This is a genomic window from Sphingobium baderi (genome assembly GCF_001456115.1).
GTDB classification, from domain to species: domain Bacteria; phylum Pseudomonadota; class Alphaproteobacteria; order Sphingomonadales; family Sphingomonadaceae; genus Sphingobium; species Sphingobium baderi_A.
Genome location: NZ_CP013265.1, coordinates 109792 through 166105, shown reverse-complemented (window position 1 = coordinate 166105; position 56314 = coordinate 109792). Strand labels below are relative to the sequence as shown.

Here is a 56314-nt window from a genome sequence, read left to right as displayed (position 1 = left end):
CTGCTCCTTGGCGGTGAGATCCCGGATGAACCCTGTGAAAAGCCGCTGGCCCTCTTCACCGGCCTCGCCGACCGACAACTGCATCGGGAAGGTCGAGCCGTCGCGGCGCTGACCCACAACGACGCGGCCCAGACCGATGATCCGGCGCTCGCCCGTCTGCAGATAATGCGCGATGTATTCGTCGTGCCGGTCGCGGTCGGGCTGAGGCATAAGACAGGAGACATTTTGCCCGACGAGCTCGGCTTCCGAATAGCCGAACATGCGCTGGGCAGCAGCGCTGAACGAGGTGATGACGCCGGCCTCGTCGATTATTATCATTGCATCAGGTACGGTCGCCAGGATCGATTGCAGATGCTGCTCGCGCGTTTCGTTTGAAGCCCGGACCGCCGCCTCGTCGGTGACATCCCGGCTGATGCAGGCAAAGCCTCGATGGGCGTCGTCTTCGAACAGCGCAGTGATGGTCAATCGCGCAAGGTATTCCGAGCCGTTCTCGCAGACTCGCCAGGCTTCACGCTCCAGAGTGCCTTCGCGCAGAGCGGCGTCCAAGTCGGCGCGGGGCCGTCCTGCCGTTATCTCGTCTGGCGGGTAGAACAGGTCGTGGGGCTGTCCCAGAACGCGATCGAGCGGCCAGCATTCGGCACGCTCGCCTTCTTCATTATAGCTCAGCACGATCCCGGAAGGATCGAGCAGCGTCAGGACGTGGCCGCCAGCCTGTCGCAGGAACAGCGGCGCAAGCCGCGCTACGTCGCTTGCAATCTCGTCCGCCCCGCGCCTCGTGTCGACCATCGGCCGGCTCACATACCTGGCCGGGCGCACGTATCCGGGCGTAGCCCGACCGTGCCACTCAGCGCCGCGCGAGTATGGCCTTCATCTCGTCGATTTCCTGCCGCTGCGAGCGCTTGATCGATTCGCAAAGCCGGATGACTTCCGGATCGCTGAGCTTTGCTTCCTGGCACATCAGGATCGCCCCGGAATGATGCGGGATCATCGAGCGCAGAAAGGCCGTGTCGCCGATCGTGGTCTGGGTGCGGATGAGTGCAAAGCTGCCGAAGAAGGCGACCAGCGACGCGGCGATCAGCGCGATGTTGGCGGCCTTCGACGCGAACATGTGCCGCATGGCGAGGATCATCAGCACCACCATCGGCGCGACCATCATCAGCGTCATGTAGAGCATGTTGAGGTTGTTGTAGAAGCTGTCGAGCCCGTCGATCATGACGAACATCACCAGATACATGATGACGCCGCTGATGACGGTCTGAACGGCAAGGCTCCAATAGGCGCCCATCTTCCGGGTGTTCATGTGGGACGAATGGTCCATGGCGTATCTCCTTCGCTCGGCGCCGGCCGACCTGGGTATGAGTGTAACGCCCCGCTCTCTTGTTCGCCCCCGCCATCAGCCGTCCTGATGCTAAAACCAGAAGCGAACGCCGGCGACGAAGCTGGTGGCATGGACGTCCTCGCCCGCAAGCCTCGACAGCCGCGCCGTGTCTCCGGCTTTGCGCAGATAGGAAACGCCGATGTAAGGCGCGAACTGGCGGCTGAATTCGTAGCGCAGGCGCGCGCCGAGCTCTATGTTGACCAGCCCCGAACCGATGTCGTTCTCCGGAATATCCTGTGCGGCGAAATTGACCTCGGCGCGCGGCTGGAGGATCAGGCGCTGGGTGATGCGCTGGTCGTAATAGCCCTCGACCCGGCCCAGAACATCGCCCTTGGTCGAGAGGAACAGCGCGCCTTCGACCTCGAACATGCCAGGAGCCAGGCCCTCGACGCCGATCGTCGCGTAGGTGCGGTCGGGCCCGCGGCCGAAGTCCTGGCGGATACCGCCCTGAAGATTGAAATAGGGGTCGATGGCCCGGCTGTAGAGCACCTGCACCTCGGCGCTGTCGATGCCGCGGCCGAACTCGCCTTCGCCCTCGCTCTTGAGCCAGAGCCGGTTGATGTCGCCGCCGTAAAAGCCTTCGCCATCCCAGCGATAGCCATCGCGGCCGCTATGCGCCTGATACTCGAACAGGTTGAGCAGCATTTGCCCGAAATTGTTGCCGCCGGTATCCTTCATCATGATGTCGCGCGAGCGCGCCATCTCGCCGCCGGGAAAATCACGATCGGCGAAGTGGTCGCTTGGGGGAGGCGGCGGGGGCGCATTGCCGGCCGGAAGCGCCGTGCCGGTCATTTGCATGCCGGGCATGGCGGGCATTCCCGGCGTCGCTGTCTGGCCATGCTGCGCATGGTCCATCCCGGGCATGTCGGGCATCGCGCCGTCCTGATGCTGGGAGTGGTCCATGCCCGGCATCTCCGGCATTGCGGGAGACGTGGATTGCGGCTGACCGGCCGCATTTGCTTGCGCCGCGGGAGTGGTCTGGTGCTGCGAATGGTCCATTGCCGGCATGGTGTCCGGCGCTGGCTTCTGAGCGCGCGGCCTGGCAGTGGGCTTGGGGCGCGGCGCGGCGGCCTTGTCCTTCTTTTTCTCCTGCGCCGGCCGCGCCCCGCCCGGCGGCGCCATGCCGGGCATGTCGTGCATCGAATGATCCTGGGCAAAGGCGGGTGCGGCGGCGAGAAGGGCGATCGCGCTCACCAGCGGCGTGAGGATGCGGGTCATTGCGCGTCTCCCTTCGGACGCACGCTCACGACCCGCATCATCCCTGCATGCATGTGGTAGAGGAGATGGCAGTGGAAGGCCCAGTCCCCGACCGCGTCGGCGGTGAAGTCCCAGCTCACCTTGCCGCCGGGCTGGACGATGACGGTGTGCTTGCGCGGCGCATGGTCGCCATGCCCGGTCACCAGCTCGAAGAAATGGCCGTGGATGTGGATCGGATGCCCCATCATCGTGTCGTTGATGAGATTGACGCGCACCCGCTCGCCTTCGATGAACGGGATCGGCTCGTGATGGTCCGACATTTTCTCGCCGTCGAACGACCACATGAACCGCTCCATGTTGCCGGTGAGGTGGATGTCGATGCTGCGGCTCGGCGCGCGCACGTCTGGATTGCGCTCGAGCGCCATCAGATCCTTGTAGACGAGCACCTTGTGGCCGACGTCGGTGAGGCCCTGGCCGGGCTCGCCGGTGCGGTCGACGGGCATCGGCGAGATGGTCTGGACGCTCGGATCGCGCTTCACCTGCGGCGCGTTCGAGAAGTCGCGCATCTTCATCGAACCCATCGCGTGCCCGCCATGATCCATGCCCGCCATCTGGCCATCGGCGCCCATCGCGCCGTGGTCCATGCCGGCCATCGATCCATGATCCATCCCGCTCATCGCGGAATGATCCATCCCCGAATGGTCCATGCCCGCCATGGCGCTGTTGTCCATGGTCGCCATCGCTGCCGCCGCGCCGGTCGCGAGGCGCGCGGACGCGTTCTTCTCGGCCGTCGGATCGACGCCCCGCATAGCGCCGCCCGACATGTCCATGCCTTCCATGCCCGGCATCGAGGACATGTCCATGCCCATGTCCTTCATGTCGGCGAGCGGCCGTTTGCGTAAGGGAGGCACCTCGCCAGCCATGCCGGCGCGCGGCGCGAGCGTGGCACGCGCCATGCCCGAGCGGTCGATGGCCTCGCCGACAAGAGTATAGGCCTTGTCCTCGCCTGGGCTGACAACGACGTCGTAGGTCTCGGCGACACCGATCTGGAACTCGTCGACGGTGACGGGCACCACATTCTGCCCGTCGGCCTGGACGATGCTGAGCGGCAGGCCGGGTACGCGGACGTTGAAGGTGGTCATCGCCGACGCATTGATGACGCGCAGCCGCACCCGCTCGCCCGGGGTGAAGAGCGCGGTCCAGTTGTCCATCGGACCATGGCCATTGACGAGATAGGTGTAGGTCGATCCGGTGACATCGGAGATGTCGGCGGGGTCCATCCGCATCTGGCCCCAGTCGAGCCGGTCCTTGAGTGGCTGGTCCTTGCCCGAGAGCAGCCCGGCCAGCGTCTGGCGCTGGAAGTTGAAATGGCCGGGGTTGACCTTGAGACGCCGGAAGATCGCCTGCGGCGAGAGTGCGCTGTGATCGGCGAGCACGATGACATGCTCGCGGTCATAGGCGACCGGATCGGCACCGGCGGGGTCGATGATGATCGGGCCGTAATGGCCTTCCTGCTCCTGCAGGCCCGAATGGCTGTGATACCAGTAGGTGCCGCTTTGCACGACGGGGAACTGGTAGAGGTAGTTCGATCCCGGCTTGATGCCCGGAAAAGACACGCCCGGCACGCCGTCCATATTGGCCGGCAGGATCAGCCCGTGCCAGTGGATCGAGCTGTCCTCCTCGAGTTGATTGACGACGTTGAGCCGCACGCGCTGGCCTTCGCGCAGCCGGATCAGCGGGGCGGGGACCGTGCCGTTGAGACCGATTGCGCGGAACTGGCGCCCGTCGATGCTCATCGACTGCCGGGCGATGGTCAGCGTGATGTCTTCGCCCGACACGGTCGGTAGCGTCGGTCGCATCCCCGGCGAGATGGTCTGCGCCCAGGCAGGCAGCCAGGCTGATAATGCGGCGCCACCACCGGCGAGGGCCGCGCCGCGAAGGAACTGGCGGCGGTCGAGGGCAGAAATCATTCGGTTTGTCTCAGCTTGCGGAAAGAGGGCGGACCTATTGGAAATACGCAGCCCACCCGCCTGCCCCTCAAACTTTCTTCAAACTTTCCGCGAGGCGCGCCCGGGCGCGGTAGAGGCGGGTCTCGACGGCCTTCTGGGAGATGCCGAGGATCTCGGCGGTTTCGGCTTCCGATTTCTCGTCGATCGTCCGCAGGATGAGCGTGTCCTTGAGCGAGGCGGGCAGGGCGGCGATCGCCGTCATCGCCTCGGCGAGTTGCTGTTCGGCATCCAGGGCGCGGTCGGCCGAGGGTGCGTCGTCGACGATATGTTCGGCTTCGCCCAGAGGAAGGGCGAAGGAAAAGAAATTGCGGACCGCACGGCGACGGCGCCAGTCGTGGCATTTGTTGATGACGATCCGCGACATCCAGACCGGGAAGGGCCGCGTCCCATCATAGCGGCTGAGCGCGGAAAAGGCGGCCACGAAGCTCGCCTGAGTGACGTCGAGCGCCTCGTCGGGGCTACCGACATGGCTGCGCACGAGACGGTGTACCCAGCCCTGATGCCGGCGGACCAGCTCGCCATAGGCCGCTTGCCGGCCCCCCAGCGCCAGAGCCGCAAGCTCCCCGTCCGAGCAGTCGGGGAGGTGGAGCGTCATTTTTTCTCGGCCGTCAGCGCTTTCACGACGGCGTCGTCGAACTTCACCGTCTGGTCGGGGCGGAGCACCGCACGCATCGCGAAGATATGCTCGAGCGTTTCCTTCTGCAGCGCGCCCATCGCCTGGTGTGACCGGTCGACGGCGGCGGAGACCTGAGGCCCATAGCCATGTTCCGACCTGATGGCCTGCGCGAGCCATGCATTGTCGGCGCGCAGTTCCGCTTCCAGGGCCTGTCGGCGGATGGCGTAGCGGGCTTCGATAGCCTCGAGCCGTGCATGTTGCGCGCTATCCAGCTTGAGATCGCGATGGAGCAGGTCGTGCAGCTCATTCTCGACAGGGGGCGCCGGCACGACATAGAGCCGGCCGATCACGACCCCCGCTACTGCCGCAACAAACGTCAGCAGCACGAGAAGGAGAAGGCCGCGGCGATCGCGCATCATTGCGCGCTCAGCAGCGTCGAAGGAGCGAGCGCGAGCCGCGCGTCGAAGGGCGATGCCGCAGCATCTGCCGAACGCACTGGCACCGCGGAACCGGCGATGCCGATGAAGAGCGCGACCGCGGCTGCGACACCGAAGGTCGTGGCGCTCAGGCGCGGCATGGCCTGGAGCCGGGCGATCTCGGCCATGACGCGGCTGTCCAGCCCGGCAAGCCGGGGATCGAGGGGGGCTTCCCGCAACCGGCTGAGCATGTCGTCGAGGTGGTCCATGATGTTTCTCCGTCTTCTCTTCTCAATACGCAGGGTGGTCTTCTAACCCTTGTCCGGGAACAAAAAGAAAATTGCGAGGGGTGCAGGTCGCGGCTGCGTATTCTCTCATGTCACTGACAGGAGAATGTCCAAATGCGCTTCTTTTCGCCGCTCGCAGCCATCGCCGCCGTCGGCCTGAGTGTTTCTGCTCCGGCCTACGCCCATCCCAAGCTCGTGTCCTCGACGCCCGCCGCCAACGCCAGCGTCCCGGCGCCGTCGCGTATAACGCTCACCTTCAGTGAAGGTCTGATGCCGAAGCTGTCGGGCGCCGAGATCGTGATGACCGGCATGCCCGGCATGCCCAACCACCGCATGGCGGTAACCGGCTTCAAGACGTCCGTCGAAGGCGACAAGACGCTCGTGCTGACGCTCGCCAAGCCGCTCATGGCGGGCAGCTATCAGGTCGCCTGGCACGTCGTCTCGACCGACACGCACCGCATCCAGGGCAATCTCGCCTTTACCGTCAAGTGACGCCATGAACGACGTGGCACTCGTCGCCGTCCGCTGGGCGCTCTACGTCGATCTCGGCCTGCTGTTCGGCCTGCCGCTGTTCGCGCTCTATGCGCCTGGCGGCGGCCGGATCGTTCAGCGGCATATGCCGATGGCGGCAATGGTGGCCTGTCTCGCCTGTCTCGCCCTCTTGCTGTCGGCGCTGGGGTTCGCGTTGCAGGCTGCGGCCATGACCGGCCTGCCGCTCACCCAGCCTGATCTATCCATGGTCGCAGACCTCATCAACGGCACGTCCATGGGAACGGCGCTGAAGGCGCGTCTTGTCGCGCTTCTTGTTCTTCTGCTCTGCATCCCCTTCTATCGCCGGCAATCCCGTCCTGTCTTTATCGCGTCCACTCTGGCAGGCGCGGTCGCGCTCGCGACCCTCGCCTGGAGCGGGCATGGCGCGGCCGGCGAAGGCGAGGCGGGCTGGCTGCAACTGGGGGCCGATCTCATCCATCTGCTCGCCGCGGGCGCCTGGGTCGGCGCGCTTGCCGCATTCCTTGCGCTGGTTCTTACCAGGCTCGCAACCGATGATCTCGCCACTGAAGACATGGACCGGGTCATGCTCGCCGAGGAAGCGCTGCGGGGCTTCTCCCTCGTCGGCACGATCATCGTCGCCCTGCTGATCCTGACCGGGACGGTGAACGGCTGGTTCCTGGTCGGCCCGGGCAACATCGCGTCTCTCGGGCAGTCGACCTACGGCCTGCTGCTCATCGCCAAGCTGCTGCTCTTCGCCGGCATGCTGGGCCTGGCCGCGCTCAACCGTTACCGCCTGACCCCGGCACTGGCGCAGGCGATCGAGGAAGAGGACGCGCCCCGGGCGCAGGCGCTGTTGCGGGCGAGCCTCGTCGTCGAAGGCGGTCTTGCGATCGTCATTCTCGGGCTGGTCGCCTGGCTGGGGACACTGTCGCCACCAATGTCGATGTAGTTTATCGTTTCGAACGCCTCGCGTTGGGAGAAGCCAATGCAATCCTACACCCCGCCGCGCGGGACTGGATCGACGAAAGACTATGATCGCGCGATCCGCCTGTGGGCGCGGGAGAAGCGGTGGCGTGCCGCCATGCTTGCCATGCTGCGCCCGGATTGGCGCCTGGTAATCGCCGATTATGGCCGCCAGCACGGGTCTCATGCGGCTCGCCTTCCGCCTGACCGTGCAGCGGCTCGATGGCATCGACGATACCCAGCCCAATGCCGACGGCGTGCTCCCCGGCCTGATCCCGGCCGAGCGACCGGGTACGCCGATTTGGCCGCTTAGGCGATTACGTATTGACCCTGACACGGTGTCAGACCCTAGATCGTCAGGCGTCGAAAGGAGCAAGGCGATGAACGAGACACATGGAGCGGCGCATGGCGGCGGTTGCTGCGGCGGCCACGGCGGCGCGAAAGCGGCGACCGGCATCAAGGACCCGGTCTGTGGCATGACCGTCGATCCGGCGACCACGGCGCATCACGCCGAGCATAGCGGTGAAAGCTATCATTTCTGCAGCGCGGGCTGCCGGACCAAATTCATCGCCGATCCCGAGCGCTATCTCGGCCCGCCGACGCCGCCGGTCGCGGCGCCCGAAGGCACGATCTGGACCTGCCCGATGCATCCCGAGATCCGCCAGGACCATCCCGGGTCCTGTCCGATCTGCGGCATGGCGCTCGAACCCGCGACCGTGACCGCCGACAGCGGCCCCAGCCACGAGCTAGTCGATTTCACGCGGCGCTTCTGGGTCGGCCTCGTGCTGGCTCTCCCGGTGCTGATCCTCGAGATGGGCGCGCATGTCTTTCCCGCGATCCATCGCCTCGTGCCGATGTCTATCTCGGTATGGATCCAGTTCGTGCTGGCGACACCCGTCGTGCTGTGGGCGGGCTGGCCGTTCTTCGAGCGTGGCTGGGCCTCGCTCAAGACCCGCAACTTCAACATGTTCACCCTGATCGCGATGGGGACCGGGGTCGCCTGGATCTACAGCGTCATCGCGACGCTCGCGCCTCAGCTGTTCCCGCCGGCCTTCCGCGGCGAGGACGGCATGGTTGCCGTCTATTTCGAGGCGGCCGCGGTGATCACCGTCCTCGTGCTGCTCGGCCAGATGCTCGAACTGCGCGCGCGGGAACGCACCTCGGGCGCGATCAAGGCGCTGCTCAACCTTGCACCAAAGACCGCGCGCCGGATCGGTTCTGATGGGAACGAAGAGGAAATCAGCCTTGATCTGGTTGCGGTGGGCGACCGCCTGCGGGTGCGGCCGGGCGAGAAGGTGCCGGTCGACGGCGTAGTCGAGGACGGCCGCTCCTCGCTCGACGAGTCGATGGTCACCGGCGAATCCATGCCCGTCACCAAGGCAAAGGCCGACACAGTGATCGGCGGCACGCTCAACCAGACCGGTGCGCTGGTGATCGTCGCCGACAAGGTCGGCCGCGATACCATGCTCGCACGCATCGTCCAGATGGTCGCTGAGGCGCAGCGCTCGCGCGCGCCGATCCAGCGCATGGCCGATCAGGTGTCGGGCTGGTTTGTGCCCGTGGTCATCGCGGTTGCGGTGGTCGCGTTTATCGCCTGGGGTATCTGGGGCCCCGAGCCGCGCTTCGCCTATGGGCTGGTGGCGGCGGTCGCCGTGCTGATCATCGCCTGTCCCTGTGCACTGGGTCTCGCCACGCCGATGTCGATCATGGTGGGCGTCGGCCGCGGCGCCGGACTCGGCGTCCTTATCAAGAATGCCGAAGCGCTCGAGCATATGGAGAAGGTCGACACGCTCGTCGTCGACAAGACAGGCACGCTGACCGAAGGCCGCCCTGCCGTCACCCAGGTCGTGCCGGCGCCCGGCTTCGACGAAGCCGAGTTGCTGCGGCTTGCCGCCTCGGTCGAACGGGCTTCCGAACATCCGCTCGCGCTGGCGATCGTCGAGGCTGCGAAGGATCGCGCCATCGCCACGAGCGACGTCACCGACTTCGACTCGCCGACCGGGCGCGGCGCGCTCGGTACGGTCGAAGGGCGGCGCATCGTCCTCGGCAATGCGCGGTTCCTCGCCGACGAGGGCGTCGCCACCGAGGCGCTCGCCGACCAGGCCGACGCGCTGCGCCGGGATGGCGCCACCGCGATCTTCATCGGGGTCGACGGCACAGTCGGCGGCGCCTTCGCGATCGCCGATCCGGTGAAGGCCACGACACCAGAAGCGCTCGCCACGCTCAAGGCGGAGGGCATTCGCGTGGTCATGCTGACAGGCGACAACCGCACGACGGCGGAAGCGGTCGCCCGGCGTCTGGGCATCGACGAGGTGGAGGCCGAGGTGCTGCCCGATCAGAAGAGCGCCGTGGTCGCCAAGTTCAAGCGCGAGGGGCGGGTGGTCGCCATGGCCGGCGACGGTGTCAACGACGCCCCCGCGTTGGCCGCCGCCGACGTCGGCATCGCCATGGGTTCCGGCACCGACGTCGCGATCGAGAGCGCTGGCGTCACGCTGCTCAAGGGCGACCTGACTGGCATCGTCCGGGCGCGGCGGCTCAGCCAAGCGACCATGTCGAACATCCGCCAGAATCTCGTCTTCGCCTTCATCTACAATGTCGCGGGCGTGCCCGTAGCGGCGGGTGCGCTCTATCCGCTGTTCGGTATTCTGCTCTCGCCCATTATCGCGGCGGCGGCGATGGCGCTCTCTTCGGTGAGCGTGGTCACCAACGCGCTGCGCCTCAACCGGAAAGCACTGTGAACATCGGCGAGACGTCACGGCAGAGCGGCGTCTCTGAGCGGATGATCCGCCATTATGAAAAGATCGGCCTCATCCCGGCGCCGGCGCGTCGGGGTGCTGGCTATCGTGACTATGGCGAGCGCGACCTCCATCGCCTCCGGTTTATCGCCAATGCCCGCGATCTCGGCTTCCCGATCGAGGAGATCCGCACGTTGCTCAGCCTTTGGGCCGATACCGGCCGTGCCAGCGCGGAGGTGAAGCGGCTTGCCCTTGCCCGCGCCGATGAGTTTCAGCGCAAAGCCGAGGCGTTGACGGCGCTGCGCGACACGCTAATCGACCTGGCCGAGCGCTGCCAAGGCGACGAGCGGCCGGATTGTCCGATCATCGCCGAACTGGCCGCGGCCCGATCCGCATAGCATCCGGCATCGCACGGCCGAGAATTTTAGGGGTGCCCGTTTTCGGTCGATTCGTGCAGGTCGACGGCGAAAGCGATCCGCAACAGGTCGGGCAGGCTTTGCGCGTTGAGTTTGATCATCAGACTGGCCCGATGCAGCTCGACCGTGCGCGACGTGACGCCGAGTTCATCTGCGATAAGGCTATTTGGATAGCCTCGCGAAATTCCTCTCAGAACGGCCCGTTCGCGCTGCGTCAGTCTCGCGGCTTTCGAAAGAGCGTCGGCCTGTTCGGAGGCACGACGGGCTATACTCTCAAGCCAGCTGAAGCCGCGGTCGATCGCGCCGAGCAATGCGGCCTTCTCGACCGGTTTGGCGAGAAAGTCGGCAGCGCCCGCCTTCATCGCCTGTACGGCGAGCGTAGGATCGCCATTGCCCGTCAGCACCACGACGGGCATGTCGATACCGCGTCGCGTCAGCTCCGCCTGAACCTGCAGGCCGTCCATGTCGGGCATGTGCATGTCGAGAACCACGCAGCCTTTCTCGGCGTCCTCTGCGCTCAACAGAAACTCCGGCCCCGAAGCGTAGGCTTCTACGGCAAACCCTGCGGTCCGCAACGTGAAACTTAGTGCTTTTCGTATTGTCTCTTCGTCATCGACGATATGCACGACGCGCTTGTTCCCCATAGCCCCCGAGATCGATCAATACGCAGTGCCGCGAGGGCAGCGCTTCAAGGGATACTTCTCTGCACGTTGGACTATGGTCCCAGGTCAAGAGTAAAAATTTGGCGAGGCAAAACGGCGAAGGACAGCGAAACTGTGAGGGTTCGGCTACTCCGCTCACACCAATGCCGCGGTCGCTGCGGCTCATTGCCGGGTCTCTGCTCCGGACGATGCATGCGAGTTGCCCGCGCCGCCCTCGGCGCGATCGAGCCATCGCTACGCTTCCATCACATCGTCGACCGGCAGCGGGTTACTGGCGCCCGGCGGGCGAGGGGGGCGGGTTGGCCCTTGACGGCTGCGCGATCGGACGCCCAGGATAGCAGGGTGGCGCGCTTTACTTCGGGCTCAAGCTTCAGGTGCCCAGCAACGTCGAGGGGATCGATGAACGAGCGTGTGTGCGACACGACATATCCTCCTTCCCTGCCGCGATTTTCTCCGAAAGGGAGATCTCAGGAGATTGGTTCGGACTCGTTTAGGGTCAATGGATGAGGACGCGCACAGCGTTTGCCGGGCGTTCATTTCCGTCTTAGAACTGACGCGCAGCACGCCATTCAATCCGGTGGCGAACGGCCTCCGCGATCGCTGGCATGACGTCTATATCATTCGACGCATGTGCAACCGCGTTCGTGCTGACGATCCTTTCGACAAGCCCACCCAGAACCTGCGCTGCATCGCCGGCAAAAAGCGGATGCACGACCACGCAATCCGGTCGCGCGAACCCCATGCCGACCAGTTGGCGCGCCGCCTCGGTGAGGGTCCGACCGGATGAGGCGATATCGTCGACCAGCACCGGCTGGCGATCGAGAAACGCTGGGGCATTCGGAATCGAGATGGTGACGTGACGGTCGCCGGATCGGATTTTCTCGCACACGAGAAACGGAGCATCGGCATCGGCCGCCACCTGCGAGACCCACTGTTCGCTTTCCAGGTCCGGACCGATGATCAGCGGGCGAGCGACATTGCGCTTGATCCACGAGGCCAAAAACGGCGCGGCATGAACAACCTGGGTTGGGATGCGGTAGATTTCCGACAATTCATGGTAGCGATGGAGATGCGGATCGACCGCCACCAGCCAGTCGAGATGGCGAGACAGGATCGCAGCAAAGGTTCGCGACGTCACCGCCTCGCCGGCATGGAAGCGTATGTCCTGGCGCATGTAAGCGAGGTAAGGGGCGACGAGCCCGATCCTGCGAGCGCCAAGATCGCGCGCGGTGTCGGCTGCGAACAGCAGCGGCAACAGCTTGGCGTCCGGATGATCGAGACTGGACAGCAGGATGACCTCGCGGTCGCTGACGTCGTTTCCGACCCTGAGATAGGTTTCCCCGTCAGGAAACTGACGATGCTCGATCGTGCCGACCTCTGCATCGAGCGCGGCGGATAGCGGCTGTGCCAGGGCCTCGCTGCCAGGCAGCGCGAACAGGACGGGACGGTTCATAGCGCTTCAATCCCGAAGATCGGCCCGTCGCTCACGGCATAGGCCGCCGCATAGTCGAGCTCGCCCGGGCTCTCGGCATGAATGCTACACAAGGGAGCCCCGGCATCCACCATCTGGTTCAGCCGACACTGCAGTGCGACGCCAGCGGCCTTGGCCACCGGCGCGCCGGCGAGCTTCGCGACCGTCGCGAGCTTGCGATTGTCGATACTCACCAGGCGGCCGCTATAGGGAGCGATCATATCCTGCTGAAACCGGGCGACCGGTGGAGCCCGCATGCCGCCCTGCGCTTCGCAGATACGTTGGAACTTGGCCCAGGCCCCGCCGCTTTCGAGACACGCCCGCGCACGCGCATAGCCTTCGCCGGCCGGGGCCGCGTCAGCGAGCTCAAGCAGTCCTCCCGCCAGCTCGCAGGCCCGGTGGGCGAGATCCTCGGCGCCCGGCTGCCCCTGGAGGACGGCAAGGATATCCTGCGCCTCGAGCGCCGGGCCGATGCCCCGTCCGATCGGCTCCGCGCCGGGGCCGCGCATCACGCGCGTGCGAAGCCCGAAGGCTTGGGCGACCGAGCTCAGCGCGCGCTCGAGCGTATCGGCGGCATCGGTTCCGCGTACCTTGGCGGTCGGCCCGACCGGGATATCGATGACCAGATGGGTCGCACCGGCCGCGATTTTCTTGGACAGCACCGAGGCGACCATCTGCCCTACGGCATCGATATCGAGCACTCGTTCAACGCCGATGATCACATCGTCGGCCGGGCTGAGATTGACGGCGCCGCCCCAGGCGATGCAGCCGCCTTCGCGCTCGACCACCTTGCGGATGGCGGAAACGTCGAGGTCGACAGGTGCAAGCACCTCCATCGTGTCCGCCGTGCCGGCCGGCGAGGTGATCGCCCGCGACGATGTCTTGGGCATGATCAGGCCCTCCGCGGCCATGATCGAGACGATGATCGGCGTGGTGCGATTGCCCGGCAATCCACCGACGCTATGCTTGTCGACGATGACCGCTCCGGACCACTGCAATCGCTCGCCGACATCGACCATCGCCCTGGTCAGGCTGATCGTTTCGTCCGTATCGAGCGGGACCGCTGAGCATGCCGTGATGAACGCCGAGAGATGGACATCGCTATAGCGTCGCTCGGCGATGTCGGTCATGATCGCTGAAAAAGCCCCTTCACTGAGACGATTGCCATAGATGCGCCGACGCACTTCGGCGAGCGAGGCGAGAGGCTGGGCGTGCGCGATCTCGACCGGATCGCCCTCGCTGACGCCGAGCCGCCGCCATGCGGATTCGGACAGGCCGATCTCGCCGGGCGCTGGAGCCTCCGCGGAACTGTGCAGCAGCGAGACGACGATTTCCCGCCCGCCGGCGTGCAGCGCGACCTGCGCGCGCGACGCGAGACCTTCCGAGCGGCAGACGGGACAGTCTTGGCGCATGACCGCGATCAGATCACCTCCGGCAGCCGACAGGCCGAGGCGGTGTGCCCGCAGCGTCGTCGCGACAGGCTCTACTTCGGCGTCCTCGATGATCCCGGGCTTCACGCGAGCATGCCCCAGCTACCCAGCGCCGGTACGCTGCATGCCCAGCCCAGATCCTCCGAGACACGCTTCGCCAGGACCTGGGCGCCGGTCGGCTCGCCATGCGTGACATAGACATGGCGCGGGGGCTCTTGCAGCGACCCGAGCCAGCGCATGAGCTCGTCGCTGTCGGCATGCGCCGAAAGCATCGTCAGGTTGGCGACATCGGCTTCGACCGGGATATACTCGCCGTGGATCTTGATCGTCCGGGCGCCCCCGATCATGGCGGCGCCGCGGGTGCCCGCCGCCTGGAAGCCTGAGAAGAGGATGAGGTTCTTCCCATCCGGCGCGAAGCGCTTGAGATGGTGGAGCACGCGGCCGCCCGTTGCCATTCCACTGGCCGAGATGATGACCTTGGGAGCGGGGTTGGCGGTGAGTTCCTTGGATTCCTCCACTTCGCGCACATAGTGCGCGACGCTGCACGCCGCTTCGCACTCGGCGCGGGCCAGGCGATGCTCGTCCATGAAATCGCACATCAGCCCGCTCGCGTTGATCGCCATCGGGCTGTCGAGGAAGATCGGGATGTCGCGGAGGCGTCCCTGCGCGCGCAGACGCGAGAAATGATAGAGAAGCGACTGAACCCGTCCCACGGCGAAGGCCGGAATCACCACCGTCCCGCCTCTCTCGACGCATCGTTCGACATGATCTCCAAGCGTCTTTGTCGGATCGACCTGCTCGTGGCGCCGATCGCCATAGGTCGATTCCACTAGGACATAGTCGGCGCGCGCGGGCGGCTCGGGATCCTTCATCACCGCATCGCCGTAACGGCCGATGTCGCCTGAGAAGAGGATTGTCCGCCCCTTCCAGTCGATCTCGATCGACGCCGCGCCGAGGATGTGGCCGGCGCGATGGTAGCGCACCCTGATGCCGTCCGTGACTGCATGCCACGCTCCGAACTCGATCGGGCGGAAGAGCTGCAATGCCAGACGCGCGTCGGCCTGGGTGTAGAGGGGCAGCGCCGGCTGGTGCCTGGAGAAGCCGTGCTGGTTGGCGAACTCCGCATCCTTTTCCTGCAGATGGCCGCTGTCGGGAAGAAGGAGCTCGCACAGGGCCGCGGTCGCCCGCGTGGCAAGGACGGTCCCGTCCCAGCCCAGGCGCGCCATGCGCGGTAGTGCGCCCGAGTGATCGAGATGGGCGTGGGTCAGCAGCACCTGGCCGACATCCGCGACTTCGGGTGGGATCGATGCCCAATTAAGGCGGCGCAGATCCCTGGGTCCCTGAAACAGGCCGGAATCGACCACGATCTGAGTTTCACCATCGTCCACCAGATAACGCGACCCTGTGACCGTTCCCGATGCGCCGAGAAAGGCAACGCCGAGACCATCGGCCGGGCGCTTGGCCAGATCGATCCTTGCTTCACGCTCGAAGATGGTCACGCGGGAATGGTGCCGTTTCTTTCTCTTTTGCATGGACGCGGGCCTGCCTCTCACGATTATGTTCGTGAGCGCAGCATTGGTTCGCGGACGCCGCACGCCTATACGCAAAATCCGCAGCACGACTGCTGCTCCCCGACAGCTGCGTCGCCCGAACGCCGATGGCCGATCCCATCGATCGCCTTACCCATGCCTGCGCGATGCCCGGGGGACTTCGGTCTCTACTTATACCTTGCTCCTTGGACTCGAGCCTATGCTGCCCGGACGTTGACCAGAAGAGGACGGCATATGGGCGAACATGACCATCGCATGCGCAAGCGCGGCAAGATCGTTCTGATCGGCTTCCTGCTCGTCGCTAGCTTCTTCCTCCTCACCGAGCATACCGCGCACTTCCTGGGTGTGCTGCCCTATCTCATCCTGCTCGCCTGCCCGCTCATGCACCTGTTCATGCACCGCGGCCATGGTGGGCATCAGCATGGCCATGAGCCCGGTCAGGCACCCGCCGGCTTACCGGCCAATCCCAACGGCCGCATCGAAGGAGAGTCGCGATGACGCACGCCGACTATGGCTATGGTCTGTGGGGGCTCGCGCTGGTTAACGCCGCCGTTTTCATCCTCTTTGCGTTCAGCTTCTTCAAGCCGGCAACTAAACGAGACTGGCGCAGTTTGGGGGCGTTCAGCGCTTTCATCATAGCGCTCTTCGCGGAAATGTATGGCTTCCCGCTCACGATCTTCGTGCTTTCGGGGTGGCTCCAGTCGTATTTCCCCGCTGTCGACTGGTGGAGCCACGATGCTGGACATCTCCTGGAGATGATGTTCGGCTGGCGAGTTAATCCCCATTACGGTCCATTCCACATCGCCAGCTTTGTGCTGATCGGCGTGGGTTACTGGCTGATCTCGGTTGCATGGACGGCCCTTCACTTGAGTCAGCGCAAACACCAATTGGCCCTTACTGGGATTTATGCCCGGATCCGGCACCCGCAATATGTCGGCTTCATTCTCGTCATGCTCGGCTTTTTGCTACAATGGCCGACCCTTTTGACCCTTGCTATGTTTCCGGTGCTCGTCGTGATGTATATTCGGCTGGCTCGGCATGAGGAAAAGGAGGCGCTAGCCAACTTCGGCGAGGTTTACCGCGATTATATGGCTCGCGTGCCCGGCTTCATTCCGAATCTGACAATCCATTCGCGTCGAAGAAGGCCATGGCGATCCTTGACGGGAATGGCTGATGTAATTGCCGGCAAGGTCAATGCTGACGTTCTGACTGGCCTTATTATTCGGACATCGTTACCCGACCTCACAGCACACTACTGCAGCAATCCCGGTTCGACTGCGCAATCATCTTGGGAGGGCAAGTTCGCCTTGCACGGGCAGATTCGGTGTGGAGCTGATGCCCGGCACTAGACGCAGAGCATCGCCGATCAAGGTATAGACGGCGTGGCGCTGGCCGCCACGGTTCCGATGGTCGACGCGATAGCCCTGATAATGTCGGCGGAGCAGGCCTGCATTCACCAGTTCGGAAACGGCGCGACTGAGATTACTCTTGCCGGCTGTGCGAATGCGTGCCCGCATTTCCTCCGCGATCACGCCGCGCCTTTTCTCCGGATCGCCGGGGAGCAGTCCGTTTCTAGCGAGGTCGCTCTCGACCCGCTCGGCCAGCGTAATGCTGCGCGGACCACGCTGGGCCATCGGGGTCAATGCGTCGCATAGCCAATCGCGCAGGGAAACGAGCCCATCGTTCCGCCTGACCCAGGGACCGGCGCTTCCATCTGGCCCCGCCACCTGGGCGATCAGGTTGAGCAGCATGAAGGCATAACGGGGCCGGCTCGATACGGTCGCCAGCGTCTCGAGCACGGCCGCGACATCACAGCCAATGGAGGGTTCAAGAGGCTTGCCTGCATGAAACATAACATGATGGAATCAAGCACAAAGCAGGATCAATGTGAATCCCAAATCGGCGGCCGCAGACGGGTTGTCAGCTATGACACTTTGCCGGCGGATAAAGTGTCATAGGCGATCCATTCTAATCGTAGATTGTTGCGAATCGTTCTCAACTCATCCTGATAATCATGGCGCTCGCCGCTTAGGTGTGGACGAGCCGTCTCCTCGCGAACGAGCTTCCGTCGCCTATGGCGAACAGGATAAAAGACTGCGGCCGCCTTGATGATCTCACGCGCTTTGCGACGGACTGTCAGCGTGCTGAAACCCTTGGCGATCTGCATGGCACGATCGATGCCGCCGTGCGCGATCTTGGCTTCCGCTGGTTCACGCTGCTTCACAATATCGACCTTCGGCGCGGCGACGAGCAAAGCCTGTTCCTCACAACCTATCCGTCGGCCTGGCTCGAGGAAGTTCTAGAAGAACGCCACTATATCGAAGATCCCATTCATGCGGCCTGCGCACGTACGCCCTCTGGACTGGCCTGGGACCGTGTCGGCGACGTGCTGGAGCTCACGCCGCGCCAGCGAGGCATCCTTGACCGCGCCCGGGATCATGACCTTGCATCGGGCTACAGTTTGCCGATCCGGACTCCGGGCGAGCCCGAGGCGATCTTCACTGCGGCCCGATCACGCGACGAGCCGCTGAGTGCAGAAGAGGTTCTGACCGCCCGTCTGCTCGGCTCGGTCGCTTATGATCGGGCGCGCGAGCTGCTTGGCGAAAGGGCAGGGCCATTGGCCTGCGTCCCTCTCAGCCCTCGCCAGGTCGAATGCATCGCGCTCGTCGCGCAAGGCAAAAGCGACTGGGAGATCGGCCAGATCCTCGGCCTCAGCCGCGACACCGTGCACGAATATGTTGAATCGGCCCGCAGGCGTTATGGCGTGCGACGACGCACGCAGCTGGTGCTGCGCGCGGTTCGCGATGGTCATCTCAACATGGAAGCGCTGCTCTGATCTCGCCGGCCATATGATGATCGGGCTTGGGCAAGTTCAGGATTTCTGCGCTGTCGCTGGCGCGATCAAGGACGCTACGGCCTTGTCTGACCTGATGGCCGAAATCACGAAGGCCATGGGCTTTCGGCACTATGCCCTGGTCCATCATGTCGACCTGAAGCCTGCGGTTCGCTCGGTCCACATCGTCGACTATCCGCAAGACTGGGTGGAGCGCTTCCAGGCGAGACGCCTCTATGCGAGCGACCCGATCCACCGCGCCAGCCATCGCACCAATGTGGGCTTTGCCTGGTCGGCGGTTCAGTCGATCATCTCTCTGACGGCCGCCGATCGCTCGATCCTGGCAGAAGCCTACGAGGCCGGGCTGGGCGACGGCTTCACCGTTCCGGCCCATATTCCTGGCGAGCTCAATGGATCCTGTTCCTTCGCGATGGCGGCGGGCGAGATGCTCGACCATCGGCAGCTGCCGTTCGTGCAGCTCGTCGGCAGCTTCGCGTTCGAAGCGGCACGCAAGATTTCCCGGATCCACGCGCCGCAATCCGAATGCCCGAGCCTGACCGAAAGGCAGGCCGAATGCGTGGCGCTGGTCGCGCGGGGCAAGACCGATTGGGAGATCAGCCAGATCCTCGGCATCGGCCAGGAAACGGTGATCCAGCATGTGAAGGATGCGCGCGACCGCTATGGCGTCACCAAGCGCACCCTCCTCGCCATTCGCGCCTTGTTCGAAGGGCAAATCAGCTTTGCCGATGTGTTCGGCCGATGATCTCCCCAGAACTGGGGATAACGCAAAAAAGCCGCCTCTGATCGACTGACAGGCCTCACCAAAAGGAGGCTGTCATGCACATCGGGACCGGCTTTTCGCAAGCCATGGAACACCGCCTGTTTCGCTCCATGTTCGAGGAGCGCAAGCGGGTCTTCGTCGATCTTCTTCGCTGGGACGTTCCGGTCATCGCCGGTCGCTACGAGATCGATCAGTTCGACAATGATCGCGCCGTCTACATCGTTGTTACCGGGGACGACGGGGAACACCGGGCATCCGCACGGCTTCTGCCGACCACGCACGAGCATATTCTCGGCACGATCTTCCCGGATCTTTGCGAGGAAGCGCCGCCGCGCGGCAGTGCTATCCTGGAAATCACCCGCTTTTGCCTTGCGCGAAAATTGCGCGCCCGGGAGCGTCTCGAGCTGCGCAATCAGCTGGTCACCGCGCTCGTCGAATATGCCCTCGCCAACCAGATCCACAGCTTCACCGGGGTCGCCGAGTGGCCGTGGTTCCAGCAGATCCTGGGTTTCGGCTGGACTTGCCGACCATTGGGTCTTCCCACGTCCGAGCAAGGGCGAAGTCTCGTCGCCTTGCAAATCGATGTGGACGACCGAACGCGCGAGCAGCTGCGCGCGAGCGGCATTTTCCGCCCTGTCGGCCTTGCCGATCTTCCCGCCGCAGCATGAGGAGGGCGATCATGGCCACGATCGCACCGCGCGGCGTCTCCGCCGCGACCAAAGCCGACGAAAATCTGCGGCAGCACGGCTTCTGCATCCTGCGGGATGTCGAGTCTCGGTCACGCATCGAGGAGATCAATCGATCCCTCCATCCGCGTTTTGCCGCCACGCCTTTCTGCCAGGGCGGATTCTACGGCCCTCGGACAAAACGCTTCGGTGGCCTGCTGAAGCGCGCGCCGACGGTTGAAAGTCTTGTCCAAAACCCTGCCGTCATGCGCCTCGTCCACGCTATCCTCGAGCCCTGGTGCGACACGGTCCAGCTCAACCTCACGCAAGCGCTCGAGCTGCACCCGGGGGCGCCAGCGCAATTTCCGCACCGGGATCAGGACATGTGGCGCGGTCCGACCGGCGAGCTCGAATATCTCGTCAACGTCATGTGGCCGATTTCGCCGTTCAAGGCCGAAAATGGGGCGACGCTGGTCTGGCCGGGGAGCCACAATGGCGGGCAGGGCGACGACGGCGCGGAGCCGGTCGCCATCGAAGCGGATCCGGGATCGGCGATCATATTCCTGGGATCGACCCTCCATGGCGCCGGCGCGAATCGTTCAAACGCGGTGCGCCGAGGCATCATCGTCAGCTACTGCCTCGGCTGGCTGAAGCCCTATGAGAACCAGTGGCTGACCTATCCGCCCGAGGTGGCCAGCGCATTCGATCCCGAGCTTGCCGCGCTGGTCGGCTACCAGCAGCACCGCCCCAATCTCGGCAATTATGACGGGCAGTGCCCGTCCATCCTGCTCGGCGGCGATCCGCCAGACCATCTCGCCGCAATCGATGCTCTCCGGCCCGACCAGGAAGGCGCTCTGTCCGAATTCCTGCGGCAGCAAACCGATCAACTCCCCCCCCGGCTAGGGGGATTGCCGAAATCGAGCGCGGTCGGAACAAAAGAGAGGTGAAATCCAACGGATAGCTGACGGCATTTCCCGACGCGGGAGCTGTCTCTCGCGGGGGAAGACCCGATGCAACGTGCAATATTCGGCATGGCGATGCTCGCCCTCGCCACAGCCCTTCCAAGCGCACCGGCAGCGGCGAATGACCTGGGCTGCCAGGTTCTCCTGTGTCTTTCCAATCCCGGTGGCGCGACCCAATACGCGCAATGCGTGTCGCCGATGACCAAGCTATGGCAACGCTTGGCCACCGGCGGCGCCTTTCCCGGCTGTAGCGGCGGCGTCGCCCGCACGAAGGTCTATGATCGCGATTCCACAACTCGCCGCCGGGTGGTCATCACGTTCAACGACGGCCGCAGCCAGACCTTCTCGCTGGCCGGCATCGAGCGTTTGGACGGCGGCCGCCGATGATCCTCGATGTCGCCACCCTTCTTTCGCTTGCAGGAGCTTGCGCACCGACGGTGGCGCCTGAGACGCTCATTTCGATCGTCCACACGGAGAGCCGGTTCAACAGTCTCGCAATCGGGGTCAATAGTCCCGGCGTGCGCGCGCCAAAGCCCGCGACCAAGGCGCAGGCAATCGCTGCGGCGCGCAGCCTGATTGGTCGAGGCTACAACATCGATCTCGGCCTGGGGCAGATCAACAGCGCCAATCTCGGCTGGCTGGGGCTTTCGGTGGAAAATGCATTCGAGCCCTGCTCCAACCTAGCCGCCGCCGCGCGTGTCCTAGCGACCAACTACCAGGCGGTCGCGCGCCTTGCCCCGAGCCGCGATCACGCGATCGCGACCGCCCTGTCGCTGTACAATACCGGCGACCGGCAGCGCGGCTTTCGCAACGGCTATGTCGCCAGGGTCTATGCCAGCGCGTCGGCCGTCATTCCGTTGATCCGGAGTACGGCGCCGGCAACCAGAAACTCGGTCGTTGCCCCAGCGGCTCCGGCCTTCGCTCCGCCACCCGATACCCCTGTTTCGCCCCCGGCCGCAGCCGGGTGGAAAACAGCGGCGAGGGCGAGCCAGGCCTCGCTCATGGTGTTCGGCGACGGGGCCGCATCTCAGAAAGGACAGCATCCATGACAGCAATCACCGCCCACCTGGGCGGACGGCCACAATGGGCGCGACTTCTGCTGCGCATCATCGGCGTGATGGCATTGGCGCTGCTTGTCTCGATACTGCTGAGCGATCCTGCGCACGCGCAAGGTGCCGACGGCATCACGTCCATGGCGGAGAACATCAAGACCTGGCTCACCGGGACCTTCGCCAAGACCATCGCGGTGATCGCGGTCGTGATCGTCGGGTTCATGTTTTTCACCGGGCGCGCCAGCCTCGGCCTTCTGGTGACGGTCATTGTTGGCATCTTCATCGTCTTCAGCGCGCAGTGGATCGTCGACACCATCACGGGTGGCGCGTGAAGGAGAGCGCCGCGCTGGACGAGCGGCTGCGCGAGGAGACGTTGTTTCTCGCGGTCACGCGCCCGACGATGTGGCTCGGCGTGCCGCTCGAAGCCTCGTTGCCGATCGCGCTTGCCGCCTGTCTCACTTTGATCGTCAGCGGCAACCCGCTCTATGCCGGCGCCATCGGAGGCGCCTGTCCGTCGTCAGAACATTCGGCACAACTCGCGGCGTAGATTAGCGGAGTGCGGACCTCGTCAGGGGGTTGATGTTAGGCGGCGAACTTGCGGTGCTGCAAGCGCCGATGTTCGATGGTCTGTCGCTTGATCCTTTCGCGCAGTTTGATGATTGCCGGAGCCCTGCCGAAGTAGGCGTCGGCAGGCGTCACGTTGGCCAGGCTCTCGTGGTATCGCTGGTGATTGTAGTGCTCGACGAAGGCCTCGATGTGGGCTTCGAGGTCGCCGGGCAGGAAGTAGTTTTCCAGCAAGATGCGGTTTTTCAGGGTCTGGTGCCAGCGCTCGATCTTGCCCTGGGTTTGGGGATGACACGGGGCGCCGCGGACATGGCTCATCTTCCGGGCCTCGATGTATTCCGCCAGCTCACCCGCGATGTAGCTGGGGCCATTATCGCTGAGTAGCCGGGGTTTGTGCAGCACCGTGGCGCTGTCGCAACCAGAAGCCGCCAGGGCGAGGTCCAGCGTGTCGGTGACGTCCTCGGCTCGCATGTTGGTGCACAGCTTCCAGGCGATGATGTAGCGTGAGAAGTCGTCGAGCACGGTCGACAGATACATCCAGCCCCACCCGATGATCTTGAAGTAGGTGAAGTCGGTCTGCCACATCTCGTTCGGCCGCGTGGTTTTCGTGTGGAACTGATCGGCAGCCTTGATCACGACATAGGCCGGGCTGGTGATCAGGTCGTGGGCCTTCAACAGGCGGTAAACCGTGGATTCCGACACGAAGTAGCGCTGCCCATCGGTGAAGCGCACGGCCAGTTCCCGGGGGCTCAGCTCAGACTGTTCCAGCGCCAGCTCGATGATCTGGTCGTGGATGCCCGCCGGGATGCGGTTCCACACCCGGCTCGGCGCCGATGGCCGATCTTCCAACGCCTCCGGCCCGCCTTCGAGGTAGCGATCATACCAGCGGTAGAATGTCCGACGAGGGATGCCGAGTTGGTCCAGCGTGCGCTTGGCCGACAGGTGCGACTGCTCGACGGTTCTGATGATCTCGAGCTTCTCGGATGCGGGATACCTCATTCGTCGTTGCCCCCATCCGCGACCATGCTTTTTTTGAGCAGACGGTTTTCCAGTGTCAGATCGGCCACGCATTCCTTCAGGGCCCGGGCTTCGCGGCGCAGGTCCTGGACCTCTCCGGTGGTCGCGGCACGGGCGGTGTCGCCGGCCAGGCGGCGCTTGCCAGCTTCCATGAACTCCTTCGACCAGGTGTAATACAGGCTCTGGGCAATGCCTTCCTTGCGGCATAGCTCGGCGATGCTGTCTTCCCCGCGCAGGCCATCCAGCACGATGCGGATCTTGTCCTCGGCCGAAAAGTGGCGCCGGGTCTGTCGGCGGATGTCCTTCACTACCCGCTCTGCTGGGGCCTTGGCGGGCGATTTTACATTGGAGGATCTGGGCTTCATCTTCGTTCCTTCGTCACTACGACGAAGCCCAGATCCTCCTTAAATCACAACCTCAAATCTGTGCCATCGGTGCTGACGGCGGACAGCTGAATCAAAGGCCGATGTGACGATCGGTGCGGTTCTGTTCGCAGTTTACCTCTTTCTAGGAACTATCTTCTTCTTCCAAGCGCCCGCCATCGCGACGGGAATAGCCGGGGGCGCCGCTGCAGGTGTGGGCGCTTTCGCCGGAACGGCCTGGGGCACAATGGCATCTCCCTTCCGACAGCGTCGCGTCATGCGCAACAGCCGCAACTTGGAGCGCGCCGCTCGTCGCGGCGGCACCATCGAAGCGGCGTAGTGAGGCATCATCATGACTTTCCTTTTTCCGCGAATTTCCGCCTCGAGCTTCCGCCGCAGCGTCGCTTGCCTGGTCGGTGGCTTAGCTGTGCTCGGCGTCGCGGGCTGTGCTTCCGGACCCAAGAAGCTCGCGGTTTGCAATGGTCATCGCCTGCGAGACGTGAACATCTACGGAAGCGTCCTGCCTGGCTCGCCAGTGCCTGCCACCACGGCACCAAGAGCTGCGCCGCCCATACCACCCCTGTCCCACCCACGAGACGGCGATCCGCCCCCGCCGCCCGCCGTGCCGTCGCCGTCTACCTCGGACGACAAGATCTCGTTCGCACCAAGGGGACCGCACTATGCGAGCTGCTGATGACCGCTCGGAGGCGGTGCCGGCGTCGGGGCTGCAGCGCTATTTCCGGGACGCACGAAGCTGGGATCAGGACAGGATCCGGAACGCGCTGCGCTCGACCCGCATCGCTTGGAGCATCGCGGCCATCGCCTCACTCCTGGCCGCAGCATCGATCTTTGCAGTTGCGGCTCTGACGCCTCTCAAGACTGTCGTCCCCTATGTTATTCGCGTCAACCAGACCACCGGCGCAGTAGATGTCCAGACCGCGCTCACCCAGCGGCCGATGCGCTACGATGAGGCGGTCACCAAATACTTCCTCGCCCAGTATGTGAGAACCCGCGAAAGCTGGATCCCGGCAGCGGCCGAAGAAAATTTTCGGTTCGTGACGATCCTCTCGCAACCGACTGAACAGCAGCGCTGGGCGCGTTTCTATAGCAGCAACAATGGTGCAAGTCCCCAAAATGTCTGGGGCAAGAATGCGGTCGTGCAAGCGCGCGTGCGCAACATCGCCTTCATCAATGATCGCGTCGCCAATGTGCGGTTCACGCGGACGGTCCAGACCGAGACCGACGTTCAGAACAGCGATTGGATCGCCACAATCACGTTCGCCTACGCCAACGCGCCCATGGCGGAAGGCGATCGCTACCGGAACCCGCTGGGATTCCAGGTCGAAAACTATCGTGCCGATCCGGAGGTGATCCGATGAGGGCGCTCTCCGCCGCCATCATTTGCGCGCTGGTGCCTGTAACGGCGGCGCACGCGGTCGAAGTTCCGCGAGGTGGTCCGTCCGACCCGCGCGTCAAGTTCGTCGAATATGAAGAGACCGAGGTCTATCGGATCGTCGGCACGTTCCGGACCGCAACGCAGATTGTCCTGAGCGACGATGAGACGATCCAGCACGTCGCGCTGGGCGACACCGTATCTTGGGAGGTCGCCGTCGCCGGGCACATCCTGTTCCTCAAGCCGCGTGAGCGTGCCGGACCGACCAATCTCATCGTCACCACGTCGCGCGGAGGCGAATTGCGCAGCTATGCGTTCGAGTTGACCGCTCGCAGCGGTCCGATCACGGGCCGCAACGGCCAAGCCTATTTTCAGGTGCGGTTCCGATATCCCAGGGACGATGCAGACCGCGCCGCGCGTCTCAGGGCCGCGCAGATTGCCATGCAGGCGGCTGCCCTGGAGAGCCGGGCCGTTCGCGGCGCTCTCGATCATGGGGTCGTCGAAGGGCCTCGCAACATGAACTACAAGGTGCAGGGCTCCAGCGAGCTTCAGCCGTCGGAGGTCTCCGATAACGGGCAGTTCACGGTGTTGCGTTTCCCAGCGAACCGCGAGGTGCCGGCTATATATCTGGTGCGACCAGACGGGTCTGAGACGCTGGTTCCCTTCGACGTCCGTGACGAATTCGTCGTCGTCCATCTGGTGGCGCGTCAGCTGCGCCTTCGGCGGGGCGGCGAGGTGCTGTGCATCTATAATCAGGCGCCAGAACCCTATGGGGTCGATCATGGGACGAACACCGGGTCGCCCCATGTCGAGCGCACCATCACACATCCGCAGGAATGAGCCATGGTTGAAGATCCATCCTCCGTTTCGCGCCCTCTGCCGAGCGCCGATCTCACGCCAGAAAAAGACGAGATCCTGCACGAGCGCGGTATCGAGCCGATCGGGGGGATGACGCCTTCCAAGCGTAATACCGCCCTCATCTTTGCCGGCACGGCGATGGTACTCGGCATCCTGTGGGTTAATTCCGGAACGAGCCAACAGGCCTCCAATCGTGACCTCACTGCACCGGGCGGGGCGGCCCAAGAGCGGCGCGATATCGTGGCCCGGGAAACCGTCGATTACGCGGCGGTCGCGCCGCAGCCGAGACCGCTCGGCGCAGGCGGGAACGATCCCAACGCACCGGTGCTCAATCCCGCAGCCGGGGTTCCTGGCCCCGACGGTCAGATCGTCCCTGCCATGCAGCCCGGTGCAGCGCCCGGCCCGTCAGGCGCCCGGCCGAACCTGGCCGACCAGGCGCGACGGTCGACACTCATCGCCTATGGCGGGCGCGATCTCGGTGGAGAGACCTCGCAAGGCCCGGCGGCGGCCTCGAGCGCGCAACCGACCGAAAATTCAGGAACGCCAGGGAGTACGGAGGGCGGTGCGCCCAATGCGCTGGACTTGCTGCGACAAAGCTCAGCCGTAGGCGAAGCGCGAGCCTCGATGCTCCCCAATCGCAATTTTCTGATCACTGCGGGGACATTGATTCCCTGCACCCTTCAGACGGCCATCAATTCCGCACAGCCTGGATACACGTCCTGCCTGATTCCACGGGACGTGTATTCCGAGAATGGCCGGGTCGTGCTCATGGAAAAGGGCACGCGCGTACTCGGCGAGTATCGCGGGGGCATCCAACAGGGGCAGAACCGCCTCTTTGTGCTTTGGACCCGGGCGGTGACGCCACAAGGCGTCCGCATCGACCTTGCCTCGCCTGGGTCAGACGCGCTCGGCCGCGCCGGGCTCGCCGGAGCGGTCGACAGCTTCTTCTGGGCACGGTTCGGCGGCGCGCTCCTACTCTCGCTCGTCGATGACGCCGCCTATATTGCCGGGCAGGCCGCATCGAGCGGCAACGGCAATTTCAACAATGTCACGCGTGCGCCGAGCGAAGGGGCCGCGATCGCGCTCCAGAACAACATCAACATCCGGCCGGTGCTGAAAAAGAACCAGGGCGAGGAGGTCGGTATCTTCGTCGCCAAGGACTTCAACTTCGCCGATGTCTACAATCTGGAGCTGCGGCGGTAAGCCATGCGCGATACCGCCGTCCTCCGCCATTATCTCGAACCGCTTCTTCCGTTGCTGGAGCCGGATGATGTAACCGAGCTCGTCATCAACCGCCCGGGCGAGGCGGGGATCGAGGACCGGCAGGGGTGGCGATGGCATGAGTTGCCTGAACTGGACAGCGAGTGGCTTGGAACGCTCGCCGTCGCCGCGGCAAGCTTCACGCACCAGGACATCGATGGGCAGACGCCGATCTGTTCGACCGTCCTCCCAGGCGGCGAGCGCTGCCAGATCGTGATCCCGTCGGTGACGCCGAGCGGCTGCCCGTCCTTTACGATACGCAAGCCCTCGACCGTAACCCTGCCGATCGACCAGCTCGCACGCGCTGGCCTCTTTGACACGACGCGCGCGAGCGCCCGGGGCCTTACCGAAACCGACGCCGAGTTGGTGGCACTTCGCGACGCGGGCGACTGGCCAGCCTTTTTCAAGGTCGCGGTCGCCGCGCGCAAGAATATCCTGGTCAGCGGGGCGACCGGGTCCGGCAAGACGACCTTGGCGAAAGCGCTTATCCAGCTCATCCCGCCCGACGAGCGGCTGCTTACGATCGAGGACACGCGCGAACTCATCGTGCCCCATCGCAATGTCGTTCACATGGTCTATTCGGGCGAAGGGCAGGGCCGTGCGAAGGTCGGTCCCAAGCAGCTGCTCGAGAGCGCGCTGCGCATGCGCCCGGACCGGATCCTGCTGCAGGAGCTGCGCGACGGCACCGCCTTCTTCTACCTGCGCAACGTCAACTCGGGGCACCCTGGGTCGATCACCACCGTCCATGCTGGCTCTGCGGCGGGCGCCTTCGAGCAGCTGACATTGCTCGTCAAGGAATCCGAGGGCGGCCGCGATCTCGCGCGCGATGATATCCGCGGACTTTTGCGAATGCTCATCGATGTGGTCGTCCAGACCCGGCGCCATGGCGGTCGCTTTGAGGTCGAAGAGGTCTACTTCCACCCGAAGGTGGGCGATGCCGGTGCAGCGTAACTTCTGGATCATCGGCCTGTCCGTTGCCGGCGGCACCTTATTGTGCTGCGCCATCGCCGTGCCAGTTGCCCTCTTTGGGATGGGCCAGATCGGCCCGAACACCGACATCACGGCCTTGCCCGCATGGTTGTGGTACTATCGGGCGGACCCGCTGCTTATTCTTTGGCTAAAGCGCGGGGCTCTGGCGGGCGCTGTTGTGGTCGGGCTCCTCGCAATCGGGATTCTGCGCCGCGGGCCGGCATTGCACGGCACCGCCCGGTTTGCGCGCGAAGGCGAGATCCGGCGGGAGGGCCTTCGCGACGCTGCCGGCATCGTTGTCGGCCGCAAGGCTGGACGTTTCCTGATATTCGGCGGGAGCGAGCATGTTCTGCTCGAGGCGCCCACGCGAGCGGGCAAGGGCGTGGGCGTCGTCATTCCCAATCTGCTGACCTGGCCAGATTCGGTGATCGTGCTCGACGTGAAGCGGGAGAACTGGGGCGCAAGCGCCGGCTATCGGGCACGGGCCGGCCAAGCCGTGCATCTGTTCGATCCGCTCGACGCGGAGGGGCGGACGGCGCGGTACAACCCCCTGGCGCACATCAGGCGGACTGATGACACCGAAGTCATCAACGAGCTGCAGAAGATCGCGGGCATGCTGTTCCCCGCGCCCGAGCGATCCGATCCCTTCTGGGCGGAGGCCGCGCGAGCGGCCTTTGTCGGCGTCGGCGCCCTGGTCGCATCCAACCCGGGCCTGCCCTTCACCATCGGCGAGATATACCGCCGCCTCACGAGCGGGGATCCCAAGAGCGACCTTCCCGCAGCGCTTCAGGAAGCTCGCAGGGTGGGCCAGCGCCTCAGCCAAGCTTGCGTGTCCGCGATCCAAGATTTCACCTCGGCCTCGGACAACACCTTTTCCGGGATCAAGCAGACCATCACCGCACGGCTCAATCTCTGGCTCAACCCCATGGTGGATACCGCCACCTCGGAGAGCGACTTCGACCTGCGCGAGGTGCGGCGTCGGCGCATGTCGATTTACCTTGGCGTGTCGCCTGACAATATCGACCGCATCGCGCCGATCTACAGTCTGTTCCTGCAGCAACTCGTGGATCTCAACACCCGCGACCTTCCTGAGGGCGCTAGCAATGTCCCGGTCCTGGTCCTGCTCGACGAGTTCGCCAGGCTCGGCAAAGCCTCGGTGATTGCGAGCGGCTTCTCCTACGTCGCCGGCTATGGCCTGCGCCTGGTTCCGGTCATTCAGAGCCGATCCCAGCTTCGCGCAATCTACGGTCCCGATGTCACCGACGAGATCATCGCCAATTGCGGCCTCGAGGTTGTCTTCACGCCTAAGGAGCTGAAGGTCGCGAACGAACTTTCCGAACGGCTCGGCTTTTTCACGATGAACGTGAAATCCCGCAGCCGTACCATCCACGGGCTACTGGCGAACCGGAGCATCTCGGAATCTGATCAGCGCCGCGCGCTCCTGCTGCCGCAAGAGCTCATGCAGCTGCCGAAGAACGAGCTCCTGCTCCTTCGCGCCGGCATCCCCCCAATTCGAGGGCGCAAGATCGCCTATTACCGGATGCCGCGCTTCACTCGGCGGGTGGTTGCTCCGCCTGTGCCGTCCGCCCGTCCAATCGCGGCAATGCTTTCCCCACCTACGCCGGCTTCAGCGCGGCAGGGCGCTGGTACACCCGGTCTGAGCGGCGCCCCACAGCAACCGGCGACAAGCTCGGGCGGGACCATACAGGAGGAAATTGTGATGCGGGAAATGACCGACGCCGAGCTAGCAGGTGCGGCCGAGATCACGGATGACATGCTGGTTCTGGGCGACCTGGCCGAACTGCCGCCCCCGGGCGACGAGGCCGCCGCGATCGCCTTCGTGTCGGCGATGGTCGAGCGGGCGCTTGTGCCAGCGGTCGGGCAGGCATCCACATCCATTATCCAGGAAAGGACAGCCCATGTCCGCTGAGAAGTCCGAGAATTCGCGGGGCGCCAGGAAGCGCGCCAATGCCATTTCAATCGGTGAAGGTCAGTCCGCACCGCGTTCTGGGAAAGACACGCGGGACGACATTCCCAAGGATCCCGGCACCCCTAACAAAGGCAAGGAGGGGGCAGGGGTCGAGCCCCGATCAATTTCTGCCGGCGACATACCGGAGCCCCTGCGAAAGCGCTACTTTTCGTCGACCGGCAAATGGTCGGGCGAACCGGCCTACTTCACGACGGCGCAGGCAAAAGAGCCTGCATTTCGGGACCAAGGGCGGCGTCTTGTCACCTCGAGCGAGAGTGAGGAGGTCGTGCGTGATCTCGTCGCCATCGCCCGGCATCGCGGATGGTCGAATGTTCATCTTACTGGCAGCGAAGCCTTCCGCCGGGCAGCATGGCTCGAGGCCAGTCGCCAAGGATTGGAAGTACGAGGATATCGGCCGAACGAACGCGACCTACAAGAATTGGATCGGCTACGGCGAGACAAGAGCCGCAACAGTATTGCGCCGGCTGCCGTTCCATCAATCAGCCTGGAGTCCGGCCGAGGTCAGTCACAGGCTCGCGAGCGACCGACGCGATCCCGACCTGAGGCGCCCGGAGACAGAAACGAGCGAGCCGCGCAAAGTCAGTTGCGAGTGATCGAGGCGGTCGTGCGAACCGCATTGTTCGACAATCCCGAAGCGATCTCGCGTGTTATGAAGGTCGCGACCACGAAACTGCGAAACCACGTCGAACAGGGTCATCAAATTCGTCCTGCCACGGTCAGGGATACACGGGAACGGGGGCCTGTCAAAGTCGCGTCCGGCCGACAGGAATCGTCTAAGGTTCACCCACCTATCCAGCGATCTCGCAGTCGATAGGCGCGACTGAAACCGCTCGCACGGAATAGCTTGATCCTCATCGTCCTGAGCCCCAAAAGACTCAGAGCAAGGGGGGCCTGTGGACGTCGAAGATTTTATTGCGAAGTGGGCACCCGCAGGTGGCAACGAGCGAGCCAACACACAATTGTTTCTAACCGATCTGTGTCAACTGCTCGGCGTAGAGGCCCCGCGGCCAACGCTAAGTGACACAGCGCAGAATGATTACGTCTTCGAACGTCATGTCATCAAAACCGAGATTGATGGCGCTACATCCAACGGCTGGATTGATTGCTATAAGCGTGGCAGTTTCATCTTAGAGGCTAAGCAAGGTAGCAGTGCCGACCTGGCGGCAGTCGACGCTGGTCAAGGTTACTCGCTTCGCGACTTCTTTGGCCAGACTGCGGAGGACCGCTTCAAGCGCGGCATGGCTCGTCGAGACACCGCTGCATGGACCGGCGCTATGCAGCGAGCTGCAAGTCAAGCGGAGGGCTACGCTAAGAATTTGCCCCGCTCACATGGCTGGCCACCTTTCCTGCTGGTCAGCGACGTTGGATATTGCATCGACGTCTATGCGGACTTTCAACGCAACGGGAAAGGCTATGCGCCATTTCCCGACCGTCGTCGGTATCGAATTACCCTCGATGAACTGCGCGACAAGACAGTCCGGGAGCGCCTGGCGGCAATTTGGACCATGCCAATGTCGCTCGACCCCTCGGCCGAGGCGGCACGGGTTACGCGAAAAATTGCGGATCATCTGGCTGTTCTAGCCCAGGGTATCGAAGCTCGAGAGCAGGACCCGGATCGCGTGGCGGCCTTCCTTATGCGTCTCCTCTTTACCATGTTCGCGGAGGACACTGGTCTTATTCCGAAGGCGAGTTTCAGCGCGCTCTTGAAAAAAGTCCGCGATCGCCCCGAACTCCTGGCCCCCCAACTCAGTCAGCTATGGGAGGCGATGGATACCGGTGGCCTTGCGTTTGGCCTTGGTGAGGCAGGGGAGGTTGTGCGTCAGTTCAATGGATACCTCTTTAAGGATGCCAGTGCGCTGGCGCTTGATCAGCGTGAGATCAACGTCCTCATCGACGCAGCGGCATCGGACTGGCGCCAGGTCGAGCCAGCAATTTTCGGAACCTTGCTTGAGCGTGCGCTGAATGCCAAAGAACGCGCCAAGCTTGGCGCGCATTTCACTCCGCGCGCCTATGTAGAGCGACTGGTCGGCCCCACCGTAATGGAACCCCTGCGCGCTGATTGGGAAGGTGCGCGAACCGCAGCAACCTTGGCTGCGGAAGCAGGCGACAAGGAGACCGCGCGTCTTGAGGTCGAACGCTTTCACACCAAGCTCGCAAACATCGTCATTCTAGACCCGGCCTGCGGAACGGGCAATTTCCTTTATGTCGCGCTTGCGCGACTTAAGGAGTTGGAAGGAGAGGTGCTCGAATTGCTCGAAGCACTCGGCGATGAGCGCTATCTTCTTGAGCTCGGCAGCCACACGATTACTCCTGCCAACTTCCATGGCCTCGAAATCAATCCTCGGGCTGCACAGATCGCTCAACTCGTGCTCTGGATTGGCTATCTTCAATGGCATTTTCGTGTGAACGGAGAAGATCGGATGCCCGAGCCCCCCGTTTTGCGTGATGTCAGAACGATCATCCCAGCCGATGCCCTGCTTGATTGGGACGAGAAGCTTCCTGAGATGGAGAACGGCGAGCCAAAGACGATCTGGGATGGTACGTCGATGAAGCCGCATCCAGTGACCGGGCGACCCGTTCCCGATCACTCCGGTCGGCTAACGGTATATCGGTACGTCAATCCGCGGCGGCAAGTCTGGCCGGAGGCAGACTTCATCATCGGGAACCCGCCCTTCATCGGATGCCGCCGAATGCGCAAGCGCCTCGGGTCGCCCTACGTCGATACGCTCCGGAGCGTGTACGGCGACCTTTCTGGCGAGATCGATTTCGTGACCTATTGGTGGGCACGAAGTGCCGAGCAGGTAGCGAATGGCTCTGTTCGAGGATTTGGTCTCATCACGACGAAGACTATTGCCCAATCGAGTAATCGCTCGGTGCTTAGCCGCTATCTCGATCCTGAGCGCGGTGGCAAACTCTACCTGACCTTCGCGATTCCGAACCATCCGTGGCACGATCAGGAAACAACCGCTGCGGTGCGGATCGCGATGACTGCGGCTGCTGCCGGACAAGGCGCAGGACGGCTGTCGAGCGTTTCACTGGAGAAGCGCAAAAAAGGTGAAACACTGCTCGAGTTTGAGGAGCAAGTTGCGCCGATTAACATCGATCTGACTACCGGCGCCAACGTCGCCGGCGCCACCTCACTCAGAGCCAACGGCAACATCTGTCGTATGGGTGTGAAAATGTCCGGTGACGGATTCAAAATCAATACCGAGCAGCGAGCCCGCTTCATCGCCGATGGCGTGCCGCCGGAACGAATGCCGCTGGTTGTGGCCGGCACGGATGTGACTGAGTCTCAAAGTAACACTTACGCTCTCGACTTCTTCGACATCGAGACTGAGGACGAGTTGCATGATCGCTTCCCTGGCGTGCACCGCTACCTGTTCGATCATGTGAAGCCAGAGCGCGATGAAAACGACAGGGAGCAGTACCGCCTCAATTGGTGGCGCTTCGCAGAACCTCGACCGAGGCTTCGTGCAGCCATCAGCGGTCTCCGGCGCTACATCGTCACCAGCGAAACAGCTACGGAGAGGTTCTTCAAGTTTATTCCCAGTGCGGGCCGTCTCGTGGATGGCTCAGTTATAGCGATTGCGTCCGACGACCCCTATGTTCTCGGCGTGGTCTCGAGCACAGCGCACACCGTGTGGGCGCTTCGTGCGGGCGGGCGGATGGGGTCGGGCGACGATCCGCGTTATCAAAATGAAACCTGTTTTGATCCGTTTCCCTTTCCGCCGAGCGTGCCGGAACTGGAGCAGAGGATTCGGATTGCAGCGCGCAAATTGGACAGGTTGCGCCGGAAGGTTCTAGCGCGCCATTCGGATCTGACCCTGACAGCACTTTATACCACGCTCGCCCGTATGCGAGATGCCAAGGGTGGAGTTCTTGATCCCAAATACCGGTCCGTCGCCGAACGCGGCGAAGTCTCGCTCATCCGCCATTATCACCAACAGATAGATGAGGCTGTCGCTGAAGCATACGGTTGGCCGCGCGACTTGGAACATGAGGAAATGCTGGTCAGGCTTGTTGCTTTGAATGACGAGCGAGCCGAGGAGGAGCGTGCGGGGCAGATCCGGTGGGTTCGGCCCTCTTTCCAGGCGAAATCCCTCCGAAAGAAGCCGGCCCAAGTCGTCCTGCAACTTCGCAGAGGCACCAAGGCAAAGAAGGTGGAGCGGGATTGGCCAAGCGCCCTTCCAGAACAAGTGGTTGCCGTCGCAAGCGTCGTGGCGCGGTCCGCCAAACCATTGGCGCCCAAAGATGTTGCCCGTGCATTCAAAGGGAAACGCGCCTCTACAGTCGCGCCAGTGCTTGATGCGCTTGCAGGAATGGGGATGGTACGAAAGCTTGAGGACGGCCGCTATGCGGCCTGAGAAGCTGCGCTTCGGCAAATGGCCAACGTCTCCATTTGCCGCTCTTATCTTCATAAACGGTAGGCACTGACTGCCAGGGGGGAACATCACCGTGTCGAGTTTCCGCTTCCTGCATGCTGCGGACATCCATTTGGACAGTCCATTGCATGGCCTATCGCGGTACGATGGACTTCCCGTCGAGGAGATCCGGTCGGCCACGCGATCCGCGTTTGACAACCTCATCCAATGCGCGATCGACGAGGCGGTGGACTTTGTCGTCATCGCCGGCGATCTATTCGATGGCGACTGGCGCGATATGGGGACGGGACTCTACTTTGCCCGGGCCATGGGCCGTCTCGATCAGGCCGGCATTCCAGCGTTCATTATTGCCGGCAACCACGACGCCGCCTCGGCGATCTCGCGGACGTTGACTTGGCCGCCAAACGTTCGCCAATTCGGACCGAGGCGTCCCGAAACCCACAGGCTGCCGAACCTCGCTGTGGCGCTGCACGGCCAGAGCTTTTCCACGCCGGCCGTCACCGACAACCTCGTCCTCTCCTATCCGGCCGCAGAAGCGAACTCGTTCAACATCGGCGTACTCCACACCGCCTTGGCGGGGCGGCCGGGACACGCCAAATACGCGCCCTGTGGCGTCGAAGATTTACGCGGGAAGGGCTACGACTACTGGGCACTCGGCCATGTGCACGAGTTCGAAATCGTCAACGACAACCCCTATGTCGTCTTTCCAGGCAACGTGCAGGGCCGCACTATACGCGAGGCGGGCGCAAAGGGTGCAGTCATCGTGACGGTGGTGGATGGCGAGGTTTCGTCCATTGATCGCATCGATCTGGACGTTGTGCGCTGGATCCGCCTCGACATCGATTGCGCCGGCTCATCGCCGGGCGGCCTCCCGGACCTGATCCGCGCCGAACTGACGCGCATCCACGGCGCCGATGGCTCCGGTCGGCCAATGATCGTCCGCGTGAGCCTGAGGGGCGAGCTCGCAGGCGCAGGCGCGCTCATCGACAAGGCTGGGGCCATTCGGGACGACGTGCGCGCCATCGCCACGTCGATCTCGCCAGACCTTCATGTCGAGAAGGTGAAGGTACTGGTGTCGGAGCCGACCACGGAACAACACGCCGTGCTCGGCGAGGATCTCGATGAATTGATCGGCGAGGGCTCCTCGGACCTCGGACTAGCGGCGGCGATTGAGGCGGATCTGGAGCGCTTCATGGTTCTGGCGAAGAGCGCGCTCGGTGAGTCGGAGGACGGTGAATTGCGTCTGTTAGCGGCACAGGGCGACTGGGCAGGAATCCTCGGCACCGCATCAACGGCGTTGCGGTCGCGCCTGACGCCGGAAGCCTGACAATGCGTTTCTCCCGCCTTTCCCTCGAACGTTACGGCCGCTTCGCGGACTGCGAGCTAAACTTTCGGTCCGGCGACCCCGACCTCCACATCATCTATGGGGCGAACGAAGCCGGCAAGACGACCTCGCTGGCGGCGGTGTCAGACCTCCTTTTCGGATTCCCCCAGCGGTCGCCGTACAACTTCATGTTCGATTACATCCTCCTCAGGGTCGGTGCGGTACTGGAGGACGGTAGTCGGACGTTCGCGTGCCGCCGGAAAAAGGGTACGGCCGGCACGCTGCTTGACACGAATGACGCAGCGATCGACGAGGCTCCCCTTGCCTCGATGCTGAAAGGGCAGACCCGCGAAACCTTCAGCCTCTCCTTCAGTCTCGACCAGGATGCCCTGCGCTCGGGAGGCAAGGCAATGGTAGAAGCCAAGAACGACCTCGGCCGCACGTTGTTCGCCGCGGGTTCTGGCCTCACCGGCGTCGCCGACGAGCTCAAGAAGCTCGAAGGCGAGGCCGATGCCATCTGGGCGCCTACGACGTCCCAGCGACGCAGCTTTACCTTCGCGCACCGCCAGCTCGCCGAAGCCACCAAGACGATCCGAGACGCAGCTCTCAAGCCCAAGTCCTGGTCTGACGCACGGAACGCGATGCTGGAGGCACAGGCCGCACTCAATCTGGCTCGAGACGCCCGCGACGTGGTCCAAACGGAGCTGAGGGCTGCAGACCGCGTAAGGCGGCTCGCCCCGCTCGTACGGCTGCGCGACGAGCAGACCGAGACCCTGCTCGGCTACGAAACCATCGTTGATCTCAGTGTGCAACGCGAGGACGAGGCGGAACGCGTGATCCGCGAGGCCGAGGAGGCCCAGCGCCAGAGGTCGACCGCAGAGCAGCTAAAGGCTGACGCGGAAAACCGTCGGGACAAAATCGAGGCCGATCCGACCCTTTTGGAAAAGGCGGACGAGATCGACCAGCTCATCGCGGACGGGGGCGCCGTCGCGAAGGCCGCGCAGGATCTAGTCCGGCGCGAGGCGGAGCTCGTCGTCGCGGAGGCGCTGACTCGCCGTTTGAGGGCCGAAGCGGGACCCAACGCGGACGCCACACCTTCACGCGCTTTGGCGGCAAAGTTGCGCGACCTCTCCCGGACTCACGGCGAGAACGCCGCCGCGAGAAGGCAGATCGCCGAGAGCCGGAACGATCTCGACGACCGAAGGAAGCGCGCGCAGGACCGGCTCGATGGTGCATCGGCCGCCGCGGCTTCCGAGGCGCTCATTGATGCGGTCGACGCCGCACGCGCGCTCGGATCGGATGCCGACGCTCGTTGCGAAGGAGCCGGCCTTAGGGTCGAAGCGTTGGCATCGTCGCTGCCCGCCCTGCTCACCCGCCTTTCGCCGTGGACGGGCGGAATCGACGAGCTGCTGGTGCTACCCGAGGTGGGCGACGAGGAGATCGAGTCCGCACGTAGCGAACTGGCCGAAATTCTCGGCCAAGTTCGCCGTGAAGAGGAGCAGCTCCGGCACTGGACCGAAGAGGCCGAGAAGGTTGCGCTGGAGATTGGCCAACTCGCGACCGGCACCGTCGTGTCCGAGGACGAGATCGCATCGGTCCGTTTGAGCCGCCAGGACTGCTGGCAACCCATCCGTGAGAATGTCCTTGCGGGGACCCCACTCGGGTCTCCAGAAGCGGCCGTAGCCGACTACGAGACAAGCGTGTCCCGTGTGGACGAGAAGATGGTCCTCCGTTTTTCGCTGGCCGAGGAGTCGAGCCGCCTCTCCGTGCTCGAGCGGTCCAAGGCGTCGCACGATCTTCAGGCCAAACAAGCGCAGGGCCGGATTGAAGATGCCCGCAAGCGTTATGGAGAAGCAGCGGAGGCATGGGCGGCGCGATTGACCGCGGCCGGCCTGCCAGCCCTCGAGCCCACCCGTTTCCTAACCTGGCGGTCGGCGCGGGACGCGGCGGTCGAGGCCCATCGCGATGGCTTGACGTTGCGGGCCGATCTCGCTTCCATTGTCGGACGGCGTGACCGGTGCCGGGCCGCGCTGGCGCAGGCGTTGGAGGTTGCGGACGCCGGCGGACCGTTAACGCCGGTACTCGCGGCAGCCGAGCGGAAGCGGGCTGAATACGAGGATTTTACGCAACAGCGCCGTCTTGCCGCAGAACAGTTGGACCAGATCGCCGCGGAGGCCTCCGCCCTCGACCGGCGGCACCAGCGCCTCGACGATGAGGACGCGTCGAACGTCACCTCCTGGCGAGAAGTAATGGACGAAGCCGGTCTGCAGCTGGACATCGTCACTTGCGGTGCGGTTCTGGAACTACTCGATGATCTTCGTGGCGCCATCGCGGCAGAGGCAGACCTGCGCAGGAGGGTCGAGACGATCCGCAGGGACGCCAGCAATCACATGGAGCGGGTAGAGAAGTTGTCCGATGGCTCCAACGTTCCCGCGGGCGACACGGCGACGCGGCTTGGCGCTCTAAGGAATTGCCTCACGGCGGCCAGGTCGGCCGCCACGCTGATCGATTCGCTGGATGAGGAAGCGCGCCGCCGCGCGGATCAGTTCGAGGAGGCTTCGGCGAAGCTCGCCACGGCCGACGCGGCGCTGGCCCCCGCGCTCGCTGAAACCAAATCGACGGATCGCGCGGAATTATCGGAAGCGATCGAACGGTCGCGCGCGAAGCGCCGGCTGACGGTGGAGCGGGCCGCCATAGAACGCAGGATCGTCGAGGAAGGGGACGGCTTCACGCTGGACGAACTCGTCGCCGCAGTCGCCGCTTCTAATCCTGACCAAATCGCGAGCCACGTCTCGTCGCTGGATGCACGGTTGGGGGAATTGAACGACGAGGTGGCCGCAGCGGCTACGGCGCATGGCCACGCCAGATCTGCTTTCACCGCCCTCGACGCGGGCGGGACAGCCGCGGTGGACGCGGCATCGGACGCGGAACAGGCGAAGGCCGAGCTTGAAGTCCTTGCCGAACAGTACATCCTGAAGCGTGCTCAGGCGCTGACGTTGAAGTGGGCGATCGAGAAATACCGCGAAAGACATCAAGATCCGTTGCTGTTGCGCGCCGGCGATTTGTTCTCGATTCTGACCGCCGGCCGCTATGCCGCGCTACGAGTGGACGCCGACGGAAGCGTCCCGCGGCTGCTGGGCCTGAGGGACGATCGACGCACAATGGTGGAGGTGGGCGCCATGAGCGAGGGCACCACCGACCAGCTCTTCCTCGCCCTTAGGCTGGCGGCGCTGGAGCAATCGGTGAAGGCTGGGGTCAACCTGCCGTTTCTCGCCGATGACTTGTTCGTGAACTTCGACGACGAGCGCGCCGAAGCGGGGTTCAGGGTGCTCGCCGAGGTGGCCTGTTCCACGCAGGTCCTGTTCTTCACGCACCATCCCCACCTTGTCGAGATTGCCAAGTCCGTTGTCGGTGACGACCTCCACTCGAAGTGCGAGCTCGCTTGACGCGATGCGGCTAGAGGACAGCGCCATGATCATCTTCGGGACCGATCCTTGGTTCCGCCGTGCGGACGTCCAGGTGATCGGCGCCCAAGCCGATGGCGTCGGGCGCGCTGACGCTAGGGTTCATCGCCCGGGTTATATAGCGCCAAAATAGGGGGGAAAATGCGCATCAACCGAGCTAAGATTGAAAACTTCAGGCTCCTCCGCGACGTGGAGATCGGTTTCGAAGAACAGACGACGCTCATCGTTGGCCGCAACAACAGCGGCAAGACGTCGATCGCCGAGCTGTTCCGGCGCTTGCTGTCCGATCGCGCCCTGAGTTTCCGCCTCGAAGATTTTTCGCTCGGGTGTCACGAATGCTTTTGGACATCGCTTGTGTCTTTCCGCGCGCAGCAAGATTCGTCCGAGACGCTCGGACAGTTGCCAGCAATCAAGCTCGTGCTCGATATCGGCTATGACGTCGATGCGGCCGATCTTGGGCCGCTTAGCGAGTGCATCATCGACTTGAATCCCGATTGCCACGAGGCCCGGCTGGAGTTCCGGTTCGCGCCGAAGGCCAATGCGCTACAGGCGTTGTTCGTTGATTTAACGGAGCCGCTCGAAGATCCGGAGGCGGACCGCGCCCGGCTCTACCGCGAACTCGGAAATCGCATTGCCTCGGCCTATGCCGGATCGCTGGAAGCGGTCGATCCGAACGACCCGACCAACCGGAAGACACTGGAACCAAAGATCCTGTCCGCGCTCGTCGGCGGCGGCTTCATCAATGCCCAGCGCGGGCTGGATGACGATACATTCCGCGAGCGCGACGTGCTCGGCAAGGTGGTCGAGGTGCTCTTCCAATCGGCATTGACGGACGAACTGGATCCAACGCGACGCAGCACCGCCGAGCAGCTCAAGGAGGCGGTCGATCAGATCCAGGGCGATCTGCATATCGGTTTTAACGCCAAGCTGACCTCACTGCTGCCCACGTTCGACCTGTTTGGATATCCTGGCCTTGTAGACCCGGGATTGGTGACAGAGACCAGCTTCGACGTCGACAAGCTGCTCAGCAACCACACGCGCCTGCGCTACCGGGGCGTGAACGGCGTAACCCTGCCCGAAACCTACAATGGCCTCGGCGCGCGCAACCTCGTTTACATGCTACTACAGCTCCTGCGCTTCTTCCGCGAGTTCCAGGGAACGCCAACAGCGGCCGGCGTGCATCTAATCTTTATCGAGGAGCCCGAGGCGCATCTGCATCCCCAGATGCAGGAGGTGTTCATACGCCAGCTGGAGTACATCGCCAACGCGTTCGTCGCCCAATTGAACGCCGACCGTCCGTGGCCGGTCCAGTTCGTCGTCACCACCCACTCGCCCCACATGGCGAACGAAGCCCGCTTCGAGAGCCTCCGCTATTTTCTGTCGGTTACCGACGGCCCGGGCCTCCGGCGCTCAGTTGTGAAGGATCTCCGGCAGGGTATGGGCGGCGCGCCGGAAGAGGATCGCAATTTTCTTCATCAATATCTCACGCTATCCCGCTGCGACCTTTTCTTTGCGGACAAGGCGGTGCTGATCGAAGGAACCGCTGAACGCCTTCTCCTTCCGGCGATGATCCGCAAGACCGACGCTGCCGCGCAAGGCGAGCCGCAACTAAGCAGTCAGTACCTCACTGTCATGGAGGTCGGCGGCGCCTACGCCCATCGCTTCTTCGGCCTGCTGGCGTTCCTCGAGTTGCGCACGCTGATCATCACCGATATCGATTCCGTTGCGCCCGGGGCCAAGAACAAGCGCGTGGCGGTTCGTGTGGCCGAGGGCACATTCACCAGCAATGCCTGTATCAAAAGCTGGTACGAGCCCGACGTGAGCCCAGCCCAGCTGCTCGACAAGTCGACCGAGGAGAAGACCGACGGCGGACGACGGCTCGCCTATCAGATCCCCGAGCAGGATGGCGGTCCATGTGCTCGCAGCTTTGAGGATGCCTTCATCCTCGCCAATCCAGAACTCTTCGATCTCGGCGAGGGCGACCAGGCGACGCTCGCCTATGAGCATGCGGCCGAACAGAAAAAGTCCAGCTTTGCGCTTGAACATGCGATCGTAAACACCGAGTGGCGGACGCCGCGCTACATCGGCGAAGGGTTGCGGTGGCTTGCCCAAGGCAATCCAGCGCCGACCCTCGGGCCAGACGCGATCGCCGCCGAGTTGGTCGCCGAAGTGATTGACGCGGCTGATGGGGCCCAGGTCGATGGCTGACGAAGAGACCGCCGCCGACGCGGCCGGCCGCCTTGCACTTGAGCGTGTCTATGCGTGCTTCGATGCCGGACAAAGCTTCCGGCTCGAGGCAGGCGCGGGCGCAGGCAAGACATATTCCCTAGAAAAGGCGCTGCGCCGCCTGATCGAACTTCGCGGTACGGAACTTGTGCGTAAGCGCCAACAGATTGGTTGCATCACGTTCACGAACGTGGCGAAGGATGAGATTATCGCGCGCGTTCAGGCCCACCCGGCGGTTCGGCCGGAGACCATTCACGGATTTTGTTGGTCAGTATTGCAGGACTTTCAGCCCCAGCTCCGCGCGATCGTGCCTGACTTGCCGGGATGGGGAGAACGTCTCGCCGATGCCGGGGTGGGGGGGCTAGGCGCGAGGAAGGTCAATTACGACCTCGGCTATCCCCGGGTGACGCCAGACGAGGTGTCATTGAAGCACGAAGACGTGCTGACGCTGATGACGGAGCTGCTGGCACGGCCCAAGTTTCGCTTAGTGCTAGCGAAGCGCTATCCCGTGCTGCTGATTGACGAATATCAGGACACCGATGCGGGCTTCGTAGAGGCTCTAAAGCAGCATTTCCTAGGTACGGGTACGGGGCCTATCATTGGCCTGTTCGGCGACCATTGGCAGAAGATCTACGGTGAGGGATGCGGTGCGGTCGAGCACGCAGCACTCGAGGTGATCGACAAAAACGCCAATTTCCGATCCGCCGAACCCATCGTCGCGGTGCTCAATCGCATGCGACCCGATCTCGAACAGATCCCCAGCGACCCGGATGCGCCGGGTGAGGCTCGAATCTTTCACACGAATGCATGGCCGGGCCAGCGCCGAACGGGCCAGGGCGGTGGTCACTGGACTGGCGACACGAGCCCCGAGGCGGCACGCGCCTATCTCGATCACCTGAAGCAGCGATTGTCGGATGAGGGCTGGGACTTTGCCGTCGAACGCACCAAGATCCTGATGCTCAGCCACAGCGTGCTGGCGAAGGAACAGGGCTATCCGACCATCCAGAGCATTTATGGCCAGTTCAACGATGCCTGGCTCAAGAAAGAAGACCCCCACATCAAATTTCTGGCCGACCAGCTCGAGCCAGCATGCGCGGCCTTTCAGGCGAAGCGCTATGGCGAGATGTTTGAGAGCCTAGGCGCCGGCAGGCCGTGCATCCGTCGGCATCACGACAAGGTCGCATGGACGCAGTCTCTCGAACAGCTTATCCAATTGCGAGCGACCGGCACGATCGGCGCCGTCATCGACCTCATCAAAGGCCAGGCTCACATGCATCTGCCCGAGGCGGTGCTGGACCGCGAGCAACGCTTGGCCGACGCCGGACCCGAACCGGTCGAAGGCGAGTCTCGGAGGATCGCCCAGCTGCGAAGGCTACGGGACGTCGCCTACACCGAGCTGATGGCGGTGGATGCGTTCATCGATGGTCACACGCCCTTCGCCACCAAGCACGGCGTGAAGGGTGCGGAGTTCGAGAACGTGCTCGTCATCGTCGGCCGTGGCTGGAACAAGTATAATTTCGCGCAGATGCTGGAACGGCTCGACCCAGGCCCCCCGGCAGACAAGGTCGAATCCTTCGAGAGCAATCGCAACCTGTTCTACGTCGCGTGCTCCAGACCGAAGCGCCGATTGGCGCTGTTGTTCACCCAGATTCTAAGCGAGCTCGCGATGGCGAAGGTGACAGCTTTGTTCGGCGAGGCCAATGTGATCCCGCTTCCAGCAGATCCCGCGGGCGGGGCCGCGCCATGACCAAGGGAGAGGCACCACCGATGGTGACGATCGCTGCCTAAACGGACCACGATCTTAGCCAGATTTTCTCTTGGCTCGAAGCGGAGCCGCCGCGGGAGACAGCACCTCTCATCCCAACAACAGCATGATCGCGAAGAGACACAATGCCGGCGAGCTCATCGTCCTGAAGGCCGGCAACGACATCGCGGCTTTCGCGCTCGGCGCTTTCGATCTCATCGATATCTTTAAGACCAAGCCGCCGTTCAGACGGATCGGCATCGGCCGGACGCTGGCGCACTATTGAATCAGTCGAACTGCGGATACCGATAAGTAACCCCTTCCTATCCACTCATCACACGGGTGGGGTGATGTCGGCCCAGTAGATGACTTCTTCCAGGATATGCATGCTTTCGGGATTTTCCCAGCCCTCACGGTCGCTATCCCATCGCCCGATCACAGGGAGGTCAACCTCCCAGAGCAGCAAGCGACGGCCGTCTTTCCGGTCTTCCGGCAAAGTGCCGATCGGCTCCCAAGGGATGTGCTTGGCGGTGATCATGCAAGTTCCCTCGCTCGATTCCATTGGTCCCGCATTTAGCCCATCTTTGTGCAGGCACGAAACCCAGCTGGTTGCCAACCTGTCGGGTTTCGGCAGCCCGAGCAGCTTTTCGGTGCGCCTTCGGCTTTTGACGCCAGACTTCGGTGCGTGAGCCGCCACTCGCTTGTGCGATGCTGGCACTGATTTAACATAAGATATATTATCAGTCTTTTATCGTTCTATTTCAAATACTTAGATTACTTGCTCATTCGCGGTCTCCGGCATCAACGCCCGTTGATCGTCCCCTCGATCGCCGCCAGACCCTTCATCAACGCCTCGAATTTCGGCGGCGCGGCCATGAACATCTCCGACATCGCGCCATAGTCCCGCTCAAGCTTCTCCCAAGTCGCGCCATCGGGCGACAGGCGCAGCGTTCCAACCACGGCGGTGTCATAGGAGGCCGACCTGTCCGCGAACATCAGGCTCTTGTTGTGCACGACCTGCTCGAGCAGATCGATCCGCCCCATCGCCTCGTTCGTGATGCCCGCCTGGTCGAGCATCAGCACGTCATAATAATGGCGCGACATGCCCTCGCGCAGCTTGCCGTTATGATGGAGCGCATGAAGGATCGTGACCTTTTCCCAGAAGGTCCGCGCAACGGCCAGCGTCGGCACCTCGGTCACCGGATCCGGCAGTTCCTCGGGAAAGTCTTCGGCCAGATAGGGCAAGATCGGTCGAAGCGCGAACGGTTCCGTGTCGCCGCGGGCGCCAAATTCCAGCTTGATGCGCGGCTTGATGTAACCGCTTTCATCCGCGCCACCGTAATTCTCGCCATAGGCGAGCCCGTAACCCGAGGTGCGCGGATAGACGAAGAGCAGCGTCTGCTGGTCCTTGTCGTCGGGATCGAGCGCCAGGCTCCAGCCCTCGGCCGTGCCGAGAGCGACTTCGATTTCGCGCGCCAGGATCGGCATGGCGACCGTGGCGACATAAGCCTGTGCCGCCGCCTTGAGCGCCTTGGTCCGGCGCTCGCGCTCCTTGCCGGTAATGTCGCTGTCCATCGGCGAGGCGACTTCGCTGAGCAGCGGCGCCGCGCGGCTGATGGTGAGGTCGATATCTTCGGAGAAGCGCGCGATGATCCCATAGGCTTTCGACAGCGAGGTCCCGCCCTTGAAGGTCATGTGACCGGCGAGGTCGGGACACATGACGAGGCGGCGTAGCGTCCAGCAGACCCAGAAATCCTTCTCGATGATGATCGGCGTCAGATCCCGCCGCGCCGCCGCTTCATCGATAAAGGCGCGCCGATCCTCGGCTGGTCTGCGTGCGAACTCATCCATTGCGGGCGGCGCCGATCTTTAAGACGACGTCGCCCATCCATCCGGGCATCTCGGCCCTGGCCTGGGCGAGCATCCGCATGTCGCGATCATCGAGGCGGGCGGCGAAGTGCCGGATCTTGTCGCTATCGATATTGTCCTTCCCCAGATGCGCGAGCGCCTGCACGACCGCGTTGACCGAGTCCGGCGCATTGTCGAGCACCGGTGCGCGGCTGTGCTTGAGCGTCAGGCTGCGCCCGCCCGCTTGCCTGACCCGGGTGCGGCCGGTCGTGGCATAGCTGGCCCGGGCGGGAACCTGGGTCGATAGCCCGAGCCTGTTCGCCGCCGCCGCGCCCGACGGTGCGAGCTTGTCCCCGCTCTGCGTCGAGAGGGCCTTGGCGACATTGGCGGGATCGGGACTGAGCGCACCGAGCTTGTCATGCTGGCGCGGATAGTCATAAAGACCCCGGCCGATGCGCCGGATGTCGCCGGCGGTCACGAGGCGCGACAGCGCCATGTCGACCGACCCACGCGTCCCGAAGTCGACGAAGCTCTTGGGCGTGAACACCCAGCCGCGGCCCTTGCCGCGCACGCGCTTCATGATCCGATCGGCTACCGCAGACACTGGCTGTGCTCCTATCTGTTAGATAATAGCACGCTTTTTTCTAACAAGCTAGAAGCGCGTATCAGCGCCTAAATTCGCTATTTTCCAAGATATTTTGGCATCGCATCCAGATAGGATGCCAAGGCCACACAGGCAAGGTAGGCAAGCCGCCCGCGGGAGCGCCGGCCATCATCGTTCCCGATCCCGGTGAGGCGGTGGCCGCCCCTCGTCCGCACCTGTGGGCGGCGAAACGCCCTCCGGCTCGTTTCGGCGCTCCTGCGGCGGCCGTTCGGATTGCAGTATCTCCCGTGCGCGCGCGAGCCGCCGCGACACCGCCGGCGGCATCGCCGCCAGAAAGCCGGCGATTTCCTGCCCCAAGGCCCGATCTTCCGGTTTTCCGGTGGCGGCGAGCGCGACGGCGGCCTCGGCATAGGCGCCGCGGATCTGCTTCTGGCGCGCCAGCGCCATGACATCTTCCGGCCGGCGCTCCTGGTCGGCCGCACGCACGAAGCTTTGCGCCCGCAGTTCGTTGAGCTGCGCGAGATTGAGCCTGCGCCCCTCGGCCCCAAGCCGGGCATCGAGATGGAGCGCGGCTGACCGCACGCGCTTCTGGACATGACCGCGCGCCCGCCGGGGTGTCGCTTCCGCCGCGACACCGCGCGCGCGCAGCTCATGCGCGAAGGTCTCACGCATATGATGGAGATCCGCCTTGCGCGGATTGAAGCGGGTTCCGTCCGCCCCTTCGGTCGCCACCGTCAGATGGACGTGGGGATGATCGGTGTCGGTATGGAGCGCCAGCATATAGGCATGGTTCCCCTCGAACAGGATTCGCGCGAATGCCTGCGCCGCATCATGGAGCGTCTCGGCGTCGGTCGATCCCCCGGGCATCGACAGCACCAGCGACATCGACGTCGGCCGTTCCCGGCCATGTTCGTTCATGGCCTCGTCGAGCATCGCCCAGTCCTGAGCGATCGCCTTGAGCCGATCCGGCTCGGTGATAATCTCGCCCTCGCTCGATCGGACGGCGAGCTTCCCGTGGCGCGCCACATAGCCGAAATGCTCGGCGACATGATGAGCGCCATATTGCTTGCCGGAGACCTTCACCATCACCTCGGGCGCCTTGCGCACGATCCGCTCGAGCTTGGCGCGCGCCTCGGCCTGGCCCATCGACATCGGCCGGGCGGCCCCGCCCCCGCTTCCGCCCGGTTTGATCCGAACATAGGCGCCGCGCAGGGTCCGCTTGCCGCCTGCCGGCGGCCGCCAGGCCTCCATCAGGCTGGGAAGCGGGAGAACCCCCTCCTCCTCACGCATCGGCCATGTCCCAGTAGCGAAGATCGCCCTTGAGCGCGGCCCCGAGACCGGCGAGCGCATCGACGATCTCGGACCTAAAGCTTGCGACCCTGGCCGCTTCCCGCGCGACGTCGAGGCCGGATTCGACCATCACCGAGGCGTTGAGCGCGCGGGTCGCCTGGTTGAGGTTGATCCCGATCCGATTGAGCTCGCGCCACGCCTGCGCGACGGCCGCCCGCTCCTCGCGCGGCAAGGGCGCGTTTGCGCGCAAGCGCCGCGCCAGCAACGTGGTGATCCAGTCGGTACGCTTCATCCCCAGCACATCCGCCGCGCGGTCGAGCGCGGCGATCTCTTCCGGGATCAGCCGAACCTCGACCCGGCAGGTTGCGCGCTGGCGGGCGCGCGGCGCCTGATGCCCCTCCCCCGCCTCCATGGCCAAGGCGTCACCGATCAAGCGGCGCAGCAGCGCCGAGCGGCCGCCCGATACCGCCGCGAGCGCGGCGAAACGCTGGGCGACATCATCGTCGAGCCGAAAGGTGAGGACGGGCATGTCCCCAACGCTATTGTCATACATCCCCGGCGCCAAGCCTATCCGGCCCTCACCTTTACTCAACTCATCTTATAGTCTGCTTGGGCAGACTATTGTTCTTCGGCCAGCAAACCCCTCTCGAACATCGATCGTCCGCAGCAAGGGGCGGCGCCTTCGGCGCCGCCCCCGCCCATCGACACGAAAAGGGCCGCACCCCGAAGGGTACGGCCCAAACCATCGTGCAAGATAAACTACGAACGCGGAGGAGGCGGGTCAGTTGTTGGCAAGGCCTCGCTTCTCTCGCCGGTCGGACCGATCGACGAGGCAGCGACTTCACGCTCGCGGCCATCCTCGAAAATCACCGTGACCAAAGGCGCCAGCGGGAGCCACGCAGGGAAGCCGTCGACCAAGACCGGTAGTCTAGGAGATCGGATCGGCGCGGAGGGTTTGTCCGTGAGGCCCGATCGAACCGGATCGCGGTCGGTGGGGGCCAATGGCTGTGCCACAGGCGCCCGCGGAGGGACCGGCGCCGGGTGCGTCTGCTTGAGTTCGGCGATGAAGCGCGATCCTGCGGCGAGCGTTGCGCCGGCGTCGCCCCAGCTGGCGACATATGCCTCGACCTCGGCAGGGTAGTCCCTCGCCGTCCGGTGCAGATCATAGAGAAGGCGAATAGGCGCAAACGGCAGGGCCGCCTTGAGATAGGCCGGCATGTCGCCATAGGCGGCATAGAGCGAGACGAACTGCTTGGATCGGCCGAGTGCCGCCGCGATCTCGACCTGGTTCATCCCGCCCTTCAGCATCCGGGCGATCGCATGGGCGAGCTCGACCGACGACAGATTGGCGCGCTGGTCGTTCTCGACGATCTGGTCGGCCAGCAGTTGCACCCCCTCGCCGACCGGCACGACGATCGCGGGGATCGTGGCAAGGCCCGCCAGCTGCGATGCGCGGAAGCGGCGCTCGCCCAGACTTATCCGGTGCATGCCCTTCGCGTCGGGCGGCGTGACCGTGATCGGCTGCAGCACGCCGCGCGACGCGATCGAGGCGGCCAGCTCGGCGAGCGCGTCATCGTCGAAGCTGCGCCGGGGATTGCCGGGGTCGGGCAGGATGCGCGCAAGTTCGATATCCTCGACCCGGCGCGCCCGTTCATGGTCGCCGACAAGAAGTCCGAACTCCTCGATGCGCTCGTCGAACTTGCCCATCAGGCGGCCACGACCTCCTGGCTTGTCATGCGCCGCTCGATCTCGGCGAGCACCGCGCGGATCTCCTCGGCCGCCGCCTTGGCGCCGCTGCCGTTCTCCTGCCATACCGGACGATGATTTTCCGCGGCATGCTTGTAGGTCGGCCGCGCCTTGATGAAGGCCGGGAACATGAGCTTCTCGCCGACCGCATGCGCGAGCTTCACCGCATTCTCCATCTCGCGCCGGTCGAACGGATTGACCATCGAGGGGAGGAGCCCGAGGAAAGCGATCTTGCGGCCGGCGCGCGCGGCCTCGGCCTTGCGCAACGCGGTCAGCAGCATCTTGGCGCATTCGACCGAATCCTCGGCAACCTGCACCGGGGCGATCACGGCATCGGCGACCGCCATCGCGCTCAACGTGAGCTCGTCCCACTTGGGACCGGTGTCGATGACGCAATAGTCGAAATGCGGGCGGAGCGCCGGGAAGCGCCCGATGAAGTCGCGCACATCCTGCGCCGCCTTGACCATCTGCAGGCGGGGATCGGCGCCGAGCACGGTCAGCCCGGCCTGCCCGTCGGCGCTGAGCGCAGCGGCAGGATCGAACAGGTCGGCGGAAAACCCGCCCTGCCGCTCGCCGCCCAGGCGCCGCGTCGAGCTGCCCTGGGGATCGAGATCGACGAAGGCGACGCGGCGCTCAGGCGGTTCGGCGAGATACCAGGCGAGATGGGTGGCGAGGAAGGTCTTGCCGACCCCGCCCTTGAGCAGGCTGACCACGATCGTCTTCATGACCGCGGCACCTCAGCAATAGTCGTCCGGACCATCGCGCAGGTTGCGCTCATAATGATCGCGCGAGGACCAGTCGCCGCCACCGCCAATGCCGGGACCGACATAGCGGAACAGATAGACGGTGAGGGCGAAGCAGCCGAACGCGAAGAGAAACGCGTGATCGGGATGCGCGGCGAAATATGCGGCCATGATAGGTCTCCTTGGAGCCGGTGAAGGGCAAAGCGAACGGCGCCACTGGCGCCGGCCACGCGCAATCGCGCGGCATCTCGGACCCGCGCCCTCCCCTCCCACATTTGCGGACGCGGCGTCCGTTGCCCGCATAGTCTGCTCAAGCAGACTTGGGCGGGCCATCCCCCCGGTCGGGGGGATGGCTGCGCCGGATCAATATTCGTCGGCCAGCAGGATGGTGAGCACGCGCGTCGTGACCTCGGGGTTCGCGGCATCCGCCGAGCCATAGGCGAGCTCGAGGTCATAATAGTCGATCTTCCAGTAGAGGATCGCATCCTCGAACTCGAAGCGGCCGAAATCATGCTCGCCGATCGGATCGTTGTCGGGCGTGAAGCTGTCATAGTCGCGCACGATCCGGATGATCTCCGCGCGTCGGCGAAAGCCGCGGAACAGGGCGACCTCGCCGATCAGCGCCGCAACGCCGGCGGTCATCACGATCTGGTTGCGGCCCGGGCTATGGATGGACCGGCGAAGCGCGTCATTGAGTTCGGCGACGCGGGCGATCCGCTCGGCCTGGCTCATCGCATTCGGGGAGGATTGGGACATGAGAACGCTCCTGATCTGTCCAGCCCCGCCCGCCGGGGCCTTCCGACAGGCGTGCCAAGGGCCGGCGGCAGAGCGCGGCCGAGCACCCGCAGGGTCGCAACGGCAGTGGAGAAGCGCGCGGAGCGGGCTTGCACGGGCGCGCGCGCCGGCCAGGCGAGCCGACAGGAGGAAGGTCTTGGCGGGCGGGATCGCGAAGAGATGATCGCGGTGTCCCGATCCTCTGGCTCCGCGGAGAGCCCGGCGCTATCCTCCGCTCATTATGACGAGCAGCGCCACTCTCTTCCGCCTTGCCCCGGCCTGGACCGCGTCACTCCAGGCGATGCGGCTGCGCCAGATCCTCGTCCGATCGCAATGCCGCCGCTGCGGCGGGTTGATGCGCGAGGATGTCGATGCCCTGATCGGGCTCCATGGAGCAGGCGCCAGCCTCATCGACCGGCAGGCCCGATGCCGCATGGTCGGCTGCGACGGCGCGGCCTATTATCTCGCGGCGCGCGGCCATGACCGTCCCTGGCACATATTGCTGCACGATGAGCACCTGCGCGCAGGCCTGGCCAACTGCCCTCCAGCGCGCGGCGCGACCGGCCGGGCCATCGTTTGCGCGCAGGGTTGAGAAGTGCGAGCAGCCACGGCAGGGATCGTCACCCGAATGGGCTGAGACTTGGCACAAGGCTCAGGGCGAAGCCTAGAGCCCGGTCCGGCCGCGCCGGAGCCGCCATTCTCAGGGCATAGATGCAGAGAAATCCGACTTTCAGACGGCAACCGCCCGTCGCAGATTGCCAAGTGCAGAACACAATTTCTGCGATACCTTACGGAGCTGCTGAAGCCTCTCCGCCGCCTCGTTCTCTTCGATCACGAGCGTCGAACGATCAGCCTGCCGTGCCCGGATCGCGATCACACGAAAGATGGCGGCCCATCGACTGGTCCGTTCGACTGTCAGCTTCGCCTGGCCATGGGCGAGCATCGTGCGCAGCCCTTCCTGGTGCCGAAATTCCGCCAGCAGGCTCGCGACACCCTTTCCCTCCACGGAAAAGGGGCCGCCCTCATTGACGAGTGCAGCAAGGTCATCGAGCCGTTGCCCGACCAAATGCCGCAGCTTCACCGACTGTCCTCGTCCCGGCTGAGCGCTCAGATGCAGCAAAGTCTCGGTAACGGCCACCTCCACCGAGGCGAAGCATTGCAGACAGGCACCGCGCCAGGCGTTCACCTCCTGGGTGATACGCGCCCACAGGGCATCATCGCGGGCATTCGCTATCTCAGCCTCAATCGTCATTATCACAGCATAGTCGCGGCATCTGAACAATCGGTTCTCGTCGTCGGCGCAAGCCGCGAGCGAAGCGAGGGGAATAACCGGGAGCCGAGCGGCTCCCGGACGAGCCGTCAGGCAAAGGGATCGAATTCGGTGACGATGGCGACGCTGCCGTCGGCGTCTTCGGCGGTGATGACACCATAATGCTGCCCGATCGCGATGACGAAGGTGACCACCATGAGGCTGCGCGAGAGGCTGAAGGCATGGCGGCGTGCGATTGCGATGTCGGTGAACATGTCGAGGCTCCTTTGCGCGCCGGCGGGTTCGTCCCGCTCGACAGGCGCCCGATGTGTCCGGCCGGTGGCCGCGATCACTTTTTCGGCTGTAGGCCCAAAAAGCCGTAGCGAAGCGACCGGACCCCTTGCGGGTTGATCGCAAAAGGTCACCGGGTGGACCAAGGATCGCGCCGATTGAGAGCGGGCGAACCCGCCGGCCAGGAGGCCAGGTCCCCGCCGATGTCGCGCCCCACCCCTTGCCCTGCCTGCCGCTCCATCCAACGGGGTCCGGATGACAGGCCGCCGCTTGTCGGTTAGCCCCGCCGGATGCTGTTCACGCTCCTGCTTGCCGCCGCCGTGGTCCCCAATGGTCAGACCTTCGCCTGCACACCGACGCGCGTCTGGGATGGCGATGGCCCGATCTGGTGCCGCGAGGGCGCCCATGTGCGGCTCGCCGGCATTGCCGCGCGCGAGATCGACAACAGCTGCCGCCCCGGCCAGCCCTGTCCGAGAGCAAGTGGCCCGGCCGCCCGCGATGCGTTGGTGCGCTTGCTTGGCGGACCGCGCGGCCAGACATCCACCGGGCATATCCGCGTGGCTGGCTCCACCATGCGCTGCGTCTCGACCGGCGAGGCCAAGGGCAACCGGACCGGCGCCTGGTGCAGCGCGCCCGGCATCGGCGATCTCAGCTGCGCGATGATCGCTACCGGCACCGTGCTGCGCTGGGAACGCTATGCCAAGGGGCGATGCCGATCCCGCTGATCCGCTTGGGACCATGCCGCGCCTGAACAGGATAAGAGGCCCGGCGGCGATGCCGCCGGGCCGCCCTGTCCGACCTCAGAACGGGATTTCATCGTCCTCGGGCTCGTTGCCGCCGCCGCTATTCTCGTTCGACTTGGCGCGGGTGAGGAAGGTAACCTCGTCGGCGATGATCTCGACGCCGTAGCGTTCGATATTCTCGCTGTCGGTCCAGCGGGTGTAGTGGATACGGCCCCGGACCATGACCTTCATGCCCTTGTCGACATATTGCTCGACCGTCTTGCCGACGCCGTTGAAGCAGGTGATCCGGTGCCATTCGGTGTCCTCGAGGCGGCGATTGTTGTCGTCGCGCAGGATCTTGCCGTTGCTGTCGCGCTTCGGGCGCGAGGTGGCGAGGCTGAAATGGGTGATGCGGGTGCCGCCCTGGGTGGTGCGGGTTTCCGGCATGCCACCGACATTGCCGGCGAGGATGACGAGGTTCTGCATGGCTTGGGTTCCTTCGATGTGGGTCCAAGGGACCGTCCCTTCGACTGATCCCCGGCCAAGGCGGACAGGACGGCCCATCCACCGGCAGCGCAGCGCCGGGGAACCCCGAGACAAGGGGTGGTGCGGGCAGCCGTGGCACACGGCAACTCGGCCCGATGGCTCGCGGGTTGGATGCGGCGGACGGCCGGCTTAGGGATCAGATGAGGAGAAGGACGGTGCGTCGCTTGGGCCATGACCGGAGCCCACCCAGCGAAACCGCCGATATTGCCGGCTTTGCCGAGCACGCCGGTCCGGCATCTCGCGGACCTTACGCCCGTGCCTTATCTGCCCGTCCCTTGAGCCGCAGGACGGGATTGTAGATCCTTCGCATGGCCACTCGCGGGCTCGACACGACGTCCGTTGCACGATCACGCGGAGGGGGAAGAGGAGGTACGCAAGGTGGCGGCGCCTGGCGTGGCTGGCCTCAGGCAGGCCGCCACGGCATCGAGGAGCTGCCCGGTCTCGCAAAGCACGGCGCCGATGTCGCAGGCATAGCCACCTGCCACCAGCGCGTCGATCCGATGCACGGCATAGGCCGGGCCGAGGCTCTTGATGAAATCGGCCAGCGGACGACCGGGCGCCGGCAGGCCTAGCTGCCGCGCCTCGTCGAGGGCGCGGACAAGGTCATGACGGATATCGCGGGCCAGCGCATCGTCCGTCCAGCCATGACCCAAAAGATGCGCCTTCAAACCCAGTTCGCAGGAGATCGCGAGCAAGTGCAGTGCCGGCGCAAGCGCAATAGGCGCGCCAATCTGCGCGCCGCGATGAAATTCGCGCGCACGATCAAGAAACACGGCTGCAAGCACCGGATCGCCGGGCGCCGCCAATCTTTCGATCGCGCGCCAGCGGCGCGGCGTCAGCTGGCGGAGCCAGGAGGGACCGGCCTGGTTGCGCAAATGCCGTAAGTAAGCGCCATCGGCTTCGTCCACATCGCTGCCCGTTGACCATAACGACAGCAGCTTCGCCTTCCAGTGGCGGCCATGCGCGGCGCGGAAGGCAAGGAGCGCGCACGCACTGGCGCGATCGGGCATGAACATGATGCGGAACCTCCGAAAGGGAACAAGGGACGCATCCACCCCGCCCCCTCCCCTCCGGCACCGGCATTCGTGAGATTGAGAAAAGCCGGCCGCCGAAGCGGCCGGCACGGCGGTCAGCCGCGGGATAAAGCCGCCGGCGGCGTTCCGAGCGGTCCGCGGCGATCGACGACATGGATGCCGCGCGCCTTGGCCTCGATCACCAGCCTTTCGGTGACGCCGTTGCCCTGGAAGGCGATGACGTAGCGCGGCTTGACCGAGAGCATCTGCTCGTTGCGCCGGAAGCCGGCACGATCGCCAAGCTTGCGATCAAGGCCGAACCGCAGCTGCTGGATGCCGTTCTGCTCGGCCCAGGATGCTGCAAGACGCTCGATGCCCTTCATGTCGCCGCCATGGACGAGATACATGTCGCCCACACGCTCGCGCACGGCCTTGAGGGTCCGCAGCAGATTGTCGGCAAACTGCTTGGCCTCGTCGTCGCTGGCGAAGCGAAGGCGCCCGCCGGCGAAGACCACGGGCGTGCCATGGACCATATTGGCATCGCGCACCCGCTCGCGCCGCGCCTGCAAATAGGCCCGGCCATCGACGATCGCAGCGGTCGTGCCGAGCGAGATGCGGTTGCCGGTCGCGGGCACCCAGGAGCGGCCGGTCTCGTGCAGATAGTGGCGCGCCGCGGTGTCGCGCATCCCCTCATAGGCCTGGGCGGACTGCTCGACCTTGCGGGCGAGATCGATCTTGTCCTCGAGATCGGCGGTCGCGATCTCCGACCCGTCCTGCTCGGCGAGCAGGAGCCGGATCTCGTCGGTCAGGCGGTCGATCAGCTGATGCTTCTTGGCGGCCGCGCGGTGGAAGAGATTGACGAAGCCCCAGCCCAGATCCTCGATGTCGCGTTCGAGCGCGGTGAAGGGGAAGAGCGCGAAGAGATCGCTCCAGATGGCGCTGACGGTCTGTTCGAGCGCCTCGGCCGGTGGCGGCGCTTCCATCGTGCGTTGGTCGCCCGTCAGGTCGAGATGGCCGAGTTCGAGTGCTTGGAGCACTGCTGAAAGGGAGCTGGTCATGAGGGATTGCCTTTCCGTGTCGCAGGGCCGGCGGCCTTCCCGCCGGATGCGCACCCTCCGGGCCATCGAAAAAGCGGCGGCGGCACCGCCGGGCAACGCCCAAGGGGAACCTGATAAGGTCCGGGTGGTGCGGGCCGGCGCGCCTCGGCGCGCCAACACGGCCGGAGCGTTCGGGTTGCCGCCGCCAGCGCGATGGCCCATGTGCCGCATCCTCTGGCGAAAGGCGCGAAGGCCCTGTCGCGTCAGGCATTCATGGCGCAGAGGACCTTAAGAAGGGCACCCGCAACCCGATCTCCCGATGCGCACAGGACGGCATGAAAGCGCGTCGCATCGCAAGCGCCGGGCCGTCAGGCCGTCGACCGTGAGGCCAGATCTTGTGCCGCGTCGCGCTTGGCGGCTGCCGCCTTGCGTTCCGAATAGCGGTCCACGAGTTGATCGGCATGGCGACGTGTCAGCACCGTGAAGCGCACCAGCTCCTCCATGACGTCGACGATCCGGTCATAATAGCTTGAGGCACTGAGACGGCCGTCCTCGTCGAACTCCTTGAACGCCATAGCAATGCTCGACTGGTTGGGGATGGTGAACATGCGCATCCACCGCCCGAGCAGCCGCAACGTGTTGACTGCGTTGAACGACTGCGATCCGCCCGAAACCTGCATGACGGCCAGGGTCCGGCCCTGGGTCGGACGCATGCCGCCGAATTCGAGCGGCAAATGGTCGATCTGCGCTTTCATGATGCCGGTGATCTGGCCGTGCCGTTCGGGGCTGCACCAGACCATGCCTTCGGACCAGAGCGCATGCTCGCGAAGCTCATGCACCGCCGGGTGATCATCGTCCTTGATCTGGTCGGGGAGCGGGAGATCGGCCGGATCGAAGATCCGCACTTCGGCGCCGAAGAGGATGAGCAGCCGGGCCGCTTCCTCGACCGCGAAGCGACTGAACGACCGCTCGCGCAGCGAGCC

54 protein-coding genes and 4 pseudogenes (2 of these 58 running past the window's edge) are annotated in these 56314 nt (G+C 64.3%); 29 read left to right on the top strand and 29 right to left on the bottom strand.

Annotation, left to right across the window (positions count from 1 at the left end; translation table 11 throughout):
- From ATN00_RS20945 to ATN00_RS20915, 7 genes are all read right to left on the bottom strand, one after another.
- A protein-coding gene (locus ATN00_RS20945) for a PAS domain-containing sensor histidine kinase (RefSeq protein ID WP_044663295.1) crosses the window boundary here: on the bottom strand, positions 1-786 show its 5' portion. 750 nt of this gene lie to the left of the window's left edge; 786 of the gene's 1536 nt are visible here — the first part of the coding sequence; it begins with the start codon at positions 784-786; the stop codon falls past the left edge of the window.
- A 58-nt stretch (positions 787-844) separates the two neighbouring features.
- The gene (locus tag ATN00_RS20940) at positions 845-1318 is read right to left on the bottom strand and encodes a DUF305 domain-containing protein (RefSeq protein ID WP_013039091.1); all 474 of its coding nucleotides are present in this window, start codon (positions 1316-1318) and stop codon (positions 845-847) included.
- A 90-nt stretch (positions 1319-1408) separates the two neighbouring features.
- Positions 1409-2596, bottom strand: a complete 1188-nt coding sequence (locus ATN00_RS20935) for a copper resistance protein B (protein WP_062069261.1) — start codon at positions 2594-2596, stop codon at positions 1409-1411.
- On the bottom strand, positions 2593-4545 hold the full coding sequence (locus ATN00_RS20930) for a copper resistance system multicopper oxidase (protein ID WP_015449251.1): 1953 nt from the start codon (positions 4543-4545) through the stop codon (positions 2593-2595). The genes ATN00_RS20935 and ATN00_RS20930 overlap by 4 nt, the downstream gene beginning before the upstream one ends.
- 67 nt (positions 4546-4612) lie before the next feature.
- A complete protein-coding gene (locus ATN00_RS20925) occupies positions 4613-5179 on the bottom strand; it encodes an RNA polymerase sigma factor (RefSeq protein WP_017501305.1) in 567 nt (188 codons plus the stop codon).
- Entirely contained in the window at positions 5176-5616 is a 441-nt protein-coding gene (locus tag ATN00_RS20920; RefSeq protein ID WP_026109207.1) for a periplasmic heavy metal sensor, read from the bottom strand. Before ATN00_RS20920 ends, ATN00_RS20925 begins: the two co-directional genes overlap by 4 nt.
- Positions 5616-5885, bottom strand: coding sequence for a hypothetical protein (locus ATN00_RS20915; protein ID WP_037447996.1), 270 nt, complete (start codon positions 5883-5885; stop codon positions 5616-5618). The genes ATN00_RS20920 and ATN00_RS20915 overlap by 1 nt, the downstream gene beginning before the upstream one ends.
- Before the next feature lie 132 nt (positions 5886-6017).
- Between ATN00_RS20915 and copC the strand changes: the two genes are divergently transcribed.
- The 4 genes from copC to cueR all read left to right on the top strand — a co-directional run bounded on the left by copC (position 6018) and on the right by cueR (position 10491).
- The gene (gene copC / locus ATN00_RS20910; RefSeq protein ID WP_007406420.1) at positions 6018-6395 is read left to right on the top strand and encodes a copper homeostasis periplasmic binding protein CopC; all 378 of its coding nucleotides are present in this window, start codon (positions 6018-6020) and stop codon (positions 6393-6395) included.
- A 4-nt stretch (positions 6396-6399) separates the two neighbouring features.
- Positions 6400-7344, top strand: a complete 945-nt coding sequence (copD, locus tag ATN00_RS20905) for a copper homeostasis membrane protein CopD (RefSeq protein WP_022684259.1) — start codon at positions 6400-6402, stop codon at positions 7342-7344.
- 394 nt (positions 7345-7738) lie between these two features.
- On the top strand, positions 7739-10096 hold the full coding sequence (locus tag ATN00_RS20900) for a heavy metal translocating P-type ATPase (protein ID WP_062069393.1): 2358 nt from the start codon (positions 7739-7741) through the stop codon (positions 10094-10096).
- Positions 10093-10491: a Cu(I)-responsive transcriptional regulator gene (gene cueR / locus ATN00_RS20895; protein ID WP_022684257.1), complete on the top strand. Its 399-nt coding sequence runs from the start codon at positions 10093-10095 to the stop codon at positions 10489-10491. The genes ATN00_RS20900 and cueR overlap by 4 nt, the downstream gene beginning before the upstream one ends.
- Before the next feature lie 26 nt (positions 10492-10517).
- Here the strand turns inward: cueR and ATN00_RS20890 are convergent, their stop codons facing one another.
- The 4 genes from ATN00_RS20890 to ATN00_RS20875 all read right to left on the bottom strand — a co-directional run bounded on the left by ATN00_RS20890 (position 10518) and on the right by ATN00_RS20875 (position 15604).
- On the bottom strand, positions 10518-11153 hold the full coding sequence (locus ATN00_RS20890; protein ID WP_007683376.1) for a response regulator transcription factor: 636 nt from the start codon (positions 11151-11153) through the stop codon (positions 10518-10520).
- 562 nt (positions 11154-11715) lie between these two features.
- Positions 11716-12624, bottom strand: coding sequence for a ribose-phosphate pyrophosphokinase (locus ATN00_RS20885; protein WP_062069258.1), 909 nt, complete (start codon positions 12622-12624; stop codon positions 11716-11718).
- Positions 12621-14159: a thymidine phosphorylase family protein gene (locus ATN00_RS20880; protein WP_004212749.1), complete on the bottom strand. Its 1539-nt coding sequence runs from the start codon at positions 14157-14159 to the stop codon at positions 12621-12623. The genes ATN00_RS20885 and ATN00_RS20880 overlap by 4 nt, the downstream gene beginning before the upstream one ends.
- Positions 14156-15604, bottom strand: coding sequence for an MBL fold metallo-hydrolase RNA specificity domain-containing protein (locus tag ATN00_RS20875; RefSeq protein WP_031304554.1), 1449 nt, complete (start codon positions 15602-15604; stop codon positions 14156-14158). Before ATN00_RS20875 ends, ATN00_RS20880 begins: the two co-directional genes overlap by 4 nt.
- A gap of 252 nt (positions 15605-15856) precedes the next feature.
- Here ATN00_RS20875 and ATN00_RS20870 point away from each other — a divergent pair, with 252 nt between their 5' ends.
- Together ATN00_RS20870 and ATN00_RS20865 are read left to right on the top strand one after the other, a co-directional pair.
- Positions 15857-16120, top strand: coding sequence for a DUF2933 domain-containing protein (locus ATN00_RS20870; protein ID WP_007683380.1), 264 nt, complete (start codon positions 15857-15859; stop codon positions 16118-16120).
- Positions 16117-16788: pseudogene (locus ATN00_RS20865) on the top strand (methyltransferase family protein); the annotation flags it as partial. The gene ATN00_RS20870 and the pseudogene ATN00_RS20865, both read left to right, overlap by 4 nt.
- Positions 16789-16905: 117 nt before the next feature.
- Here ATN00_RS20865 and ATN00_RS20860 read toward each other — a convergent pair.
- Positions 16906-17475, bottom strand: coding sequence for a hypothetical protein (locus tag ATN00_RS20860; protein ID WP_013039076.1), 570 nt, complete (start codon positions 17473-17475; stop codon positions 16906-16908).
- Positions 17476-17696: 221 nt separating this feature from the next.
- Here ATN00_RS20860 and ATN00_RS20855 point away from each other — a divergent pair, with 221 nt between their 5' ends.
- From ATN00_RS20855 to ATN00_RS23515, 8 genes and pseudogenes are all read left to right on the top strand, one after another.
- On the top strand, positions 17697-18458 hold the full coding sequence (locus ATN00_RS20855) for a helix-turn-helix transcriptional regulator (RefSeq protein ID WP_013849920.1): 762 nt from the start codon (positions 17697-17699) through the stop codon (positions 18456-18458).
- Positions 18459-18471: 13 nt separating this feature from the next.
- On the top strand, positions 18472-19218 hold the full coding sequence (locus ATN00_RS20850) for a LuxR family transcriptional regulator (protein WP_007683385.1): 747 nt from the start codon (positions 18472-18474) through the stop codon (positions 19216-19218).
- Between the two features lie 74 nt (positions 19219-19292).
- The gene (locus ATN00_RS20845; RefSeq protein WP_007683387.1) at positions 19293-19904 is read left to right on the top strand and encodes an acyl-homoserine-lactone synthase; all 612 of its coding nucleotides are present in this window, start codon (positions 19293-19295) and stop codon (positions 19902-19904) included.
- Between the two features lie 11 nt (positions 19905-19915).
- Positions 19916-20848 carry a phytanoyl-CoA dioxygenase family protein gene (locus tag ATN00_RS20840; RefSeq protein WP_013039073.1) on the top strand — a complete coding sequence of 311 codons (933 nt, stop codon included), beginning with the start codon at positions 19916-19918 and terminating at the stop codon, positions 20846-20848.
- 63 nt (positions 20849-20911) lie between these two features.
- Positions 20912-21250: a hypothetical protein gene (locus tag ATN00_RS20835; protein WP_009823965.1), complete on the top strand. Its 339-nt coding sequence runs from the start codon at positions 20912-20914 to the stop codon at positions 21248-21250.
- Complete coding sequence (locus ATN00_RS20830) at positions 21247-21912, top strand: lytic transglycosylase domain-containing protein (RefSeq protein ID WP_021224381.1); 666 nt, start codon at positions 21247-21249, stop codon at positions 21910-21912. Before ATN00_RS20835 ends, ATN00_RS20830 begins: the two co-directional genes overlap by 4 nt.
- Entirely contained in the window at positions 21909-22247 is a 339-nt protein-coding gene (locus ATN00_RS20825) for a TrbC/VirB2 family protein (protein WP_013039070.1), read from the top strand. Before ATN00_RS20830 ends, ATN00_RS20825 begins: the two co-directional genes overlap by 4 nt.
- Positions 22244-22426 (top strand): annotated as a pseudogene (locus tag ATN00_RS23515) (VirB3 family type IV secretion system protein); the annotation flags it as partial. The gene ATN00_RS20825 and the pseudogene ATN00_RS23515, both read left to right, overlap by 4 nt.
- Before the next feature lie 71 nt (positions 22427-22497).
- On the opposite strand, the gene ATN00_RS20815 reads toward ATN00_RS23515, so the two are convergent.
- Positions 22498-23861, bottom strand: a protein-coding gene (locus ATN00_RS20815; protein WP_373886176.1) for an IS3 family transposase whose coding sequence is annotated in 2 segments (ribosomal slippage) — positions 22498-23511 and positions 23514-23861 — 1362 coding nt in all. Because the reading frame shifts where the segments join, the coding sequence is not laid out codon by codon here.
- A 106-nt stretch (positions 23862-23967) separates the two neighbouring features.
- Here ATN00_RS20815 and ATN00_RS24310 point away from each other — a divergent pair.
- The 7 genes and pseudogenes from ATN00_RS24310 to ATN00_RS24085 form a co-directional block, all read left to right on the top strand.
- Positions 23968-24198 (top strand): annotated as a pseudogene (locus tag ATN00_RS24310) (TrbL/VirB6 family protein); the annotation flags it as partial.
- Between the two features lie 340 nt (positions 24199-24538).
- On the top strand, positions 24539-25237 hold the full coding sequence (locus ATN00_RS20800) for a VirB8 family type IV secretion system protein (protein ID WP_013039065.1): 699 nt from the start codon (positions 24539-24541) through the stop codon (positions 25235-25237).
- Positions 25234-26091 carry a P-type conjugative transfer protein VirB9 gene (gene virB9 / locus ATN00_RS20795; protein ID WP_007683410.1) on the top strand — a complete coding sequence of 286 codons (858 nt, stop codon included), beginning with the start codon at positions 25234-25236 and terminating at the stop codon, positions 26089-26091. The genes ATN00_RS20800 and virB9 overlap by 4 nt, the downstream gene beginning before the upstream one ends.
- Positions 26092-26094: 3 nt before the next feature.
- Positions 26095-27312 (top strand): type IV secretion system protein VirB10, encoded by a 1218-nt coding sequence (gene virB10 / locus ATN00_RS20790; protein WP_014072617.1) that lies wholly within the window; start codon positions 26095-26097, stop codon positions 27310-27312.
- A 3-nt stretch (positions 27313-27315) separates the two neighbouring features.
- Positions 27316-28320 (top strand): P-type DNA transfer ATPase VirB11, encoded by a 1005-nt coding sequence (virB11, locus tag ATN00_RS20785; RefSeq protein ID WP_056383895.1) that lies wholly within the window; start codon positions 27316-27318, stop codon positions 28318-28320.
- Positions 28304-30268, top strand: a complete 1965-nt coding sequence (locus tag ATN00_RS20780) for a type IV secretory system conjugative DNA transfer family protein (protein WP_062069252.1) — start codon at positions 28304-28306, stop codon at positions 30266-30268. The genes virB11 and ATN00_RS20780 overlap by 17 nt, the downstream gene beginning before the upstream one ends.
- Positions 30258-30701, top strand: a pseudogene (locus ATN00_RS24085) (LPD7 domain-containing protein); the annotation flags it as partial. The gene ATN00_RS20780 and the pseudogene ATN00_RS24085, both read left to right, overlap by 11 nt.
- Before the next feature lie 132 nt (positions 30702-30833).
- Here the strand turns inward: ATN00_RS24085 and ATN00_RS24080 are convergent.
- The gene (locus ATN00_RS24080) at positions 30834-31025 is read right to left on the bottom strand and encodes a hypothetical protein (protein ID WP_156405541.1); all 192 of its coding nucleotides are present in this window, start codon (positions 31023-31025) and stop codon (positions 30834-30836) included.
- A gap of 196 nt (positions 31026-31221) precedes the next feature.
- Here ATN00_RS24080 and ATN00_RS20770 point away from each other — a divergent pair, with 196 nt between their 5' ends.
- The 6 genes from ATN00_RS20770 (at position 31222) to ATN00_RS23800 (ending at position 43754) form a co-directional block, all read left to right on the top strand.
- Positions 31222-34692, top strand: coding sequence for a class I SAM-dependent DNA methyltransferase (locus ATN00_RS20770; protein WP_056383894.1), 3471 nt, complete (start codon positions 31222-31224; stop codon positions 34690-34692).
- Positions 34693-34783: 91 nt separating this feature from the next.
- A complete protein-coding gene (locus ATN00_RS20765) occupies positions 34784-36037 on the top strand; it encodes a metallophosphoesterase family protein (protein WP_007683419.1) in 1254 nt (417 codons plus the stop codon).
- 2 nt (positions 36038-36039) lie between these two features.
- Positions 36040-39480: an ATP-binding protein gene (locus ATN00_RS20760; protein WP_056383892.1), complete on the top strand. Its 3441-nt coding sequence runs from the start codon at positions 36040-36042 to the stop codon at positions 39478-39480.
- Positions 39481-39639: 159 nt separating this feature from the next.
- Positions 39640-41706, top strand: a complete 2067-nt coding sequence (locus tag ATN00_RS20755) for an ATP-dependent nuclease (protein ID WP_007683423.1) — start codon at positions 39640-39642, stop codon at positions 41704-41706.
- On the top strand, positions 41699-43471 hold the full coding sequence (locus ATN00_RS20750) for a UvrD-helicase domain-containing protein (RefSeq protein WP_014072624.1): 1773 nt from the start codon (positions 41699-41701) through the stop codon (positions 43469-43471). The genes ATN00_RS20755 and ATN00_RS20750 overlap by 8 nt, the downstream gene beginning before the upstream one ends.
- A gap of 124 nt (positions 43472-43595) precedes the next feature.
- On the top strand, positions 43596-43754 hold the full coding sequence (locus ATN00_RS23800; protein WP_007683426.1) for a hypothetical protein: 159 nt from the start codon (positions 43596-43598) through the stop codon (positions 43752-43754).
- Positions 43755-43802: 48 nt separating this feature from the next.
- Here the strand turns inward: ATN00_RS23800 and ATN00_RS20745 are convergent, their stop codons facing one another.
- The 9 genes from ATN00_RS20745 to ATN00_RS20710 all read right to left on the bottom strand — a co-directional run bounded on the left by ATN00_RS20745 (position 43803) and on the right by ATN00_RS20710 (position 50455).
- Positions 43803-44006 carry a hypothetical protein gene (locus ATN00_RS20745; protein WP_007683427.1) on the bottom strand — a complete coding sequence of 68 codons (204 nt, stop codon included), beginning with the start codon at positions 44004-44006 and terminating at the stop codon, positions 43803-43805.
- A gap of 263 nt (positions 44007-44269) precedes the next feature.
- Complete coding sequence (locus ATN00_RS20740) at positions 44270-45319, bottom strand: nucleotidyl transferase AbiEii/AbiGii toxin family protein (protein ID WP_007688041.1); 1050 nt, start codon at positions 45317-45319, stop codon at positions 44270-44272.
- Complete coding sequence (locus ATN00_RS20735; RefSeq protein ID WP_007688042.1) at positions 45312-45920, bottom strand: DUF6088 family protein; 609 nt, start codon at positions 45918-45920, stop codon at positions 45312-45314. Before ATN00_RS20735 ends, ATN00_RS20740 begins: the two co-directional genes overlap by 8 nt.
- A 168-nt stretch (positions 45921-46088) precedes the next feature.
- The gene (locus ATN00_RS20730; protein WP_007688043.1) at positions 46089-47210 is read right to left on the bottom strand and encodes a relaxase/mobilization nuclease domain-containing protein; all 1122 of its coding nucleotides are present in this window, start codon (positions 47208-47210) and stop codon (positions 46089-46091) included.
- Complete coding sequence (locus ATN00_RS20725) at positions 47203-47739, bottom strand: plasmid mobilization protein (protein ID WP_031295761.1); 537 nt, start codon at positions 47737-47739, stop codon at positions 47203-47205. Before ATN00_RS20725 ends, ATN00_RS20730 begins: the two co-directional genes overlap by 8 nt.
- A 230-nt stretch (positions 47740-47969) precedes the next feature.
- A complete protein-coding gene (locus ATN00_RS20720) occupies positions 47970-48917 on the bottom strand; it encodes a ParB/RepB/Spo0J family partition protein (protein WP_013849901.1) in 948 nt (315 codons plus the stop codon).
- Positions 48917-49681 carry a ParA family protein gene (locus ATN00_RS20715; RefSeq protein WP_013849900.1) on the bottom strand — a complete coding sequence of 255 codons (765 nt, stop codon included), beginning with the start codon at positions 49679-49681 and terminating at the stop codon, positions 48917-48919. The genes ATN00_RS20720 and ATN00_RS20715 overlap by 1 nt, the downstream gene beginning before the upstream one ends.
- Positions 49682-49693: 12 nt before the next feature.
- Positions 49694-49870, bottom strand: a complete 177-nt coding sequence (locus ATN00_RS23795; RefSeq protein WP_013039042.1) for a hypothetical protein — start codon at positions 49868-49870, stop codon at positions 49694-49696.
- A 192-nt stretch (positions 49871-50062) separates the two neighbouring features.
- Positions 50063-50455, bottom strand: coding sequence for a DUF3768 domain-containing protein (locus tag ATN00_RS20710; protein ID WP_013849899.1), 393 nt, complete (start codon positions 50453-50455; stop codon positions 50063-50065).
- Between the two features lie 259 nt (positions 50456-50714).
- Here ATN00_RS20710 and ATN00_RS23790 point away from each other — a divergent pair, with 259 nt between their 5' ends.
- Positions 50715-51065: a hypothetical protein gene (locus tag ATN00_RS23790; RefSeq protein ID WP_030091328.1), complete on the top strand. Its 351-nt coding sequence runs from the start codon at positions 50715-50717 to the stop codon at positions 51063-51065.
- A 138-nt stretch (positions 51066-51203) separates the two neighbouring features.
- On the opposite strand, the gene ATN00_RS20700 is transcribed toward ATN00_RS23790, so the two are convergent.
- Both ATN00_RS20700 and ATN00_RS20695 read right to left on the bottom strand, forming a co-directional pair.
- The gene (locus ATN00_RS20700; protein ID WP_013849897.1) at positions 51204-51725 is read right to left on the bottom strand and encodes a hypothetical protein; all 522 of its coding nucleotides are present in this window, start codon (positions 51723-51725) and stop codon (positions 51204-51206) included.
- Positions 51726-51832: 107 nt separating this feature from the next.
- Positions 51833-51997: a hypothetical protein gene (locus ATN00_RS20695; protein WP_013849896.1), complete on the bottom strand. Its 165-nt coding sequence runs from the start codon at positions 51995-51997 to the stop codon at positions 51833-51835.
- Positions 51998-52303: 306 nt separating this feature from the next.
- On the opposite strand from ATN00_RS20695, the gene ATN00_RS20690 reads away from it, so the two are divergent.
- Positions 52304-52738: a thermonuclease family protein gene (locus tag ATN00_RS20690; RefSeq protein WP_062069249.1), complete on the top strand. Its 435-nt coding sequence runs from the start codon at positions 52304-52306 to the stop codon at positions 52736-52738.
- Positions 52739-52813: 75 nt separating this feature from the next.
- Here ATN00_RS20690 and ATN00_RS20685 read toward each other — a convergent pair whose 3' ends face one another.
- The 4 genes from ATN00_RS20685 to arsH form a co-directional block, all read right to left on the bottom strand.
- On the bottom strand, positions 52814-53221 hold the full coding sequence (locus ATN00_RS20685) for a single-stranded DNA-binding protein (protein WP_013849894.1): 408 nt from the start codon (positions 53219-53221) through the stop codon (positions 52814-52816).
- Between the two features lie 407 nt (positions 53222-53628).
- Positions 53629-54297, bottom strand: coding sequence for a hypothetical protein (locus ATN00_RS20680; protein WP_056383889.1), 669 nt, complete (start codon positions 54295-54297; stop codon positions 53629-53631).
- A gap of 113 nt (positions 54298-54410) precedes the next feature.
- A complete protein-coding gene (locus tag ATN00_RS20675) occupies positions 54411-55352 on the bottom strand; it encodes a DUF2493 domain-containing protein (RefSeq protein ID WP_056383887.1) in 942 nt (313 codons plus the stop codon).
- A 347-nt stretch (positions 55353-55699) separates the two neighbouring features.
- Positions 55700-56314, bottom strand: partial view of an arsenical resistance protein ArsH gene (arsH, locus tag ATN00_RS20670; RefSeq protein WP_056383962.1) — the 3' portion only. Its footprint extends 126 nt past the window's final position; the window shows 615 of its 741 coding nt (coding positions 127-741); its start codon lies off the right edge, out of view — the gene reads right to left on this strand; the stop codon is at positions 55700-55702.

Coding starts and splice junctions, on each gene's coding strand:
- ATN00_RS20940 (WP_013039091.1), bottom strand. CDS start 1,318: ATGGACCATTCGTCCCACATGAACACCCGGAAGATGGGCGCCTATTGG.
- ATN00_RS20935 (WP_062069261.1), bottom strand. CDS start 2,596: ATGACCCGCATCCTCACGCCGCTGGTGAGCGCGATCGCCCTTCTCGCC.
- ATN00_RS20930 (WP_015449251.1), bottom strand. CDS start 4,545: ATGATTTCTGCCCTCGACCGCCGCCAGTTCCTTCGCGGCGCGGCCCTC.
- ATN00_RS20925 (WP_017501305.1), bottom strand. CDS start 5,179: ATGACGCTCCACCTCCCCGACTGCTCGGACGGGGAGCTTGCGGCTCTG.
- ATN00_RS20920 (WP_026109207.1), bottom strand. CDS start 5,616: ATGCGCGATCGCCGCGGCCTTCTCCTTCTCGTGCTGCTGACGTTTGTT.
- ATN00_RS20915 (WP_037447996.1), bottom strand. CDS start 5,885: ATGGACCACCTCGACGACATGCTCAGCCGGTTGCGGGAAGCCCCCCTC.
- copC (WP_007406420.1), top strand. CDS start 6,018: ATGCGCTTCTTTTCGCCGCTCGCAGCCATCGCCGCCGTCGGCCTGAGT.
- copD (WP_022684259.1), top strand. CDS start 6,400: ATGAACGACGTGGCACTCGTCGCCGTCCGCTGGGCGCTCTACGTCGAT.
- ATN00_RS20900 (WP_062069393.1), top strand. CDS start 7,739: ATGAACGAGACACATGGAGCGGCGCATGGCGGCGGTTGCTGCGGCGGC.
- ATN00_RS20890 (WP_007683376.1), bottom strand. CDS start 11,153: ATGGGGAACAAGCGCGTCGTGCATATCGTCGATGACGAAGAGACAATA.
- ATN00_RS20885 (WP_062069258.1), bottom strand. CDS start 12,624: ATGAACCGTCCCGTCCTGTTCGCGCTGCCTGGCAGCGAGGCCCTGGCA.
- ATN00_RS20875 (WP_031304554.1), bottom strand. CDS start 15,604: ATGCAAAAGAGAAAGAAACGGCACCATTCCCGCGTGACCATCTTCGAG.
- ATN00_RS20870 (WP_007683380.1), top strand. CDS start 15,857: ATGGGCGAACATGACCATCGCATGCGCAAGCGCGGCAAGATCGTTCTG.
- ATN00_RS20860 (WP_013039076.1), bottom strand. CDS start 17,475: ATGTTTCATGCAGGCAAGCCTCTTGAACCCTCCATTGGCTGTGATGTC.
- ATN00_RS20855 (WP_013849920.1), top strand. CDS start 17,697: ATGGCGAACAGGATAAAAGACTGCGGCCGCCTTGATGATCTCACGCGC.
- ATN00_RS20850 (WP_007683385.1), top strand. CDS start 18,472: ATGATGATCGGGCTTGGGCAAGTTCAGGATTTCTGCGCTGTCGCTGGC.
- ATN00_RS20845 (WP_007683387.1), top strand. CDS start 19,293: ATGCACATCGGGACCGGCTTTTCGCAAGCCATGGAACACCGCCTGTTT.
- ATN00_RS20840 (WP_013039073.1), top strand. CDS start 19,916: ATGGCCACGATCGCACCGCGCGGCGTCTCCGCCGCGACCAAAGCCGAC.
- ATN00_RS20835 (WP_009823965.1), top strand. CDS start 20,912: ATGCAACGTGCAATATTCGGCATGGCGATGCTCGCCCTCGCCACAGCC.
- ATN00_RS20830 (WP_021224381.1), top strand. CDS start 21,247: ATGATCCTCGATGTCGCCACCCTTCTTTCGCTTGCAGGAGCTTGCGCA.
- ATN00_RS20825 (WP_013039070.1), top strand. CDS start 21,909: ATGACAGCAATCACCGCCCACCTGGGCGGACGGCCACAATGGGCGCGA.
- ATN00_RS20800 (WP_013039065.1), top strand. CDS start 24,539: ATGCGAGCTGCTGATGACCGCTCGGAGGCGGTGCCGGCGTCGGGGCTG.
- virB9 (WP_007683410.1), top strand. CDS start 25,234: ATGAGGGCGCTCTCCGCCGCCATCATTTGCGCGCTGGTGCCTGTAACG.
- virB10 (WP_014072617.1), top strand. CDS start 26,095: ATGGTTGAAGATCCATCCTCCGTTTCGCGCCCTCTGCCGAGCGCCGAT.
- virB11 (WP_056383895.1), top strand. CDS start 27,316: ATGCGCGATACCGCCGTCCTCCGCCATTATCTCGAACCGCTTCTTCCG.
- ATN00_RS20780 (WP_062069252.1), top strand. CDS start 28,304: ATGCCGGTGCAGCGTAACTTCTGGATCATCGGCCTGTCCGTTGCCGGC.
- ATN00_RS24080 (WP_156405541.1), bottom strand. CDS start 31,025: ATGACCCTGTTCGACGTGGTTTCGCAGTTTCGTGGTCGCGACCTTCAT.
- ATN00_RS20760 (WP_056383892.1), top strand. CDS start 36,040: ATGCGTTTCTCCCGCCTTTCCCTCGAACGTTACGGCCGCTTCGCGGAC.
- ATN00_RS20755 (WP_007683423.1), top strand. CDS start 39,640: ATGCGCATCAACCGAGCTAAGATTGAAAACTTCAGGCTCCTCCGCGAC.
- ATN00_RS20750 (WP_014072624.1), top strand. CDS start 41,699: ATGGCTGACGAAGAGACCGCCGCCGACGCGGCCGGCCGCCTTGCACTT.
- ATN00_RS23800 (WP_007683426.1), top strand. CDS start 43,596: ATGATCGCGAAGAGACACAATGCCGGCGAGCTCATCGTCCTGAAGGCC.
- ATN00_RS20745 (WP_007683427.1), bottom strand. CDS start 44,006: ATGATCACCGCCAAGCACATCCCTTGGGAGCCGATCGGCACTTTGCCG.
- ATN00_RS20740 (WP_007688041.1), bottom strand. CDS start 45,319: ATGGATGAGTTCGCACGCAGACCAGCCGAGGATCGGCGCGCCTTTATC.
- ATN00_RS20730 (WP_007688043.1), bottom strand. CDS start 47,210: ATGCGTGAGGAGGAGGGGGTTCTCCCGCTTCCCAGCCTGATGGAGGCC.
- ATN00_RS20725 (WP_031295761.1), bottom strand. CDS start 47,739: ATGCCCGTCCTCACCTTTCGGCTCGACGATGATGTCGCCCAGCGTTTC.
- ATN00_RS20720 (WP_013849901.1), bottom strand. CDS start 48,917: ATGGGCAAGTTCGACGAGCGCATCGAGGAGTTCGGACTTCTTGTCGGC.
- ATN00_RS20715 (WP_013849900.1), bottom strand. CDS start 49,681: ATGAAGACGATCGTGGTCAGCCTGCTCAAGGGCGGGGTCGGCAAGACC.
- ATN00_RS23795 (WP_013039042.1), bottom strand. CDS start 49,870: ATGGCCGCATATTTCGCCGCGCATCCCGATCACGCGTTTCTCTTCGCG.
- ATN00_RS20710 (WP_013849899.1), bottom strand. CDS start 50,455: ATGTCCCAATCCTCCCCGAATGCGATGAGCCAGGCCGAGCGGATCGCC.
- ATN00_RS23790 (WP_030091328.1), top strand. CDS start 50,715: ATGACGAGCAGCGCCACTCTCTTCCGCCTTGCCCCGGCCTGGACCGCG.
- ATN00_RS20700 (WP_013849897.1), bottom strand. CDS start 51,725: ATGACGATTGAGGCTGAGATAGCGAATGCCCGCGATGATGCCCTGTGG.
- ATN00_RS20695 (WP_013849896.1), bottom strand. CDS start 51,997: ATGTTCACCGACATCGCAATCGCACGCCGCCATGCCTTCAGCCTCTCG.
- ATN00_RS20690 (WP_062069249.1), top strand. CDS start 52,304: ATGCTGTTCACGCTCCTGCTTGCCGCCGCCGTGGTCCCCAATGGTCAG.
- ATN00_RS20685 (WP_013849894.1), bottom strand. CDS start 53,221: ATGCAGAACCTCGTCATCCTCGCCGGCAATGTCGGTGGCATGCCGGAA.
- ATN00_RS20680 (WP_056383889.1), bottom strand. CDS start 54,297: ATGTTCATGCCCGATCGCGCCAGTGCGTGCGCGCTCCTTGCCTTCCGC.
- ATN00_RS20675 (WP_056383887.1), bottom strand. CDS start 55,352: ATGACCAGCTCCCTTTCAGCAGTGCTCCAAGCACTCGAACTCGGCCAT.